The sequence below is a fragment of the Synechococcus sp. W55.1 genome (assembly GCF_047461655.1).
Taxonomy (GTDB): domain Bacteria; phylum Cyanobacteriota; class Cyanobacteriia; order Thermostichales; family Thermostichaceae; genus Thermostichus.
On the sequence record NZ_JANSHN010000003.1, the window covers coordinates 57,672 to 113,008 of the forward strand.

General features: G+C 59.3%; 56 protein-coding genes and 1 tRNA gene (2 of these 57 cut by a window edge). 31 read left to right on the forward strand and 26 right to left on the reverse strand.

The genetic code is table 11. The features are described 5' to 3' along the window. Positions 1 to 175, reverse strand: the 5' portion of a protein-coding gene (locus tag NW816_RS02370) for a MoaD/ThiS family protein (RefSeq protein ID WP_414408120.1). The gene continues 107 nt to the left of window position 1, outside the view; 175 of the gene's 282 nt are visible here — the first part of the coding sequence; it begins with the start codon at positions 173 to 175; its stop codon lies off the left edge, out of view. A gap of 282 nt (positions 176 to 457) precedes the next feature. Here NW816_RS02370 and NW816_RS02375 point away from each other — a divergent pair, with 282 nt between their 5' ends. Together NW816_RS02375 and NW816_RS02380 are read left to right on the forward strand one after the other, a co-directional pair. Then, complete coding sequence (locus NW816_RS02375; RefSeq protein WP_414408121.1) at positions 458 to 1,372, forward strand: arylamine N-acetyltransferase family protein; 915 nt, start codon at positions 458 to 460, stop codon at positions 1,370 to 1,372. A 71-nt stretch (positions 1,373 to 1,443) separates the two neighbouring features. Continuing rightward, positions 1,444 to 3,084 (forward strand): 2-isopropylmalate synthase, encoded by a 1,641-nt coding sequence (locus tag NW816_RS02380; RefSeq protein ID WP_414349687.1) that lies wholly within the window; start codon positions 1,444 to 1,446, stop codon positions 3,082 to 3,084. 130 nt (positions 3,085 to 3,214) lie between these two features. Here NW816_RS02380 and NW816_RS02385 read toward each other — a convergent pair whose 3' ends face one another. The 4 genes from NW816_RS02385 to NW816_RS02400 all read right to left on the reverse strand — a co-directional run bounded on the left by NW816_RS02385 (position 3,215) and on the right by NW816_RS02400 (position 5,785). Further along, positions 3,215 to 4,243 carry an ABC transporter ATP-binding protein gene (locus tag NW816_RS02385; RefSeq protein WP_414408122.1) on the reverse strand — a complete coding sequence of 343 codons (1,029 nt, stop codon included), beginning with the start codon at positions 4,241 to 4,243 and terminating at the stop codon, positions 3,215 to 3,217. Positions 4,244 to 4,380: 137 nt separating this feature from the next. Further along, positions 4,381 to 4,584 carry a phycobilisome linker polypeptide gene (locus NW816_RS02390; protein WP_414373364.1) on the reverse strand — a complete coding sequence of 68 codons (204 nt, stop codon included), beginning with the start codon at positions 4,582 to 4,584 and terminating at the stop codon, positions 4,381 to 4,383. 166 nt (positions 4,585 to 4,750) lie between these two features. After that, positions 4,751 to 5,236 carry an allophycocyanin subunit beta gene (gene apcB, locus NW816_RS02395; protein ID WP_011433054.1) on the reverse strand — a complete coding sequence of 162 codons (486 nt, stop codon included), beginning with the start codon at positions 5,234 to 5,236 and terminating at the stop codon, positions 4,751 to 4,753. 63 nt (positions 5,237 to 5,299) lie between these two features. After that, positions 5,300 to 5,785 carry an allophycocyanin gene (locus NW816_RS02400; RefSeq protein WP_414331342.1) on the reverse strand — a complete coding sequence of 162 codons (486 nt, stop codon included), beginning with the start codon at positions 5,783 to 5,785 and terminating at the stop codon, positions 5,300 to 5,302. A gap of 342 nt (positions 5,786 to 6,127) precedes the next feature. On the opposite strand from NW816_RS02400, the gene hslO reads away from it, so the two are divergent. Both hslO and NW816_RS02410 read left to right on the forward strand, forming a co-directional pair. Further along, positions 6,128 to 7,018, forward strand: coding sequence for an Hsp33 family molecular chaperone HslO (gene hslO, locus NW816_RS02405; protein ID WP_414382192.1), 891 nt, complete (start codon positions 6,128 to 6,130; stop codon positions 7,016 to 7,018). Positions 7,019 to 7,094: 76 nt separating this feature from the next. Beyond that, positions 7,095 to 8,081 (forward strand): glycosyltransferase family 2 protein, encoded by a 987-nt coding sequence (locus tag NW816_RS02410; RefSeq protein ID WP_414408123.1) that lies wholly within the window; start codon positions 7,095 to 7,097, stop codon positions 8,079 to 8,081. Between the two features lie 16 nt (positions 8,082 to 8,097). Here the strand turns inward: NW816_RS02410 and NW816_RS02415 are convergent, their stop codons facing one another. Further along, the gene (locus NW816_RS02415; RefSeq protein ID WP_414408124.1) at positions 8,098 to 9,321 is read right to left on the reverse strand and encodes a YcjF family protein; all 1,224 of its coding nucleotides are present in this window, start codon (positions 9,319 to 9,321) and stop codon (positions 8,098 to 8,100) included. 288 nt (positions 9,322 to 9,609) lie between these two features. Here NW816_RS02415 and NW816_RS02420 point away from each other — a divergent pair, with 288 nt between their 5' ends. The 4 genes from NW816_RS02420 (at position 9,610) to NW816_RS02435 (ending at position 12,311) form a co-directional block, all read left to right on the forward strand. Then, positions 9,610 to 10,161 (forward strand): Dps family protein, encoded by a 552-nt coding sequence (locus NW816_RS02420; protein ID WP_414408125.1) that lies wholly within the window; start codon positions 9,610 to 9,612, stop codon positions 10,159 to 10,161. 124 nt (positions 10,162 to 10,285) lie between these two features. After that, positions 10,286 to 10,564 (forward strand): Asr1405/Asl0597 family protein, encoded by a 279-nt coding sequence (locus NW816_RS02425; RefSeq protein WP_414408126.1) that lies wholly within the window; start codon positions 10,286 to 10,288, stop codon positions 10,562 to 10,564. Next, positions 10,548 to 11,168, forward strand: a complete 621-nt coding sequence (locus tag NW816_RS02430) for a (2Fe-2S) ferredoxin domain-containing protein (RefSeq protein WP_414408127.1) — start codon at positions 10,548 to 10,550, stop codon at positions 11,166 to 11,168. Before NW816_RS02425 ends, NW816_RS02430 begins: the two co-directional genes overlap by 17 nt. 135 nt (positions 11,169 to 11,303) lie before the next feature. Then, positions 11,304 to 12,311, forward strand: a complete 1,008-nt coding sequence (locus NW816_RS02435; protein WP_414408186.1) for a Gfo/Idh/MocA family protein — start codon at positions 11,304 to 11,306, stop codon at positions 12,309 to 12,311. Positions 12,312 to 12,330: 19 nt separating this feature from the next. Here NW816_RS02435 and NW816_RS02440 read toward each other — a convergent pair whose 3' ends face one another. From NW816_RS02440 to NW816_RS02465, 6 genes are all read right to left on the reverse strand, one after another. After that, positions 12,331 to 13,581 carry an LL-diaminopimelate aminotransferase gene (locus NW816_RS02440; RefSeq protein WP_414373488.1) on the reverse strand — a complete coding sequence of 417 codons (1,251 nt, stop codon included), beginning with the start codon at positions 13,579 to 13,581 and terminating at the stop codon, positions 12,331 to 12,333. A 33-nt stretch (positions 13,582 to 13,614) separates the two neighbouring features. Next, a complete protein-coding gene (locus NW816_RS02445) occupies positions 13,615 to 13,890 on the reverse strand; it encodes a hypothetical protein (RefSeq protein ID WP_414358425.1) in 276 nt (91 codons plus the stop codon). A gap of 166 nt (positions 13,891 to 14,056) precedes the next feature. Continuing rightward, positions 14,057 to 15,943, reverse strand: coding sequence for an AAA family ATPase (locus NW816_RS02450; protein WP_414408128.1), 1,887 nt, complete (start codon positions 15,941 to 15,943; stop codon positions 14,057 to 14,059). Positions 15,944 to 16,065: 122 nt separating this feature from the next. After that, entirely contained in the window at positions 16,066 to 16,755 is a 690-nt protein-coding gene (gene hypB / locus NW816_RS02455) for a hydrogenase nickel incorporation protein HypB (protein ID WP_414373376.1), read from the reverse strand. Positions 16,756 to 16,790: 35 nt separating this feature from the next. Next, positions 16,791 to 17,360 carry a phycobiliprotein lyase gene (locus tag NW816_RS02460; protein ID WP_414408187.1) on the reverse strand — a complete coding sequence of 190 codons (570 nt, stop codon included), beginning with the start codon at positions 17,358 to 17,360 and terminating at the stop codon, positions 16,791 to 16,793. Between the two features lie 64 nt (positions 17,361 to 17,424). After that, on the reverse strand, positions 17,425 to 17,952 hold the full coding sequence (locus NW816_RS02465) for an HNH endonuclease (protein ID WP_414408129.1): 528 nt from the start codon (positions 17,950 to 17,952) through the stop codon (positions 17,425 to 17,427). Positions 17,953 to 18,119: 167 nt separating this feature from the next. On the opposite strand from NW816_RS02465, the gene NW816_RS02470 reads away from it, so the two are divergent. The 5 genes from NW816_RS02470 to NW816_RS02490 all read left to right on the forward strand — a co-directional run bounded on the left by NW816_RS02470 (position 18,120) and on the right by NW816_RS02490 (position 24,056). Then, the gene (locus NW816_RS02470; RefSeq protein WP_414408130.1) at positions 18,120 to 20,327 is read left to right on the forward strand and encodes a glycoside hydrolase; all 2,208 of its coding nucleotides are present in this window, start codon (positions 18,120 to 18,122) and stop codon (positions 20,325 to 20,327) included. Positions 20,328 to 20,354: 27 nt separating this feature from the next. Beyond that, positions 20,355 to 21,305: a prolyl aminopeptidase gene (gene pip, locus NW816_RS02475; RefSeq protein ID WP_414408131.1), complete on the forward strand. Its 951-nt coding sequence runs from the start codon at positions 20,355 to 20,357 to the stop codon at positions 21,303 to 21,305. Positions 21,306 to 21,569: 264 nt separating this feature from the next. After that, the gene (locus tag NW816_RS02480; protein WP_414373387.1) at positions 21,570 to 22,109 is read left to right on the forward strand and encodes a PDZ domain-containing protein; all 540 of its coding nucleotides are present in this window, start codon (positions 21,570 to 21,572) and stop codon (positions 22,107 to 22,109) included. A gap of 35 nt (positions 22,110 to 22,144) precedes the next feature. Then, positions 22,145 to 22,450, forward strand: a complete 306-nt coding sequence (locus NW816_RS02485) for a hypothetical protein (RefSeq protein ID WP_414373389.1) — start codon at positions 22,145 to 22,147, stop codon at positions 22,448 to 22,450. Positions 22,451 to 22,460: 10 nt separating this feature from the next. Further along, positions 22,461 to 24,056 carry a hydantoinase B/oxoprolinase family protein gene (locus NW816_RS02490; protein ID WP_414408132.1) on the forward strand — a complete coding sequence of 532 codons (1,596 nt, stop codon included), beginning with the start codon at positions 22,461 to 22,463 and terminating at the stop codon, positions 24,054 to 24,056. On the opposite strand, the gene NW816_RS02495 is transcribed toward NW816_RS02490, so the two are convergent. Continuing rightward, positions 23,993 to 24,385, reverse strand: a complete 393-nt coding sequence (locus NW816_RS02495; RefSeq protein WP_414406841.1) for a thioredoxin family protein — start codon at positions 24,383 to 24,385, stop codon at positions 23,993 to 23,995. The two genes, NW816_RS02490 and NW816_RS02495, sit on opposite strands and share 64 nt — an antisense overlap. A 34-nt stretch (positions 24,386 to 24,419) precedes the next feature. Then, positions 24,420 to 25,160, reverse strand: a complete 741-nt coding sequence (locus tag NW816_RS02500) for an NnrU family protein (RefSeq protein WP_414329351.1) — start codon at positions 25,158 to 25,160, stop codon at positions 24,420 to 24,422. Positions 25,161 to 25,225: 65 nt separating this feature from the next. On the opposite strand from NW816_RS02500, the gene psb27 reads away from it, so the two are divergent. Both psb27 and NW816_RS02510 read left to right on the forward strand, forming a co-directional pair. Continuing rightward, complete coding sequence (gene psb27, locus NW816_RS02505) at positions 25,226 to 25,627, forward strand: photosystem II protein Psb27 (protein WP_414408133.1); 402 nt, start codon at positions 25,226 to 25,228, stop codon at positions 25,625 to 25,627. A 223-nt stretch (positions 25,628 to 25,850) separates the two neighbouring features. Beyond that, positions 25,851 to 26,315: a YHS domain-containing (seleno)protein gene (locus NW816_RS02510; RefSeq protein WP_414408188.1), complete on the forward strand. Its 465-nt coding sequence runs from the start codon at positions 25,851 to 25,853 to the stop codon at positions 26,313 to 26,315. Between the two features lie 24 nt (positions 26,316 to 26,339). Here NW816_RS02510 and NW816_RS02515 read toward each other — a convergent pair whose 3' ends face one another. The 3 genes from NW816_RS02515 to NW816_RS02525 all read right to left on the reverse strand — a co-directional run bounded on the left by NW816_RS02515 (position 26,340) and on the right by NW816_RS02525 (position 28,933). After that, complete coding sequence (locus NW816_RS02515) at positions 26,340 to 27,155, reverse strand: sensor histidine kinase (protein ID WP_414408134.1); 816 nt, start codon at positions 27,153 to 27,155, stop codon at positions 26,340 to 26,342. Positions 27,156 to 27,242: 87 nt separating this feature from the next. After that, on the reverse strand, positions 27,243 to 28,145 hold the full coding sequence (prmC, locus tag NW816_RS02520) for a peptide chain release factor N(5)-glutamine methyltransferase (protein WP_414408135.1): 903 nt from the start codon (positions 28,143 to 28,145) through the stop codon (positions 27,243 to 27,245). Then, positions 28,142 to 28,933 carry a Tic22 family protein gene (locus tag NW816_RS02525; protein ID WP_414408136.1) on the reverse strand — a complete coding sequence of 264 codons (792 nt, stop codon included), beginning with the start codon at positions 28,931 to 28,933 and terminating at the stop codon, positions 28,142 to 28,144. Before NW816_RS02525 ends, prmC begins: the two co-directional genes overlap by 4 nt. Positions 28,934 to 29,879: 946 nt before the next feature. Between NW816_RS02525 and NW816_RS02530 the strand changes: the two genes are divergently transcribed. The 3 genes from NW816_RS02530 (at position 29,880) to NW816_RS02540 (ending at position 32,746) form a co-directional block, all read left to right on the forward strand. Beyond that, the gene (locus tag NW816_RS02530) at positions 29,880 to 30,980 is read left to right on the forward strand and encodes a serine hydrolase (RefSeq protein ID WP_414408137.1); all 1,101 of its coding nucleotides are present in this window, start codon (positions 29,880 to 29,882) and stop codon (positions 30,978 to 30,980) included. Between the two features lie 126 nt (positions 30,981 to 31,106). Further along, a complete protein-coding gene (locus NW816_RS02535) occupies positions 31,107 to 32,504 on the forward strand; it encodes an NAD-dependent succinate-semialdehyde dehydrogenase (RefSeq protein ID WP_414408138.1) in 1,398 nt (465 codons plus the stop codon). Further along, on the forward strand, positions 32,504 to 32,746 hold the full coding sequence (locus NW816_RS02540) for an RNA-binding S4 domain-containing protein (protein ID WP_414373405.1): 243 nt from the start codon (positions 32,504 to 32,506) through the stop codon (positions 32,744 to 32,746). Before NW816_RS02535 ends, NW816_RS02540 begins: the two co-directional genes overlap by 1 nt. A gap of 2 nt (positions 32,747 to 32,748) precedes the next feature. Here NW816_RS02540 and NW816_RS02545 read toward each other — a convergent pair whose 3' ends face one another. From NW816_RS02545 to NW816_RS02555, 3 genes are all read right to left on the reverse strand, one after another. After that, positions 32,749 to 33,261, reverse strand: a complete 513-nt coding sequence (locus NW816_RS02545) for a hypothetical protein (protein ID WP_414408139.1) — start codon at positions 33,259 to 33,261, stop codon at positions 32,749 to 32,751. A gap of 9 nt (positions 33,262 to 33,270) precedes the next feature. After that, positions 33,271 to 33,657: a plastocyanin/azurin family copper-binding protein gene (locus NW816_RS02550; protein ID WP_414408140.1), complete on the reverse strand. Its 387-nt coding sequence runs from the start codon at positions 33,655 to 33,657 to the stop codon at positions 33,271 to 33,273. Positions 33,658 to 33,827: 170 nt separating this feature from the next. Continuing rightward, complete coding sequence (locus tag NW816_RS02555; RefSeq protein WP_414408141.1) at positions 33,828 to 34,493, reverse strand: DUF4439 domain-containing protein; 666 nt, start codon at positions 34,491 to 34,493, stop codon at positions 33,828 to 33,830. 235 nt (positions 34,494 to 34,728) lie between these two features. On the opposite strand from NW816_RS02555, the gene NW816_RS02560 reads away from it, so the two are divergent. The 13 genes from NW816_RS02560 (at position 34,729) to NW816_RS02620 (ending at position 50,841) form a co-directional block, all read left to right on the forward strand. After that, complete coding sequence (locus tag NW816_RS02560) at positions 34,729 to 35,448, forward strand: WecB/TagA/CpsF family glycosyltransferase (protein ID WP_414408142.1); 720 nt, start codon at positions 34,729 to 34,731, stop codon at positions 35,446 to 35,448. Between the two features lie 42 nt (positions 35,449 to 35,490). Then, the gene (locus NW816_RS02565) at positions 35,491 to 36,330 is read left to right on the forward strand and encodes a cell division ATP-binding protein FtsE (RefSeq protein ID WP_414408143.1); all 840 of its coding nucleotides are present in this window, start codon (positions 35,491 to 35,493) and stop codon (positions 36,328 to 36,330) included. Positions 36,331 to 36,423: 93 nt separating this feature from the next. Continuing rightward, entirely contained in the window at positions 36,424 to 37,335 is a 912-nt protein-coding gene (locus NW816_RS02570) for a cell division protein FtsX (protein ID WP_414356127.1), read from the forward strand. A gap of 61 nt (positions 37,336 to 37,396) precedes the next feature. Continuing rightward, positions 37,397 to 37,999, forward strand: coding sequence for a hypothetical protein (locus NW816_RS02575; protein WP_414408144.1), 603 nt, complete (start codon positions 37,397 to 37,399; stop codon positions 37,997 to 37,999). A 57-nt stretch (positions 38,000 to 38,056) separates the two neighbouring features. After that, positions 38,057 to 39,241: a pyridoxal phosphate-dependent aminotransferase gene (locus NW816_RS02580; RefSeq protein WP_414408145.1), complete on the forward strand. Its 1,185-nt coding sequence runs from the start codon at positions 38,057 to 38,059 to the stop codon at positions 39,239 to 39,241. A gap of 124 nt (positions 39,242 to 39,365) precedes the next feature. After that, on the forward strand, positions 39,366 to 40,166 hold the full coding sequence (locus tag NW816_RS02585; RefSeq protein WP_414351212.1) for a ParA family protein: 801 nt from the start codon (positions 39,366 to 39,368) through the stop codon (positions 40,164 to 40,166). 1 nt (position 40,167) lies between these two features. Next, positions 40,168 to 40,995 carry a hypothetical protein gene (locus tag NW816_RS02590; protein WP_414408146.1) on the forward strand — a complete coding sequence of 276 codons (828 nt, stop codon included), beginning with the start codon at positions 40,168 to 40,170 and terminating at the stop codon, positions 40,993 to 40,995. Positions 40,996 to 41,289: 294 nt separating this feature from the next. After that, positions 41,290 to 42,915 carry a peptide chain release factor 3 gene (locus NW816_RS02595; RefSeq protein WP_414408147.1) on the forward strand — a complete coding sequence of 542 codons (1,626 nt, stop codon included), beginning with the start codon at positions 41,290 to 41,292 and terminating at the stop codon, positions 42,913 to 42,915. 186 nt (positions 42,916 to 43,101) lie between these two features. After that, a complete protein-coding gene (locus tag NW816_RS02600) occupies positions 43,102 to 44,337 on the forward strand; it encodes an aminotransferase class V-fold PLP-dependent enzyme (RefSeq protein ID WP_414408148.1) in 1,236 nt (411 codons plus the stop codon). Between the two features lie 162 nt (positions 44,338 to 44,499). Continuing rightward, a complete protein-coding gene (locus NW816_RS02605; RefSeq protein WP_414408189.1) occupies positions 44,500 to 47,163 on the forward strand; it encodes a TIGR03960 family B12-binding radical SAM protein in 2,664 nt (887 codons plus the stop codon). 728 nt (positions 47,164 to 47,891) lie between these two features. Continuing rightward, entirely contained in the window at positions 47,892 to 50,078 is a 2,187-nt protein-coding gene (locus tag NW816_RS02610; RefSeq protein ID WP_414408149.1) for an Rne/Rng family ribonuclease, read from the forward strand. Positions 50,079 to 50,113: 35 nt separating this feature from the next. Next, the gene (locus NW816_RS02615; protein ID WP_414408150.1) at positions 50,114 to 50,755 is read left to right on the forward strand and encodes a ribonuclease HII; all 642 of its coding nucleotides are present in this window, start codon (positions 50,114 to 50,116) and stop codon (positions 50,753 to 50,755) included. 12 nt (positions 50,756 to 50,767) lie between these two features. Further along, a tRNA-Arg gene (locus NW816_RS02620) sits at positions 50,768 to 50,841 on the forward strand. 17 nt (positions 50,842 to 50,858) lie between these two features. Here NW816_RS02620 and msrP read toward each other — a convergent pair. From msrP to gvpA, 6 genes are all read right to left on the reverse strand, one after another. Continuing rightward, entirely contained in the window at positions 50,859 to 51,815 is a 957-nt protein-coding gene (gene msrP / locus NW816_RS02625) for a protein-methionine-sulfoxide reductase catalytic subunit MsrP (protein ID WP_414408151.1), read from the reverse strand. Between the two features lie 324 nt (positions 51,816 to 52,139). Next, positions 52,140 to 52,559 carry an LptA/OstA family protein gene (locus NW816_RS02630; protein WP_414408152.1) on the reverse strand — a complete coding sequence of 140 codons (420 nt, stop codon included), beginning with the start codon at positions 52,557 to 52,559 and terminating at the stop codon, positions 52,140 to 52,142. 72 nt (positions 52,560 to 52,631) lie between these two features. Beyond that, positions 52,632 to 52,967, reverse strand: a complete 336-nt coding sequence (locus NW816_RS02635) for a gas vesicle protein (protein ID WP_414408153.1) — start codon at positions 52,965 to 52,967, stop codon at positions 52,632 to 52,634. A gap of 41 nt (positions 52,968 to 53,008) precedes the next feature. After that, entirely contained in the window at positions 53,009 to 53,893 is an 885-nt protein-coding gene (gene gvpN, locus NW816_RS02640) for a gas vesicle protein GvpN (protein ID WP_011433426.1), read from the reverse strand. 79 nt (positions 53,894 to 53,972) lie between these two features. Further along, entirely contained in the window at positions 53,973 to 54,989 is a 1,017-nt protein-coding gene (gvpC, locus tag NW816_RS02645; RefSeq protein WP_011433427.1) for a gas vesicle protein GvpC, read from the reverse strand. A gap of 289 nt (positions 54,990 to 55,278) precedes the next feature. Continuing rightward, positions 55,279 to 55,337 carry the end of a gas vesicle structural protein GvpA gene (gene gvpA / locus NW816_RS02650; protein WP_011429717.1) on the reverse strand. Its footprint extends 160 nt past the window's final position, so 59 of the gene's 219 nt are visible here — the last part of the coding sequence; its start codon lies off the right edge, out of view; its stop codon occupies positions 55,279 to 55,281.

The following is a 55,337-nucleotide window of genomic DNA, read 5'->3' on the forward strand; positions in this document are numbered from 1 at the left end:
AAGGAGCTAAGCTGGGGTAGCGCTGGATCAGTTGATCGCACAGTTGCCCGACGGTGGTACCGGGGCTCACCTGCAGGCACATTTCAGTTTGTCCGATCACTTCTTGATAGATGGCAAAGAGCTTCAGCGTGATGGAAAAAAGCTCATCGGGGGCTGGATTTTGGGCAGCAACCATCGACAGTGCTCCCACCTGCTTTGAACGATCTTGTGGACAATCTTGGGCAATCTTTGGCCGGTTTGTCCACCAGAATCCTCTGCCCATATCCTGGCCATCAGGGATCCCCACAACCCCAGAAAAATCGGCTCTGGAGAAGCGAAAAAATACCCGCCTCCTAGATCCCGGTGAGGGGTTGGGGCGTCGCCCAAACAAAACTGTTCTTTTAGCTCTGGCCGGGGATCCGGGGCAAGGCTAGGGTAGGCCAAAAGCTTGCTTGGCAGCCAACCGGCTTCTGTGCTGATGCTAGAGCCACTGACCCCCTCCCAAATCAGGGCCTACTTGGATCGGATCGGCTACGTTGGCTCCACCCAGCCCACCCTGCAAACCCTCCGCCAGATCCACCTAGCCCACCTGCTGCGGGTGCCGTTTGAAAATCTGGACATTCATCGGGGTCGTGCCATTCGCCTGGAGCGGGATTTCTTGTTCCAAAAAATCGTCCGGGAGCGGCGGGGTGGGTTTTGCTTCGAGCTGAACAGCCTGCTGGCCGCTGCCCTGCAGGGGATGGGGTTTTCGGTACACCTACTCTCAGGACAGGTGAGCCGGTCGGAGTTCGATGTCCGCTTTGGGCCTGAGTGCGACCACTTGGCTGTGCAGGTGAACATTGGCGATACAGCCTGGCTGGCAGATGTGGGGTATGGGGATGCCTTTCGCGAACCGCTGCGGCTGGGGGATCCTGGGGTTCAGGCCCAGGCTGAAGGACGCTACCGCCTCACCCCTTGGCCAGGGGATCCCACTGCTTGCCGTTATTGGCTCATTCAGCAGGAACAGCCGGATCGCACCTGGAAAACTCTATTTCTTCTGGATCGGATCCCACGCTCCCTGCAGGAGTTCGAGCCCATGTGCCACTTTCACCAAACTTCGCCAGAATCGATGTTTACCCGGCTGCGCCTTTGCACCCTAGCCACTCCGACCGGACGGGTCACCCTCACCGCCCGCGCCAATGGCTCTTTTAAGTGGATCGAGACCACCCCAGAAGGCCGCTGGGAACGCCCTCTCAGGGATGAGAAAGAGTATGAACAACTGCTCGCCTGCGCCTTCGGGATCTGCCTTCCCCCATCTCCTGCCGCCGCTGGGGATCCCAGGGGAAAGGTTGCAAGACCCAAGCCCAATGACGTCTCAACAGAGCCCACCCAAATCTTCCCCAAACAAGGCTAGAACCCCTGCCAGTTAATGTCCCAGTTAATGTCAGAATAATGAGGTAGTGTTTCGTTATCCCAGTAACCGTTATGGATGCTGCCGCGGTCGCCGGGTTTGATGGCCAAGCCTTGGATCATGTACTCATTTTCGACACCACCCTGCGAGACGGGGAGCAGTGCCCCGGCGCCACCCTCAACACCGAAGAGAAGCTGGCCATTGCCCGGCAGTTGGCCCGGCTGGGCGTCGATATCATCGAAGCGGGGTTTGCCTATGCCAGCCCCGGTGACTTCGAGGCTGTGCAGAAAGTGGCCGAGCAGGTGGGAACGCCCGATGGCCCCGTGATTTGCAGCCTGGCCCGCGCCCTCAAGCCGGACATTGAGGCAGCCGCTGCAGCCCTAAAGCCCGCTGCCAAGCCCCGCATCCACACCTTCATCTCCACCTCCGACATTCACCTGAAGTATCAGTTGCGCAAAACCCGCGCTGAGGTGCTGCAAATTGCCGAAGAGATGGTGGCCTACGCCAAGTCCTTCGTGGAGGATGTGGAGTTTTCCATGATGGATGCCACCCGCTCTGACCCAGAGTTCCTATACCAGGTCATCGAGGCGGCCATTCGGGCGGGGGCCAAAACCATCAACATCCCCGATACCGTCGGCTACGTCATGCCGGAGGAGTTCGGCCAACTGATCAAGGGCATCCGCGAGAACGTGCCCAACATCAAGCAAGCGATCCTTTCTGTGCACGGCCACGACGATCTGGGCGTCTCGGTGGCCAACTTCTTGGAAGCGATTAAGCAGGGCGCCCGTCAGGTGGAAGTGACGGTCAACGGCATTGGTGAGCGGGCCGGCAACACAGCCCTGGAAGAGTTGGTGATGGCCCTGCACGTGCGGCGCAGCTACTTCAACCCCTACTTCGGCCTGCCGGTGGACTCCGAGAAGCCCCTCACCCACATCAAAACTCAGGAGATCTATCGCACCTCCCGCCTGGTCTCTAACCTCACCGGCATGTTGGTGCAGCCCAACAAGGCTATCGTCGGCTCCAACGCCTTTGCCCACGAATCTGGCATCCACCAGGACGGCATGTTGAAGAACCGCCAGACCTACGAGATCATGGATGCCCAGACCATCGGCCTGCAATCGAGCACCTTGGTGTTGGGCAAGCACTCGGGCCGCAACGCCTTTCGCACCCGCCTCAAAGAACTGGGGTTCGAGCTGTCAGAGCAGGATCTGAACAAGGCCTTCTTGCGCTTCAAAGAGCTGGCTGACAAGAAAAAAGAAATCTCCGACCTGGATCTGGAAGCGATTGTTAACGACGAAACTCGCCCGGTGCCCGAACTCTACCGCCTGGAGCATGTCCAAGTGGTGTGTGGCAATCGAGAGGCTCCCACTGCCACGGTGCGGCTGGTAACCCCGGAAGGGGAAGAGCGGGTGGACGCTGCCGTGGGCACAGGCCCGGTGGATGCGGTGTACAAGGCCATCAACCGCATTGTCAATATCCCCAACAAGTTAATCGAGTTTTCTGTCCAATCGGTTACTGCCGGCATCGACGCCATTGGGGAAGTCACCATCCGCCTGCGCCACGAAGACCGCATCTTTTCCGGCCATGCCGCCAACACCGACATCATCGTCGCTTCGGCCCAAGCCTACATGAATGCCCTCAACAAGCTCTACTCTGCGCTGCACGCGGCACGCTCGACGGCTGACCAGCGCGAGGCTGCTGCCCAGAAGATCTGAGGGAAGGGTTAGGGAATCCCAGTCATTTCCAACAAAGCTGGGATCCTTCGCTGCTGACCCTCACCCCCAGCCCCTCTCCTCTTGGGGAAGAAGGGAGCCCACGCTCAACCTAACCCTGTTGCAAATGACCCTATGGGCTGGCCGAAGGGATCCCATCCGCAAACACCCGCCCGATCACTTCTTCGATGGGCGGGTCGGTTACCGTTAGATCCAGCACATCCAGCTCTGCCAAGAGCTTGGCCACCGTCTGGGTAAGCTGCTCCCGCTGCACCCACAGCCGCGCCTCACAGCTGCCCGGATCCCCGTCCGTGCGCACCTCTCCATAGGGCTGCAGTTGGGCCACAGGGCAAGGGCGAGCCAATTTCAACCTCACCTCTCGGTAGGGGGCAAAGCGCTCCAGCAATGCCTCGAGGTCGCCATCGTACATGAGCTGCCCCGCGTTGATGACCAGCACCCGTTGGCACAGCGCAGTAATATCGGCCATGTAATGGCTGGTCAACAGCACCGTTGCTCCATAGCGGCGGTTGTAATCCCGCAGAAATTGCCGCACACCGGCCTGGGCGTTGACATCCAACCCCAAGGTGGGCTCGTCCAAAAACAAGATCTGCGGGCGGTGCAACAGAGCCGCCAACAGCTCCGCCTTCATCCGCTCCCCCAAGGAAAGCTTGCGCACTGGTTGCTTCAGCTTGCTTTCTAGGTCGAGCAGCTCCGCCAGCTCCCCCACCCGCTCCCGAAACTCCTTCTCAGGGATCTCGTAAACGGCAGCGTTGATGCGCAAAGAGTCCATTGCCGGCAGATCCCAAATGAGCTGCTGCTTCTGCCCCATCACCAGGGTGATCTGCCGCAAAAACGCCGGCTCCCGGCGGTAAGGCACATGACCCACCACTTGCACCGTGCCGCCGGACGGATAGATCAAACCAGTCAACATCTTGAGGGTAGTGGTCTTGCCCGCCCCGTTGGGCCCCAAAAATCCCACCATCTCCCCCGGCTGAACTTGAAAGCTCACGGACTGCACTGCCGGGATGTGGCGATAGGTGCGGCGAAAAAAGTGGCGCAGGGTGCCAACCACTCCGGGATCCTTGACGGCCACCGGGTAAACCTTGCTCAGGTTGTGGGCAGCGATGATTGGCTCCAACCGGGTCGGCACATCAGTTGACATCTGTCCTTACCCCCACGAAATAGCCAGACCCGCTACCCCAACCCCAAGGGCAAATCTTCTGGAGCTGGGCATACCGGATCTGCAGAGGGCTATTTCTCAGTATCCGAGGGAAAGCAACGAACGAACGAATAGGGGAACTACAGCAGTCCTACGTCCATCCCGGGCTTACCCGTGGCCAGCTCCACCTTCAGGATGCGGCCACCCGATTTCTGGATGCGCTGCTGCTCCCGAAACCAGTTGTCGTAGGGCACCAGTTTGGTGAAGTAGGTATTTTGCAGCTCCCGCTGGGTGCGAATCCGGGTTTGGCTGGGCACACAGGCCGTGATCTTAAACATGCGCATGATATGGGATCCCCGCTCAACAACAAAATGGGCTATCTTGACCAGCAAAACAGGCGACTCACCCCAGAAAGCTCGCGTACTTCAGCTAGCACACCAGATCCCTGTGGCAAATCGCCCGCCGTGCTCGTTGAAGAATGCACCTCCCCTGAGGCAATGACGCCGGGAGTTAGCTCAGGCCAGAGCAGATGTAATCGAAGTACACCCCCATTTCCTTGCCGGCCTCAGCACCCACCAGAGCGGCAGTTACCTCTTTCATGGCTTGGATGGCCTGGATGGTTGCCCCAATGGGCACTCCCAGGGAATTGTAGGTCTCCTTGAGCCCGTTCAGCACCCGCTCGTCCAGAATGGAGGGATCCCCGGCCAGCATGGCGTAGGTGGCGTAGCGCAGGTAGTAGTCCATGTCGCGGATGCAGGCAGCATAGCGACGGGTGGTGTACATGTTGCCGCCAGGACGGGTGAGATCAGAGTACAGCAACGCCTTGGCAGCAGCATCCTTGACGATGGTGGAGGCATTGGCCGCGATGGTGGCAGCCGCCCGCACCCGCAGCTCGCCTGTGGCGAAGAAGGCTTTCAACTTCTCCATGGCCGAGCTGTCCAGATACTTGCCTTGAACATCGTAGCTGTTGATTACAGCAGTAATTGCGTCTTGCATGATGAGCTTCCTAAATCCAAATCGACGAACAGCAAAGGGTTGTGCGGCAAAAACAATGAGGGATTAGCTCATTGCCCCCACCACAAAGTCGAAGTAGTAGCCGGCTTCAGCCGCATCGTCAGGAGAGAGCAGACCCATGGCCACCTGCTTCATTTGACGAATGCTCTCGGCCACCGCCGGAATGGGTGTGCCCAAAGAGTTGTACATCTCGCGAACACCCACCAGGCCGATCTCTTCGATTGGGGTGACATCGCCGGCAATGACACCATAGGTGATCAGGCGCAGGTAGTAGTCCATATCCCGCAGGCAAGTCGCCGTCATCTCTTCCCCGTAGGCATTGCCCCCCGGAGAGACAATGTCAGGGCGCTTCTGGAAGAGCTGGTCGGCAGCTTGTTTGACGATGCGCTCACGAGACTCGGTTAAGACTTGAGCAATGCGCAACCGCTTCTCACCCGAGGCAACAAAGGACTTGATCCGATCCAGTTCCCCCGGGCTGAGGTAGCGGGCCTCCGCGTCCGCGTTCACAATCGATTTCGTAACAACACTCATGGATATCCATCCTCAAGTCGATTTTTTAAAGAGTATGACGAGCATACCCGCAAGTTATTTTCCGATATGCTTGCCGTCTGCCATCTCAGATCTTCACACTTCTTAAAATCTCTCCCAGAAAAGGGACAGTCCCATTCCCGCCCCGACAGGGCAGTTCCCTCCCCAAAGTCCGGCAAGAGAGGGGCTACAATCTCACTTAGACTCACTTAGAATGAAGGCTGAGTCGCCAGGGGATCCCTGCAGGCTTGGTTTAAGACATGCGTTGAGGTTGCGATGACGGATGCCTCTGGGTCAGAACGATTGAAGCGAGCGAAAGGTATTTCTGAGGGTACGCCCTCATCTCTGCCGGATCACCTCATCCGGGCCACGGCGGCAGAAGGCAAAATCCGAGTGGTGGGCTTGGTGGCCACCCAGGCGGTACAAGAGGCAAGGGAGCGGCACAAGCTCTCCTATGTGGCGACAGTGGCCTTGGGGCGGGCCATGAGCGCAGCCCTGTTGCTGGCGGCCAACTTGAAGCGACGCCAGGCGCGGATTAACCTGCAACTGAAAGGGAATGGCCCCTTGGGCAACATCTGGGTGGATGCCGGCTTGGATGGCACGGTACGCGGGTATGTGAGCAACCCCGCCATTGAGCTTCCTCTCACTGCCGAGAGCAAGTTGGATGTGGGCCAAGCCGTTGGGCGCTATGGCTACCTCCATGTGCTGCGGGATCTGGGGTATGGCCAGCCTTACACCAGCGCGGTGGAGCTGGTTTCGGGAGAGGTGGGAGACGACATCACCTACTACCTCTCCTCCTCAGAGCAGATTCCCTCGGCAGTCCTTCTGGGAGTAAATCTCGACTCACAGCGGGTACGCGCCGCCGGCGGAGTGTTGTTGCAGCTGATGCCAGGGGCGCCGGCCAGTCTGATCCCAGAGATGGAAGCCCGTTTGGCCAAAGTGGAAGAATTTAGCCCGATGTTGGCTGGTGGCGGCGGCTTGCGGGAGCTGTTGCAAATCTGCCTGGGCGACTTGGATCTGAAAATTGCGCCGGAAATGCGCACCATCCGCTTCTACTGCAAGTGCAATTCCGACCGAGTGAAGGGGGCTCTGCGCATGTTGGGGCGGGACGAATTGCTCGATATGATCCACACCGATAAGGGGGCAGAGGCAGTTTGCCACTTTTGCAACGAGGTTTATCGCATCTCAGAGGATGAGCTGCGCTCGATTGTGGCGGAGATGTCGGCCACCCCCTAATGGCAAAATGATGGCCAACTACGGGATCCTCATTGTTTTCTGACACCTCTCGATGTTGTCTGAGCCCCCGGTTGAGTTGGTTGAATTATCGGTTGTTGTCCCCTGCAAAAATGAGGCGGACAACCTGGAACACCTGTTTGAGCGTCTGCGGCAGACCTTGGATCCTTTAGGGATTCCCTACGAGATCATTTGTGTCAACGATGGCAGCCAAGACAACACGCTGGAAAAGCTCATTGCCTTCCATCGTCGGGATCCCCGTATCAAAGTGGTGAACCTTTCCCGGTGTTTTGGCAAGGAGATCGCCCTCACCGCCGGCCTCGATCACGCCTCTGGCAACGCTGTCGTTCCCATCGATGCCGACCTGCAAGATCCGCCAGAGCTGATCCCGGAGATGCTGCAGCAGTGGCGGCAAGGCTATCAGGTGGTTTATGCAGTGCGTCGCAGCCGCCAAGGGGAAAGCTGGCTGAAACGCTTGACTGCCAACGGGTTTTATTGGGTGATCGATCAACTCAGCCAGGTGCGGATCCCGCGCAATACAGGAGATTTTCGGCTGCTGGATCGGCAGGTGGTGGAGGCGATTAAGCAACTGCGGGAGCGCACCCGCTTTATGAAAGGGATCTTTGCCTGGGTGGGCTATCGTCAGGTGGCCATCTTTTACGATCGGGCTCCCCGTTTTCGCGGCAAAACCCAGTGGAACTATTGGCGGCTCTGGAACCTGGCCTTGGAAGGGATCACCTCCTTCAGCTCCTGGCCCTTGCGGGTGTGGAGCTATTTGGGTCTGGGGATTTCCGTGCTGGCTTTGCTCTACGGTCTTTTTCTGATCATCCGTACCTTGCTGTTTGGATCCGATGTGCCCGGCTATGCTTCTTTGGCGGTGATGACTTTGTTCCTGGGCGGGATCCAATTGATCAGCCTGGGCGTGATTGGGGAATACTTAGGCCGCATTTTTGAAGAGGTGAAGGGACGACCTCTTTATTTAGTGCAGGGAACTTTTGGGTTCAAGACCTCGGCAGCCCATCCCGTTTGCAACCCAGGCGCGATGCACGTCCAAAAGTCTGGGTAAATAAGTTAGGGAGAAATTACGCCCAGTCCTCACTTTTGAGGGTGCGGCGTTTGGAATTCATATATTCTCGATACTCTCGCACAAAGATGTCTTGAATCTCCGACTGAGATAGCTGAATCCCTTTGATTTTGGCGCAGGCGATGGCTTTCATGAGCTCAATGTAGGCCAAGCCAAGGGAAAGGGTTAGGGTGGCTGCTGTGGTGGATTGGATAATGCCGCCTGCAATGGGTCCCGCGCCGGGAAGCAACTTCAGCAAGTTCGAGACAATAGACCGTCCGGTTAGTGTTGCTGCCCCAGTGCCCGCCAAAGCCGCCATCAAGGAGTAGTAAAATTCAGGGGAAGCCTTGTAACCAAAAATAAAGCTGATATTGGCAATCATGCCGATTTGAGCAGCCACCAATAGAGGTGCATCGGCAAAGGGAAGGGGAGCTGCCCCGATAAACGCTGCACTGGCCACATACCCCGACACATACTTAAAAGCGGCATCGGCTTTCAAATCGACCCGCAGCAATTGCTGTTGAATAAAGGCAAGACGGGCAATCTCCGGCAGCAGCTCCACAGTGCAGCCAATCAACTCCTCCAGTCCATGAGAAGGAATGGTGATTTGCCGGTTGATGACTTTGTCGCGAGCCAAGACAGGAACGATGTATTTGACGGGCAGGTTTTGGCCCTGCAGGTACCTATAAAACTCACTTTCTTCAGGGTCAGAGTATTCCAGGCACTGAGTTAAAACCAGGATGACCGGCACACTTTTCAGATCCAACTCCTTCAGCCATTCTCGCTCGGTTTCCTCTAGGCGCTTCAGCTCATGATGAATGCAGTACCAGATCACGTGAATGTGATGCTCGGGTTCCTGAAAACGCAGCTCTTCAATAAGCTTGGCCACCTCTAGGCAGATCTCGGTATTTGCCAATTCCATCCCCGGTGTGTCGTAAATGGTGATCGGGCAGTCTTGCTTGGAGTATTTGCGAATATGACGGGTAACAGGCTCGCCGACACCGGTTTTGGCCAGCTCATCTTTGAAAACAGCATTGACCAGGGTACTTTTGCCTACCCCCGTTTTGCCAATCACCATGACGTTGCAGCGGCCCAACTCTGCCTGCGCTTCTGGGAAGCTCTCCTTCTGAGACAGCCACTTCCACAGAGATTCAAAAACTTCTGGGCTGCTTCGGGCACGGTCAACCGTTTGGCGGGTTAGGTCAATCAGTTTGTCCAGAAGGGATGGGCTTTTCTGAGACATGCTTCTTGCTCTGGCTTCCTCGAGGCTGATAGCCCCACAAGGGTAGCCCAGGGGGGATCCTACCGCCAAGTTTCTTCCTATACAGGAGACTGCCCCAGCAAAGAGCAAATCTGTCCGCGCCCTGATCCCGCTCAGCGGGATCCGCAACAACGGGTTTATTGAGAGTTATTCACAAGAGCCATTTTCTGCACTATGCTAGATTTGGAGGCAAACACCCAGGGATCCCAGGCCCGTTGTGGCGGGCGCTCTAGGATTCACAGCTCCTTTTAACTTGTGCTGGAGAGTTTTATGTCCGAAACTTCAACCCTGCGCCAGTCTTTCAACAGCGTGCGCGACAATCCCGTCCTGCTCGGCACCGAGGTAACCCAGCCGGTTTGCGAGGGGATGAACGCCCTGCTGGCCAGCTTTCAGGGGCTGTACTTGCAGTACCAGAAGCATCACTTCGTGGTAGAAGGCACTGAGTTCTATCCGCTGCACCAACTCTTCAAAGATCACTACGAGCAGGCGAGGGAGCATGTCCACGACCTGGGAGAACGCCTAGAAGGGCTGGGAGGTGTGCCGGTAGCCAGCTTTGCCACCTTGGCCCAGCTTTGCTGCTTTACCCCTGAGCCAGATGGAGCTTTTGAGGCACGGCAAATGTTGATGAACGACCTGGCGGCAGAGCAGGCCATCATCGATCTGCTGCGGCGGCAGGCAGCCCAGGCGGAGAGCCTTGGGGATCGGGCCACCCGCTACCTCTACGAGCAGATCCTGTTGAAGACAGAGGATCGCGCCTTCCATCTCCATCACTTCCTGGCCAACGACAGCCTGGTGTTCGGCTTGATGAACAGCAGAGCCTAGCCAGAAGGTCCACAGGTGGGCTTGAGCCTGCCTGGTTTCCGACCTCTGGCTTTTTTTTGAAAAGCTATTGAGAATCTGTTTCATTTCTCTGCCATTCTTTACCTCTGAGGTGCTGATCCCGGCCATGAACCCCGCCTTTCTGGACTCTGAGCGCGGTTATCTTTTGGATATTCCTCTGGGCGAGCGCTGGCGCATCGGTCGGCGGTTAGTGGAATTGGGGATCCCGGCAGTTTGTACGGGAGATGGCCGTCTGCGGGTGGAGGCGAGTACTCCGTTGGCCGTTCTACAGGTGCGCAGCGTGATCCGTCAGCACACAGCGCGACGACAGGAGCTATTGGATGGCCTAGAGGCTTGTTGGCAGCTCAACACGGAGGCTGGGGGTCAAGATGAGCAAGTTTCCTAAGCAAGGGATCCCCTTTGAGTCGGAAGGCCGGTTTTTGGGATTTCTTCCCGATAAAGACGGCAAGCTCAAGTACCTGCGTTGGCAAGCCGGAGCGGACGTTTTTTCCGGCAAGATCCCCAAGCCCCTGCGTTCTGCCCTTTACCGCACCCTCAAACCTGGCGATGCGGTGCAGATCTCGGGGGAGCGAGAAGTGGATCTGCACAAAGGGCGAGAAAAATGGGTGCTTTACCGGGTGGTTCCCCTCGGAGAGAAGGCGGAGGGTATGTCTTTGACGACAGCTCCAGCTTCCGGGGGTGAGACGGAGCCGGTTGTCCCAAAGGTCAAAGGTAAGGTGCTGGTCTGCCAGAAATCCGACTGTTATCGGCGGGGGGCCGGAGCGGTGATGCAAGCCTTGAACTCCCATTTGGCCGCCTACTCCGGTTCGATTTGCGTGCAGGGGGTGGGCTGCATGAAAGATTGTAAACGGGGCCCCCATGTGGTGTTTATGCCCGACAAGGCTCGTTATAGCGGCGTTTCCCCCCAGGGGATCCCGGCTTTGTTGGAGCGGCATTTTCCGCTTTCCTCGCCGCAACCCCAAGAGGTTGAAGCAGCAGCTTCTTCCTAACGCCCATGGGATCCCCACCGGCGAACAGCTCTGTGAGGTAGGCACAAAATCAAAGGGTGCAGCAGGAGTTTTCCGGCAAACCTAGGCGGAGCGAGATCCGGATTGCCGGGTGGTACAAAGGATCCCTGCTGTGTGATGCTGAAGACAGGGCTAGGCGAGGGGAGGGAACAGACCTTGCGGGTGGGGATCATCGGCACTGGCTATGCCGCTCGCTCACGGGCTGAGGCAGTGAGCAAGGATGGCCGAGCGCAGGTTGTGGCGATTGCCGGTCGACATCCAGAGCGGGCAAGCTCCTTTGCGGCTGAATTTGGGGCGGTGGCCTGTCCAGATTGGCCTGCTCTGCTCCAGGATCACCGGCTGGATCTGGTCTTTGTCAGCACCATCAATCGGGATCATGCCGCCATGGCCCGTGCTGCTCTGGAGGCCGGGATCCACACCGTCGTGGAATATCCCCTTGCCTTGAGCGCTGCTGAAGCACGTTCTTTGGTGCAATTGGCAGCCGAGCGGCAGGTGCTGCTGCACGTCGAACACATTGAGCTGATCAGCGGCGTCCACCTGTTGCTGAAACGAGAGCTGGAAGGGCTGGGCAAGCTCTTTGCCGTCCGCTACATTACCCTCACCGCCGCCCACCCCGCCCCCGACCGCTGGACCTATCGGCCTGAGTTGTTTGGCTTCCCTCTCATAGGGGCTGTTTCTCGCATCCACCGCTTGGTGGACTTGTTGGGCAAGGTGGAACGGGTGAGCTGCCAACTGCGCTACGACGGGCCGGACCTGCCCCACCGCTACAGCAGTTGCTACTGCACAGCCCAACTGAGTTTTGCCAATGGGTTGCTGGCGGTGTTGACGTATGGCAAGGGGGAATCCCTGTGGTGTTCCCAACGGCTGTTGGAGTTTCACGGCCAACGGGGGGGCCTGTTGATCAACGGCGAAGAGGCAATGTTGTTGCGGCCCGGCAGCGCCCATTCTCTAGAGACGGGATCCCGCCACGGCCTCTTCGAGCAAGACACCCGCATGGTGCTGGATCACCTGCGCCACGGCAGACCCCTCTACATCAATACCGAAAACATGCTCCACGCCCTGGCAGTGGCCGAGGCAGCCGAGCGATCTGCCCAAACCCAGCAGGTGGTTCCCGTTCAGGATTGATCCCAGAGTCAAGACCCAATTAACCAACGGCTCCAGCCCCCGCAAACACGCTGCCGATGCGGCGCATCGCCTCTTCCACGTTGGCGCGGCTGTTGAAAGCTGACAGGCGCAGATAGCCCTCTCCGGCGCTGCCGAAGCCAGAGCCGGGGGTACCCACCACATGGCAGGTGTGCAACAGCTTGTCGAAAAACTCCCAACTGCTCAGCCCAGCGGGTGTTTTCACCCAGACGTAGGGGGCATTCACGCCGCCATAGACTTGGATCCCCACCTCGGCCAATTGCTCGCGAATGATGCGGGCATTTTCCAGGTAAAACTGCACCAGACCTCGCACCTGCGCCTGCCCCGCTTCGGAATAAACTGCCTCTGCCCCTCGTTGCACAATGTAGGACACCCCGTTGAACTTGGTGGATTGGCGGCGATACCACAAGCTCCACAGATCCACCCAGGATCCATCGGCAGCTTGCCCCCGCACAGACTTGGGCACTACCGTAAAGGCGCAGCGGGTGCCGGTAAACCCAGCGGTTTTGGAAAAGGAGCGGAACTCAATAGCGCATTCCCGCGCCCCCGGAATCTCGTAGATGGAGTGGGGGATCCCAGGCTCGGTGATGTAAGCTTCGTAGGCGGCGTCGAACAGGATCAAGGAGTTGTGGGCACGGGCATAGTCCACCCAGTTCTGCAGATGCTCCCGCGTGGCCACTGCACCTGTGGGGTTATTGGGGAAGCAGAGGTAGATCACATCCACCTTTTGGCTGGGCAGGCTGGCGGTGAAGTGATTTTCGGCGGTGATGGGCAGATAGACTAGGCCCTCATATTCGCCGCGTTCGTTGGCTGGCCCTGTATGGCCCGCCATCACGTTGGTGTCCACATAAACCGGATAGACGGGATCCGTGATGGCAATGGTGTTGTCGTGGCCGAGGATATCCAGGATGTTGCCGCAGTCGCACTTGGAGCCATCGGAGACGAAGATCTCGGAAGCATCGATATCGCAGTTGCGAGCTTGGAAGTCGTGCTGGGCAATGGCCTGGCGCAGCCACTCATAGCCTTGTTCTGGCCCATAGCCGCGGAAGGTGGCCCGTTCCCCCATCTCTTCCACCGCCCGGATCATGGCTGTCCGACAGGCTTCCGGCAGCGGCTCGGTGACATCGCCAATCCCCATTTTGATGATCTGAGCTTCGGGATGGGCGGCGGCAAAGGATTGTACCCGTCGGGCAATTTCAGGGAAAAGATAGCCGGCTTTGAGCTTAAGGAAATGGTCGTTGATCCTGGCCATGGAGATTTGCCGAAGAGGAGTTGACATTCCCCCCTAAAAGCAGGGGATTCTTTCAAGCGCTCCGCGCCGCCAGAGGCGAACAGCGCTATGGGCATGGAGCTCATTCTCTGAGGTGTTGGGGAACCAGCGCAGGAGGCCGGTGGGTTTGAGCCACAGACCTTTCTTGCGCACCACGCGCCAAAAGGCGACGAGGGCTCTGAAATACAATTCTCCAGAGGCCAAAGCCAACTGGTGCAACTGTGGGAAAGTCGCTGACTTCAGCTCCGGACGCAATACACTGACTTTCACCAGTGCCTCGAGAAAGATCATAGCGCTCTGTGCCACCAGAGGCGTTCGCGAAAGCATCGCGTAGCGATAAAGCAAAAGCCGCCCTACTGGCTTGCTAAGGCCTACGGCCCGCCAAGGCGAACCGCGTAGCGGTAAGTCGGGGCTTGTTCGTTTTAGCAGCGCGGAGCGCCGAACCCGGTTTTCCTGGTCAGCCGGCTTGGCGTTGCTGCTGCAGCTCGGCAAAGGCCCGACAGAAGTCTTCCTGTTGGATGACCAGGGTTTTGGCATCCACCGACTCTGAGGTGGCCCGGTGGCGACGAATGGCAGCGATGGCGGCGCGGTTGCTGAGCAGGGCGAGGTCGGCACCACTCCAACCTTCGGTTTGCTCAGCCCACCCTTGCAAATCCACATCGGGCCCCAGGGGACGCTTGCGGTTGTGAACCGCCAAAATTTCCCGTCTCCCGTTGCGATCTGGCAGCTCCACGCTCAAGTGCAGCTCCAACCTGCCGGCCCGGGTGAGGGCGGGATCCAAACTGGCCTTGCGGTTGGTGGCGGCCACCACCAATACCCCTTGGCTGGGGCGGATCCCGTCCAGCTCTGCCAGCAGTTGCCCCAGAACGCGGTCGCTGACCCCACTATCCCCGGAGTAGCTGCCTCGCGCCGGGGCCAGGGTATCGATCTCGTCGATGAAGATGACACAGGGGGCGCATTGGCGGGCGCGGGCAAAAAGTTCCCGTACCGCCTGCTCGGAGGATCCCACCCATTTGCTCAAGAGCTCCGGGCCGGAGACGGCAATGAAGTTAGCCTTGGCCTGGGAAGCGATGGCTTTGGCCAACAGGGTTTTGCCAGTGCCAGGGGGGCCGCTGAGGAGGATGCCCTTGGGCGCTTGGGCCTGAGCCTGCTCGTACAACTCAGGGTGAAGCAGGGATCCCTCGATGGCCTCTTGCAAAATCTGCTTGGCGTGATCCAAACCGCCAATTTGATCCCAGCTCACCTGTGGGGATTCGATCTCCACCGAGCGCAGCACCGCCGGCTTCACCTGTTGCAGAGCCTGTTGAAAATCTGCCGCCGAGACCGTCAACGAGTCGGGGATGGGGGATCCCAAATCGGGCACCTGCCGCCGCAAAGCCGCATAGGCTGCCGCCTGACACAACCCCCGCAGATCTGCCCCCACAAAGCCCAAGGTCTGATCCGCCAAGCTGTCCAGATCCACATCCTCCGCCAAGGGCATGTCGCGGGTGTGGATGGCCAAGATCTCCCGCCGCCCCTCCCGATCCGGCACCTTGAAGATCACCTCCCGGTCAAAGCGCCCCGGTCGCCGCAGAGCCGGATCCAAAGCCTCGGGCCGATTGGTGGCTGCCAGCACCACGATCCCTTTTTGGGCCACAAATCCATCCATCAGCCCCAGCATTTGGGCCACCAGGCGTTTTTCCACTTCCCCCTCGACGGTGGCGCGGTTGGGCACCAAGGCATCGATTTCGTCAATAAAAACCAGACAGGGAGCCGATTTGGCCGCCTTTTCAAAAAGCTGTCGCAGGCGCGCCTCCGCCTCGCCGTAATACTTGCCGATCAGTTCCGGGCCAACAACGGCAATGTAATTCACCCCCAAGCTCTCGGCCAGGGCACGGGCGGTGAGGGTTTTTCCGGTGCCTGGGGCTCCCACCAACAACACCCCGCGGGGCGGATCCAATCCCAGCTTGGCCAGCAGATCGGGCCGCTTGAGGGGAAGCTCTACCATCTCCCGCAGGATTTGCAACTGTTCTTTCAGCCCACCCACATCCTTGAGACGTGGCCCAGCCCAAGACTCTGCGCGGTCGGCAGAAGTTGATGGCGAGTCGGGCACAGCAGCCTGGGATGGTTCCTGAAAGCGGGTTGCAGACACCACTCGGGGCTCGCTGCTCCAGGGGGGATCCCCCGTTTGGGCATGGCTGCGGCGGCGAGGGATGGAGCCGGAAGGGGGGATAGAACTGCTCAGGGGACGGGTTTGGATGCGGACTTCGGTTCGCAGTTCTCCACTTTGTTTTTTCTCATCCAGCTTCTGAGCCAGCTCGATCAACTGCTCAATGCCCTGTACAAAGTCGCTTAAATTGGCCATAGCCGGGATTTTCCATCCACACACGTTATCTGAAATTGACCCGCCAGAGGTGCTAACTCATCCCCTGCCTGGCCAGCTCAGGTGAGGAGAGTTCCACGGCCAGATGCCCAGTATGATACCCTTCACTGCGGCTGCTGTCGGCGTTGGGCCAGGAGAATCTGCTCTCGGATCCAGCCCAGCCAGGGCTCCAGCCCGACGCCCGTCTTGGCAGAAAGACAAAAAATCGGCACAGAAGGGTTGATCTCGCGGATGTTGGCCTGGATCCGCTCCAAATCCACCTCTAAGACAGGAACCAGATCCACCTTGGTGATCAGTAGACAATCCGCCTCTCGAAACATAATCGGGTACTTGAGAGGCTTGTCTTCCCCTTCTGTGACGCTGAGCAGGGCTACCTTGGCGTGTTCCCCCACCTCAAACTCCGCCGGGCAGACCAAGTTGCCGACATTTTCCACCAGCAGCAAATCCAGTTGCTGCGGATCCAGTAGCGCTTCCAATTGCCGCAAGCCCCCGGCCACCATGGCCGCATCCAAATGACAGGCCCGCCCTGTGTTGATGGCGATCACCGGGATCCCGTAGCGACGCAGCCGCTCCGCGTCCAGTTGGGTCGTCATGTCCCCCTCGATCACCGCCAGGCGCAGCGAGTCAGCCAGAGCGGCCACGGTTTTCTCCAGCAAAGAGGTCTTACCCGCCCCCGGCGCGCTCATGAGGTTCAGACAGGTCACCCCCCAGGCATCAAAGTGCTCCCGGTTGTGGTCGGCCTGGTGTTGATTGGCGTGGAGCAGGTTAATCCCCAGATCCAAGACTTGGTGCATAGCACAACCCGCGTTGCAGTTGAGGAGAAACAGCTCTAGCTGCGGAAAGGGCTGGATTCGGCCACCGTAGGGGTGGGAGAAGGGCCGGCGGAGAGTTTGCGCACCTCTGAGCAGAAAGAGGCCATGCTGAAGCCGCCGAACCGCTTGACAGTGCTGGCCCGCAGGCGCAAGTTGGGGCTGGCAAACCAAATGCGCTCTTCCGATTCGGTCATCTCATACTGGGTGTAGAGGGTGAGGGCACCATCGGATCCCATGACATAGGTACCGGCCACCGGCACTTTCTCGGCGTAGCCCTGATCCCGCAGCAACTGCCCGCGCATGGGATCGGTCTCATCGGGGATAGGTACCAGCACCACGTCTCCCTTGTACTCTTCGTTATCCCACTCCTGCTCGCCATCCCACCGCACCCGCGCTGCTCCCACAGCTCGTCGGGGATCCACCTTGAACAACTCGCAAACCCGTATGACTGCCGGATCGGTTGCCGAAAGCGTTGCAATTTGGACTCTCGACCTCCCCCCCTCAGAGCGGCGAAAAGCCAAATGATGGCTGGTGCGCTGGCACATCCACTCCCCGGCACTGAGGGCAAAAAACTCCATTACGGTCATCATGGCCGACGCGGATCCTCATCGATGGAACAGGGTTCGCCGATCTTAGCTTGCACGGCAACCCTCAATCTTGCCAATCTTGCCGACTTTGGTGCTCGCGCCAAAACTGTTCTGCAAAAGCCACCGTTGGGTGGAGAGGGGCACGGGGTTTGCTGCGCAGGGGCATGTTGGCCTCTTCAGGGGTGCGGTTGCCCTTGCGTTGATTGCAGCGTTCGCAAGCCGTCACCACATTGTCCCAACTGTGGGATCCCCCTTTGGAGAGGGGCACGACATGATCCAAGGTCAAATTGTGGGTGGTGCCACAATACTGGCAGGTGTGGTGATCCCGCCGCAAAACCTCCCGCCGATTCACAGGGGGCACGCGCCAAGCGCGCTCTTTGCCCTTGATGGTCAGGCGAATATGTTCGGGCACCTCGATGACCTGGTTGGGGGAGCGCACCTTCCACACCGGCACATGCATCATCGAGAGCGGCTCTGCTTTGCCTGTTAGCAGCAGTACGATTGCCCGCTTGATATTGACCCGGCTAATGGGCAAATAGTTTTGGGAAAAGACAACGATCGACTGTTCCAGAAGGTGGGTAGCGGCAGTCATGGCTCAGCTCTTCCATTTGCCGCCATTCTCCTGAGGAATCTGCCGAATGGCAAGCTTTTCCCCACCGCCATCGACACCGGCAGAGCTCAGACATTCAAGAGTTTCTTACGATCGCCAGCCAGACAGATGGGCTAGTATCCGGGTGATGGTTGGATCCCGTACCGCCCATGACTTACCCGCTGCACGTCGCCCTGGTTTGGCACCAACACCAACCCCTCTACAAAAGTCCGGTGGCGGGTAAATATCGCATGCCTTGGGTGCGCCTACACGGGATCAAAGATTACCTGGACTTGGTGTTGCTGTTGGAGCGCTATCCCCGCTTGCACCAAACGATTAACCTGGTGCCCTCCCTGATTCTACAGATCGAAGAGTATGTGGCCGGCTCGGCTTTTGATCCTTACCTGGAACTGACCCTATCCCCTGTCGAAAAGCTCAGCCCCGATCAACTGCGCTTTGTGGTCGAGCGCTTCTTCGACAGCCACTACCCCACCATGATCGAGCCCTATCCCCGCTATCGGCAGCTCTACAACCAACGGGAATCTCAGGGGGTGAACTGGTGTCTGCAGTACTGGACTCCGCAGGACTTCAGCGATCTGCTGGCCTGGCACAACCTGTCTTGGTTTGATCCCCTCTTTCAGGAGGATCCTGAGATCGAGGGCTGGATTAAGATGGGATCCGGTTTTACCCTGGCGGATCGGCAGCGGATCTACGCCAAGCAACAACAGATCCTCGGCGCTATCCTGCCCCAGCACGCCAAACTGCAGAGCAGCGGCCAACTGGAACTGACCACCAGCCCCTATACCCACCCCATCTTGCCCCTGTTGGTGAGCGAGCGCTCGGCGCGGGTGGCTCGGCCAGGGTTGCCTTTGCCTCGCTACCCCTTTCACTGGGAGCAGGATGTCCACAGCCAACTGGAGCGGGCTAAGCAGATCTATCGGGAGCGCTTTGGCCGGGATCCGCGGGGCCTGTGGCCTTCCGAGCAATCCGTAAGCCCTGCCATTGTGCCGATTGTGCAAAAACAGGGCTTTGAGTGGATCATCTCCGACGAAGGGGTTTTGGGGTGGAGCCTGGGTCAACCGTTTCACCGCGATGGGCAGGGCCACATTCTGGAGCCGGAGAAGCTCTACCGCCCCTACCGCCTGGAAACCGAGCGGGGGGATCTGGCCATCGTCTTTCGGGATCACCGCCTTTCGGATTTGATCGGCTTCAGCTACAGCGCCATGCCCGCCGATGCTGCCGCCAAAGATCTCATCGGCCATCTGGAGAGCATCCGCAACCGCCTGCCCCAGGAGCAGCCCTGGCTGGTGACCATCGCTCTGGATGGGGAAAACTGCTGGGAGTACTACCCCCAGGATGGCAGGCCCTTCTTGGAAAACCTTTACACCCGCCTCAGCCAGCACTCCTCCCTGCGGCTGGTGACCGTTTCGGAGTTTCTGGATCAGTTTCCGCCCACCGAGTTTTTGCCGGCAGAGCAACTTCACAGCGGCTCCTGGATCGAGGCAGATTTCACCACCTGGATTGGGGATCCGGTGAAAAACCGCGCTTGGGAGCTCTTGGCTCAGGCCCGCCAGGTGATTCAGGATCATCCCCGCGCCAATCCCCAAGCCTGGGAAGCCCTCTGGGCCGCCGAGGGATCCGATTGGTTCTGGTGGTTTGGGGCAGGCCACTCCTCCGCCCATGATGCCGTTTTCGACCAGTTGTTTCGGGAGCACCTGCAGGCGCTCTACACTGCTTTGGGAGAGGCGGTGCCGACCGTGCTGCAATTTCCCCTGGAGGATCATGACGGCCTAGGGGATCGCCTGCCGCAGGGGTTTATCCACCCGGCCATCAACGGTCGTCCGGCAGAACGGGAGTGGAGCCAAGCGGGGCGGGTGGAGATTGGAGCGGCCCGAGGCACCATGCACCGCAACAGCGCCGTTCGCCGCCTCTGGTACGGGTTTGATCACTTCAACCTCTATCTGCGGCTGGATTTTAACTCGGTGGTGCAGCGGCCCAGGCAATTGCTGGTGCTGTGGTTCTATCCCAACCGCGTCACCGTCAACAGCCCCATTCCCCTGCAGGGATTGCCGGCAGAAGCCCCTCTCAACTACCACTACCGCCACCTGTTGCGGTTGTCACTGCCGCCTCCCGGCACCGGCCAGCATCCGGCAGAGGTGCAAGCCCAGCTCTTGCAGGCAGGGGAGTACCACACCTGGCACGCCATCGGCCATCAAGTGAAGGCGGTGGTGGATGCCTGTTTGGAGGTGGCCATCCCCTGGACCAATTTGGGCGCCCAGCCGGGGCAGGAGCTGCAATTTATCATCCTGGCTGCCGATGGCGAGACCTTTCAGGAAGGGATCCCTCCGAAGGCCACCATTGCCCTGCGTAGACCTTGAGCGTGATGACCAGCAGAGCTTCCGGTTATGTTGCGCGATCTCTATCCCCCCATCGAGCCCTACGATCAAGGCTTTCTGGCGGTTTCCTCCCTCCACACCTTGTGCTACGAGCAGTGCGGCAACCCGGCGGGCAAGCCGGTGGTGTTTTTGCACGGGGGGCCTGGAGGTGGGATCGATCCCATCTACCGGCAGTATTTCGATCCCAGCCGCTGGCGGGTGGTGCTGTTCGATCAGCGGGGTTGCGGGAAAAGCCGCCCCTATGCCGAGCTGCGGGAGAACACCACCTGGGATCTGGTGGCAGACATCGAGAGGTTGCGTCAGCATCTGGGCATTGAGCGCTGGTTTGTGTTCGGGGGGAGCTGGGGCAGCGCTCTCGCCCTGGCCTACGGGCAAACCCACCCCCAAGCCTGCCTGGGGTTTATCTTGCGGGGCATTTTTCTCTTGCGCCCTTTTGAGCTCCGCTGGTTTTACCAGTCGGGAGCCAGCTACTTTTTCCCCGATGCTTGGGAACATTACCTGGAGCCGATCCCCCCCGAAGAGCGGGATGACCTGCTGGCAGCCTACCACCGCCGCCTCAACGACCCAGATCCCCAGGTACGGCTGAGGGCAGCTCGCGCCTGGTCTGTTTGGGAGGCCAGCACCAGCAAGTTGATCCCCAGCCCAGAGCTCATCGAGCGCTTTGGTCGAGGAGAGTTTGCCGAGGCCTTTGCCCGCATTGAGTGCCATTACTTTGTCCACGGCGGTTTTTTGGATCCCGAGGATCAGTTGCTGAGGGGAGTGGGGCGGCTGCGCCATCTGCCGGCTGTCATCGTCCAGGGACGTTACGACGTGGTGTGCCCTCCCATTTCTGCCTGGGAACTGCATCAGGCTTGGCCGGAAGCGGAGTTTCGGATGATCCCCGATGCCGGACATTCCATCACCGAACCCGGAATCCGCGCTGCCCTGCTGGAGGCCACCGATCGCTTTGCCAGCCTGTGAGCCCTGTAGCCGGGTGAGCTGAGGGCTGCAAGGGATCCCAAGACTTGAAGAATTGCTACAGGAAGGCCGGCAAAACCTCGGGAGCCAGCCCAGAAGCACGGCCAAGCCTATCGACAGTTGGCGATTTTGGGTTTATCACTGAGGGAAGGGCGGTGCAAGCTGCCCGGTCGGCGGTTTCCGCTGCTTAGCATCTGGCTGGTGCATCCACCTAAGCGTCTTGCGGATCCGAGCTTACCTTATACTTGCCGTTTCCAGGGTCGAACCATGCAGAAACCAACCCATCTGTTCAAGCTTGCCCTAGCCCTGCCCGCCTCTTTTTTGCTGGCAGATGCAGTTGTGGCCTACCCCTGCGGCTCGGTTGGGGGTGAAGCTTACAATCCCTACAGCTCCACGGTTCAGGTCAGCAGCGACGCCAACAGCTTCGGGGTCCAGTGGTCGCCTGCCTCCTCTGCTGTAGGCAACGGCTTCATTGGAGTTGCCATTGAAACGGTGAACGGCGAGCAGGCTCAGAGCGCCATCAGCCGTCGTCTGTTCGGCCCCGCACCGCAAGTTCAAGGGGTGCAGGTGGTCGGCCTGCTCCAAGACGGCCCTGCTCAACGAGCTGGTTTGGCCCAAGGCGATATCCTGATTGGCGTGGATGGGCAGCGGGTCACCTCCGTGCAGCATGTGCAACAAATCATTCAAAACACCCCGGTGGGCCAATCGGTGCCGATTACCTTCCGTCGCGGCGGGCAGGTGCTGTCAACGGTGGTTGTGGTGGGGGATGGCCGTGTGTTGCGCCCCTTGATGCTGCAGCAGCAGTGAGGCTTGTCGGGATCCCTACCCGGAGACCTCCGTAAATGCCGATGGGAGTTTCAGGATGGGCCGTCTGGGCAGTTTGTGCTCTTAACGGGCTGCTGTTTCTGGCTCTGATCGCCCTTATCCCCATCATTTTGAGCCTGCGCTCGGCTCTTGGGGTTACGGAGCGGGCCATGGCTGATTGGCGAGAAGCAGCTCAGCAGGCTTTGGCTCCCACCCCGGCTGAGTTGCTGCGTCTGCGAGACCGTCTGCGCGAGAGTCGCCGTACCCTTGACCGCTGGCAGCGTCGTTTGCAGTTCTGGCAAGGGATCCGCAGGGTGGCCGTTTGGCTGCGGCGCAGGCTTTGATTGGAGAGGTATGGATAGCAACCGTCCTGCCTCCAACCCCATCCGGTTGCAGGTCATGGCCAACGCTCTGGCGGGGATTGCCGAAGAGATGGGGGCGCGCCTCATCCGCGGTTCATACTCGGCCAACATCAAGGAACGGCGGGATTGCTCCACAGCTCTGTTTGACGCGCAAGGGGCCTGTATTGCCCAGGCGGCCCACATCCCGGTACATCTGGGAGCCCTCTCTGAGGCGGTGCGGGCGGTGGTGGCAGCCGACCCCTGCCCCGGAGATGTGTTTGTCCTTAACGATCCCTACCAGGGGGGATCCCATCTGCCGGACGTCACGGTGGTCGCAGCCATTCCCGGCTGGCGGGATCCCGACCGGATTTGCGCCTATGCCGTGAACCGTGCCCATCATGCCGACATTGGAGGGATGCGCCCCGGCTCCATGCCCGCCGACTCCAGCGAAATCTGGCAGGAGGGGCTGGTGATCCCGCCGGTACGGCTGGCTAGGCTCTCTCTGGAAGGAGCGTTGCACTGGCAAGAAGATCTGCTGCGCCTAATTCTGGCCAATGTGCGCAATGCCGAGCAGCGGCGGGGGGATTTGCAGGCCCAAGTGGGGGCCAACGGGGTTGGGGTGAGCCGGTTTCGGGAGCTGCTGGCCCGCTTTGGAGAAGAAGAGGCTTGGCAGTTGATTGCGGGGGTGATCGAATACAGCCGCCGACGGATGCGGGCGCAGATTCAGGCTCTGCCAGATGGGATCTACACCGCTGAGGACTGGTTGGAGGGCTACGGGGATCCGCCCGAACCCATCGAGATCCGGGTGCAGGTGGAGGTCAGGGGCGAGAAGCTGCGGGTGGACTTCACCGGTACCGCTCCGGCCATGGCGGGAAACCTGAATGCGCCGCTGGCCGTCACCCGCTCGGCAGTGTTGTTTGCCCTGCGTTGTCTGTTGGATCCCACGGCCCCCAGCAATGTCGGCCTGGAGGATCCCATCGAGATCGTGGCGCCGCCTGGCTGCTTGGTGAATGCCGAGTTTCCGGCAGCAGTGGTGGCGGGCAATGTGGAAACCTCGCAGCGAATTGCCGATGTGGTGTTCAAAGCTCTGGCTCCCGTGGCCGGATTGCGGAGCATCGCCCAGGGACAGGGCACCATGAACAACTGTGTGCTGGGCAACCGCCGCTTCACCTACTACGAAACCTTGGGGGGTGGTCAGGGGGCCAGCCGACAGCGACCGGGCCTGGATGGCGTCCACGTGGGCATGAGCAATACCCTCAACACCCCCATCGAAGCCCTGGAGTTGGAGTATCCCCTGCGGGTGCTGCGCTACGAGCTCCGCCAGGATTCCGGCGGCCATGGTCAACAGCGGGGCGGGTGGGGACTGATCCGATCCATCCAGACTTTACAAGATTGCACCCTCTCCCTGCTCACAGACCGGCGCCATTATGCCCCCCAAGGAGAACAGGGGGGTGGGCCAGGCCAGGTGGGGATCAACCTCATCAATGGGGATCCCCTACCCGGCAAAATCAGCCGACCCCTAAAAGCGGGCGACGTAATCACCCTCTACACGCCCGGCGGCGGAGCTTGGGGCTCAAGCGAGGATGAGCAGGCTCCCGAACCCAGGTAGCGCAGGTGGTCAAGAAACAACTGCTCGCAGCGGCGGATCACCTCATCGCGATTGGCGAAGTGCTCCAGCCTTTGCACTTCTTGACCCTTCTCAAACAAAATTAGGGTTGGCAAAGAGCGCACCCGATAGCGGCGCGGCAGCCAAAAATTGTCGTCCACATTCACCCGCAGCACCTTGACCGCACCTCCCCACTCTGCTACGAGACGGTCGGTAATCGGCTGGATGAAGCGACACAGGCCACACCAAGGGGCGCCGAAATCCACCAAAACCAACCCGTCACTTGTCAAAAGTTCTTGATTAAAAGCATCTAAAGCAACTTGCAAGGCCATCACTCCCAAACTAAAGAAGTTCTTTGGGATCATGCTACCAGGCAACTTGGCTGGCTGCAGAAACCATTTGGGGATGGAAAGCATAAAGAATCAATACAAAGCTGAATACCCCCAGATAGGCCCAGCGAAAAAACTCTTGGGGGCGCAGTTGCTGTCGCTTCTGCAGAATGGCCAAGCCGGGGATCACGGAGGTGCGCGCCTTGAGATCGCGGAAGGCCTGCCCGTATTTCCGCTCCAGGCGGTGATCCCCATGCCAAACGGCAAACAGGTGGTAGGCAATGAGCCCAAGCGAGGTCACCACCATAAAGCTGGAGCCAATCCAAAGGGTATGGGCTACACACCAGATCACCTGGCCCACCATTTGCGGATGACGGGTGATGCGGATGATCCCGGTCTCAAACAGGTGGATCTCCGGCTTGCGAATGGCGGCGATCTCCAGCAAGTTGAAGGTGGCCGGATACAAAAAGAAAAAAGAGAGGGCAGACAAAAGAGCAACGGTGGTGCGAATGCCTGGGACGGCTTGGAGATCCCAGAGAATCACCCCGTCGTAGCGGTGGTTGAAAAAATAGATGAGCAACAGCGGTGCCAAACTGAGGCTCACCAGAGCAAAGAAGATGCGGTACAGACGGGATCCCAGCCAGCTTTCCCCCCAGGGCCGCAAGTAGGCTAATCCGCTGTGAGCACAGGCAAACCCCAAGATCAGGGCTAACATTGTCCAATGGGATCCGTACTGGCCTAGCCTCTGCAGAAAGTCGCTGAAGGGCGTGAACAGCATCTTTTGGATGACTCCTCTGGTGTTGCTGTGGCTTATGCTTAAAAATAAGTTACATTAGGTTCCCCATGCTCAAAACTTTTTTTCTGCGTCTTGTCAGCCTGCTCCTGTCTGTAGCCCTTTTGCTGGGATCAGGGAGTTCAGTTGCTCAGGCTGCCCGTCTCACCGGCAAGTATTACGAAGACAGCATGACCTTGATCCAAACCCTGCGCACCGTCCTTTCCGAAGGGGATCCCCTGATGAACCCAGAGGAGGCGCGAGCGGAAGCCATGCAGGCCATCCAGGAGTTTTCTGGGCGCTACCACGGCCATCGCTACGACAAGCTGCAGTCTTTTACCACTTTGCGCACGGTGTTTAACACGCTGGCCTCCCAGTACCGCACTTCCAGTCGACCTCTCAACCCCGAAAAGGTGGAGCGGGTGCTAATGCAACTGGATCGGGCGGAATTGGCCTTGCGCCGAGAAGGTTGAGCTTTTTTAGATCTCCGAGATCCAAATCACAGGCAAATCTCCTCGCTGTGGCCAAACTGTTCCCAGTCCCCGGAAGCCAGCATCTCCTCAGATGTCTTTTGTCAGATGTCTTTTGGAACCTGAAGGGGAAGAGTAAGGCTTTCTTGCTCATTTCGATTTTCGATTGAGGACTTGGGAGGTTGTGATGGTCAAAAATCGTTGGGCTTTGATCCCGCTGCTGCTGATGGTTGGGGCTGTTGCTTCTCACCCAGCTTGGCTCCTGTCTCGCCCAGCCCAAGGACAGGTTGTTGGGGCTGCCGAGGAGGGATCCCCAGGCCCTTTTTTTGCGACGGACGGCCTGGCCCTGCGGGGCTATGACCCGGTGGCCTATTTCATCGATGGCAAGCCCGTCAAGGGATCCCCAGCGTATGAATGGGAGTGGGGAGGGGTAACCTGGAGGTTTGCCAGCGCCGACAATCGAGAGCGGTTTCGCAACAACCCAGAGCGCTTTGCCCCCCAGTACGGCGGGTTTTGTGCCTGGGCAGTGGCCCACAACTACCTTTACCCGGTGGATCCCTTTGCCTGGAAAATTGTTGATGACAAGCTATACCTGAACGCCAACCGGCGGGTACAGCGCAACTGGGAGCGCGACATCCCCGGGTTGATCGAGAAGGCAGATGCCAACTGGCCGGGTCTGCGAAGCCGCTAAACCCAAGCCCCCCTGCTCTGAGATTCACTGTGCAAGGCGCAGGGTTACCTTGATGCCAACCCGGTAGAGTCCACTTTCACAGAGTTCCAGCTCGCCTCCCATTTCTCTCAGGAGCCGCTCGCTCACCCGCCAGGCGGCACAGCCCTCTGTCTGAATGGGCACATGGCATCTCCCCTCAAGGTTCCACTCTAGGCACAAACGTCCCTCTCCTTCTGGGGCGGGATAGAGGTGCAGAGCCATCGAACCGTAGCGTAGGGTGCGGATGCCCCAGCGACACACTCCCAGCAGCGCCTGCACCAAGCCGTGGGGATCCGCCCAAACGGTGAGGCTGTCGGGGAGAAGGGGCACCTCAAAGGCCGAGGTGGGTTGTAGGGCCGGCCATTCGTAGCGAATGCCCTGATCCTGGGCCTGTAGGCGAGTTAGGCTGTACACATCCTGCAGGAGGGGGCGTAGTCGGGTCGGTTCCGGTCGCAGAGGTTGGATGGGCAGGTCATGGCGAGCCAGGCGGGTGTATTCCTCAAGCAGCTTGATCAGGCGCTCTACCGCCTCTTTGGCACTTTGCAGGTATTCCCGCTCCTCTTCGGGAGAGTCACATAGATCCGACAACACCAACTGCAGGGATCCCATCTGGCTGCTGAGGGGATTGCGCAGCTCATGGCCGATGCTGACGAGCAACTCTTGTTGAAAGGCTCGCATCACCTCAGAGCGTTCAAAAGCAAACTGCCAATCCACGGCCCCTTGCCCGTCGGCAGGGGCGGCCTGCTGTAAGGGTGGGTCGGGTTTGGCTGTAGGCGAAGGCTCCCTCAAGAAGTGCTCCTGGCGAAGGACAGGGGATCCCATCCGTGCTCAGATCTCTGGGCTCGGAGCTTTAAGTTTTGGACAGTTCCGGCTCCGGCGATACCCCATCTTATGGGATCCTACCCTTTTCTATCCGACGAAGTGGGCGCTGACCACCCGTTCAACCCCGGCCAGATCTCGGTGAACTTGGATCTGCCGATAACAGCCCCTATCTCGCAACTGCTCCGCCACCCAAGGGGCTTGGCCTCGCATCACTTCCACCGCCCAAAAGGAGTTCGGGGCCAGGTAATCCGGTGCTGCTTGAATCAACAGTCGCAAGTGGGCTAGGCCGTCTTCTCCCCCATCCAGAGCTTGTCGCGGCTCGTGCAGTCGCACCTCTGGCATGAGAGAGGCCAGCTCGGCAGAGGGAATGTAGGGAGGGTTGGAAACCAGGCCGCGCAGCCGTCCTCGCCAGGGATCCAAAGGTACAAACCAGGATCCCAGCAGCAAGTTCACCCGCTCCTGCAGATGGTGGGCTACCACATTGTCTGCCGCAACAGCCAATGCCTCTGGGCTGGAATCCACGGCCAGAAGCCGCAACTGGGGATGGTGATGGGCCAACGCAATGGCAATCGCTCCACTACCTGTGCCCAGGTCGGCAAAACAGGATCCCGGCGGCAGAGGGTTAGCCTGCAGCCAGAGGGAAGCCTGCTCCACCAGCAGCTCGGTCTCCGGGCGCGGGATCAGCACCGCCGGCGTCACCCGTAAGCTCAAGCCCGCCCACTCAACTTTGCCCAACAGATACTGTAGGGGGATGCGCTCTTCCACCCTTTGCCGCCAAAGGGTCTGCACCTCCTCCAGGGGATCCCCCTCCCCAGCCGGAGCGCGACCCATCAGCCGCTCCAACGGCCCCCACCCCAGCCGTTCTTTGAGCAAAATCTCCACTTCCTCGGCAGGGATCCCAACTGCTTTTGCCGCCCTCAGAGCCTGGGCGCGCCACTCTGTTAACCGCTTCACCAGAGCAGACGGGGATCCCATCAGGGAAAGGGTCAACGCTGAGGCTGAGGACTTGCGGAAGGATTGGCCGGTCGGGCCAGCGATTGGATGTACTCCAGCGCCGAGCGAGAGGGGATAAAAGCGATCTTCTGCACATCGGCCTGTGCGTCGGGAGCCAACATGCGCTCCACCACAATGGCCAGCGAGGTCACTTCAATCTGGGTCTTTCCAACTACATCCGGGTTCTGCGCTGCCGCTCGATCCAAGGCCCTCCGCAAATCGTTGCGGTCGAAGAAGAAGGGTACCACCTCATGGCCATCCTGCTCGATGGTCAGCAGCCCCTCGCCGGAGCGGCCATAGAACAGAGGCACGCCGATTGCCTCCGGGGGCACATCTTGTCCGGTTTCCTTCAGCACCTGCTTGGCTGCCTCCACATCAGAAGCCCGAGGCACCACCTCAAAATACAGATCGCTGTTCTTGGCGCGCTCCTCTTCCGATTTTTCGTAGGCATACCCCAGCGAGAGAGGCACTACCCGGGCTTGACTGGCTATCTCGGGGTTGCTGGCTTTCACCTGCTCCAACACTTGCTGGGCTTGGGCTTGATCCAGCCAGAAGGAAACCACTTGGATGGTGCGGCCACCCCGCTCCACATTGGCGACAACAGGGGTGCCGTTCTGAGACACGATGGCAAAAACAGGCACCAGATTCAGCCGTTCCGCCACCTCTTGCCGGCTCATGGGGCCTGCCGCAGCCTGAGCCAGTAGAGCACTCTCCTGAGCCCAAACGGGAGTTACAGCCAAGCCCCCCCAAGCCGTCCCGATCAGGATCCCGGCTATGCTGCTCACCTGAGCTGCACGGCGGCAGAGGAATCGCGCAGACGATACTACATTACAGCGCATCATTCTCATCTCAACTCCCGGCATCGCGCCTCGTTCTGGTTGCTATGGGGTCAGATCCCTTAAGTACTAACCAACAGCCTGGGGCAGAGCAGAAGCTGCCCAGATTAAACCTGCTCGACAGGGCCTAGGCTAGCGATGCGGCACACTCTCGGCGTTAGGATCCCGGTTGGCCATCGCTGACAACACCCCGGCACACCTACCTTGAAGAGCGCTCTTGGGCCACCCTAGAAGCCAAGGTTAGAACATCTGCTCAACCTCTGTCGAGGGGCAAAGCCCCTATTTTGGGTGGGGATCCCGCATCACCCAATACTATATACGGAGTCATTCGGAACTGATCCACACTAGATGCAGATCCGCTTGAATCATTGCATACCTGGCTCTTCCTCCAGCACGCTGCTTGTTCTGGCCTTGTTCAGTTCACCGTGCGGAGCTGCCACCGATCCCTGTGGTCAAGGATGGGGTTCTGAGCCGCCGGGCCGGGGGATGGTACATCTCGTCACTGCCCCACACTGCTAACGCGGACGTGGAGGCATAGTGTAGTGATGACAGTTTGATGGGCGTTTTGCAATCGTAGGTCAGGTTGGTCAATTTGTGGGTTTAATTAAGCCAAGCTCACCGAAGTTGAGTCGGTGAAACGGTCAGCATTGTCTGTTAGGAGCATGGCGTTAGTACTCCGCACCGCTGTCGGGAAAAGGCAACCGTTCTCATGACCAAAGCAAGGGAGAGGAGAGGCACCGATCCATTCGCGCTAGCGGGCCGTGGGCCTTTGCCAGAGAAGTCGCGGGATCCCCGCCGCCCTCCACAACCTGCCAAGAACGCCGTCCCGCCTCCAGAGGGGTCAAAGCCGCAAACAGGTTCTGGTCGCCTGCTTCCTGCCCCTAGGGGATCCCTATTGGTTTCCCGTCCTCAACCGCTGCGTCTTGCTCGCCAGAAAGCCATTGCTCGTCTGCGCCAACGGGCTGCCCGGCCTCGCCGCTTGAGACGTTCTCCATCTCTTGGCCAAGTATTGCTCAGGGGACTAAGCTTAAGTCTCATCCTGGGCCTGACGATGGCGGGCCTCTCGCAACTGCTGCAATCGACCACCGCTGGCCGGACAGAACAGTCCACGACGCAGCTTGGGGATCCTCCCCCGTCGGCATTGCCAAGTGACATTCTGCCGGGAGAAGCGATCCCGGCTTTGCAGGAGCGCTTGGCCGCTTTGGCCGACCAACCGGGCTTGACGGCAGGGGCTCTGTTCTGGGAGGTGGAAACTGGCGCCTTTGCTGGGGTTAGGCCGGATCAGGCTTTTCCTGCCGCCAGCGTGATCAAGATCCCCATTCTCTTGGCTTTTTTCCAGGCTGTGGAAACCGGACAGGTGCGGCTGGATGAACAGCTCACTCTGCGGGAAGATCTCAAGGGAGGGGGAGCTGGTGTGTTGCAAACCCGACCCCTCGGATCCCAGGTTTCTGCTTTGGAAGCGGCCACCCTGATGATCACCCTCAGCGACAACTTCGCCACCAATCTGATCATCGATCGCCTGGGTGGGCAGGAGGCTCTCAACCAAAAATTTCGGCAGTGGGGGCTACAACACACGCAAATTTCATGGTGGCTACCGGATCTGGAGGGCACCAACACCAGCAGCCCGCGCGACATGGTTTGGCTGCTCAGCCAGGTGGAACAGGGGCGCATGCTCAGCCGCCGCAGCCGCGACCGTTTTCTGGACATTCTCTGGCGCACCCAACGGCTCTCCTACTTCCGGCCCAATCTGGGCCAAGAGGTGCGCATTGCCCACAAAACGGGAACCCTGGGCTCCGTGGTGGGGGATGCCGGGATCCTGGATTTACCCAACGGGCGGCGCTATGTGGCGGCGGTGTGGGTGAAGCGAGAAACCCCCAACGATCCCAGAGCTGAAGAGCTGATCGCCAGCCTGTCGCAAGCAGCCTACGAGTTCTGGTCTGCTCCTGGATCCGCCCCGCCATCCCGAACAAACACCACCGGCAGCCCGCAACCCTGAGTCCCCCACTCCGCAAATCTTTCCATATTGCTACGCAACGCTTACGCGAACGCAGTAGCAGTGCGGAGCACTATTCCAGGCAGAGCGCAAATGCCAGAGTGGAGAAACAGGCGTTGAGGGAAAAAGATGGGGCACCTGGTCAGCATCAACCCCGCCACCGGAGAGGAATTGGCTCGCTACCCCGTTTTCGACGCTGGGCAGATCCAAAGCTGTATCGCCCAAGCCCACGAGCGGTTTCAGAGCTATCGTCGGATCCCGTTTGCTCAGCGATCCGCCTGGCTGAAGCGGGTGGCAGGGATCCTGGAGGAGCGCAAAGCGGAGTTTGGCCGCCTAATCAGCCTGGAGATGGGCAAAACCTTGGCCTCTGCCGTTGCGGAAGTGGAAAAATCCGCTTGGGTTTGTCGCTACTATGCCGAGGAGGCAGAAGGGTTCTTGGCCGAGCGCTCCATATTGCTACGCAACGCTTACGCGAATGCCACCGGTGCGGAGCACTTTGCCAGCCGCAGCGGGATCCGCTACCAGCCGCTGGGGGTGATTTTGGCAGTGATGCCCTGGAACTTTCCCTTTTGGCAGGTGTTTCGCTGTGCAGCCCCGGCCCTGATGGCGGGCAATACCCTTCTGCTCAAACATGCTTCCAACGTGCCCCAATCGGCTTTGACCCTAGAGCAGATCTTTCGGGAGGGGGGATTTCCGCCAGGGGTCTTTCAAACCCTGCTGATCACAGCAGCCCAGGTGGCAGAGGTGGTGGCGGATGAACGGGTGCGGGGGGCCGCCCTCACCGGGAGCGAAGCCGCCGGCTCCAGCCTGGCCCGTTTGGCCGGTCAATATCTGAAAAAAACGGTGTTGGAACTGGGAGGGAGCGATCCCTTCATCGTGCTGCCCAGCGCCGATCTGGAGGCAGCAGTTGCCACAGCGGTCACGGCCCGTCTGATCAACAACGGCCAATCCTGCATTGCCGCCAAACGATTTATCCTACACAGGGCTATCGCCGAACCTTTCACGGCTGCCATGACGGAGCGATTTCGCCGGCTCAAGGTAGGGGATCCCTTGGATCCGCAAATGGACGTGGGGCCTCTGGCTACCCCCAGCATCCTGCAAGAGGTGGACGGACAGGTGCAGGCTTTGGTGCAAGCAGGAGCCAAAGTCCATATCGGCGGATCCCCCTTGGGAGGAAATTTTTACCCGCCCACGATCCTGAGCGACATCCCCCCCGATCATCCGGTGGCCCACCAGGAGGTGTTCGGGCCGGTGGCGCTGTTGTTCACCGTACCGGATGTGTCGGCAGCCATTGAGCTGGCCAACAACACGCCCTTTGGCCTGGGCGCCAGCGCCTGGACAACCGATCCAGAGGAACAAGAGCGCCTGCTGGAGGAGCTGGAGGCGGGATCCGTGTTCATCAATGGCATGGTCAAGTCCGACCCGCGCCTTCCCTTCGGCGGCATCAAACGCTCAGGGTATGGACGGGAACTGAGCCGGGAAGGGATCCTGGAATTTGTAAATGTCAAAACCATTTGGGTGAAGTGATGGCGGAGACTGCTCAAAGGGATCCCCAGCCGGCGGCGGATCCCGTGATCAAGCTGGATCAGTTCCTCAAGCTGGCGGGGGTTGCTCCCACCGGTGGGCAGGCCAAGCAGCTCATCCAAGCGGGGCAAGTGCGGGTGAATGGTGAGGTGGAAACCCGGCGGGGACGCAAGCTGCGCTCAGGAGATGAGGTGGCCGTGGGAGGTGGAGTTTGGCGGGTGCACCTGGGTGAGGCCCCGAAGTGAAATCAATGCAATGGGATCAAGAAAAGCATGGCCAAAGCCCCGATTCCCCCTGCCACCGCAAACTGCCACTCCAGCCCCCACAGCAGGCAGGCAACTCCGGCCAGGATCTGGATCCCACCGGTGATCCAGTAGGGGAGACGCGGCGGATCCACCAGGCCGTTGAGCCAGTGGCCCAGCCCCATTTGCCACAGCCAGAACACCCCCAAATACTGGCCCAAGGCTGCCAAAGGGGTACGTCCGACAAAGGGCAGCACCGAGAGGATCATGCCCTGGGCAATCACCAGCGTCCACACCAAGCCCACAAAGTAGAGATGGGCCAGTCCGGCTGTTCGAAACTCCGGCAAGCTAGTCTGCCGCACCATGTAGCCCAAGCCAACCAGGGAAATCACCAACCACAGCCAGTTGATGTTGGCCTCTTGGTGAAACTGGGTGGCGGCGAACCCCATCCCCAGAAGAATGGCCCAAACCAGGTACACCCGCCGACAAATGTTCCAGAAGGGAAGAGGGGTTTGCATGGCCTCCACCTAATCGACGACGACAATACGGCCCACCATGCTGGGGTGGATCTCGCAGAAATAGTCCTGGATGCCGGCCACTTCGAAAGCCACTGCTTTGCTCTCGTTGCGCCTCAGCCGTCCCGTTCCTTGGAATTGCGCTCCCTCTATGGGAGTAGCCGTGTGGGGGGTGGAATCCAGGTTGGTGAAGGTCACCTTGCCGCCCCGCTTGAGGATGATCTCCGGGGGCAGGTATTGAAACCCGCGAATGATCACCTCTGCTTCCGCCGTTGCCTCGACAGGATCTCGCCCCGCAACAGAGCTGGCTTGTCGCCACCGATCCACAGCCAAGATAGCCCCCACATTGAGCAGGGATCCCAGTCCACTCAGCAACAGCAGCCGCCGCGTCATCGGCATAGGACTTTCTCCACACAGGTTTAGGAAGAGAACAAAGGCTGAGGCGCTCAGAAGAAGGCGATTGCGACAGCAGTGCAGAGCACTTGGATCTCCAAGCCCCAAGTCCTACAGAGGACGTTGGAAGGCTTTGCAGATCATCGCCTCATCGCCGGCAGGGGTTACCAACAGCTCTACACCTTCAGGATCCAGCGCTCCCGAGTCTCGGCGCTGACAAAGGGGGCAGGCACCACCAGAATGCTGGGGTCAAGGCTGTGGAACACGGCCCGGATTGCGGTGGCATGGGCAACTTCGTTGGGGCCAATGGTGCTGGCAGCAGCCACCAGGTCTTTGTTGGAAAGCTGGACAAAGGCATCGTTGTAGGCTAGGGCCGCATCGAACTCCAGAGCCAGGGCCAGCTTGGCGATGTTGGCATCGGAATCGAGATTGCCTTCTTTGTTGTCGATGTAGGTGGAAAGGTCGTAGCTATCCCGCGCCCGAGAGGGGATCCCTCCCAGTTGCCGCACGGCACCCGCCAGCAGATCCCGATGCTGCTCGTGATCCTTCAGGTTCTTGGTGGCCACTTCCAACACGATCTTGCCCACCTCGGTGTTGCTCAACTTGCCGGCAGCGGTTTTGTAGGCCCAGATCGCCTGCTGTTCCAAGTCGATGGCGGCGTTGAGAATGGCAATATCAGCAGTGTTGGACTGAGCGGCACCGGGCAGGCTGCGCAATCCAATTGCTCCACCTACGCCCGCCAGCAAACCAGCCAACAACAAGCTGCGGCGGGAGGTTGCAGGGCTGGGATCCCATTCGGCGGCCAATTGAGGCAGAGCGAAGGGAGTCTTTGCAGTCTTCATCTCAAGTCTCCTGTCTCGAAAGATGGCAACCAACCTTCAGGGACTTGCTCTTGGTCGGGCAATTCCCTCTCGGCCTGGTCTGATGGGAATACGCCGCTGATGCCACGGCGGATGCCTGGGGGAAAAGATTTGGATTGTGTGCTCAGCTTTTGGGCTGGGCTATTTTGAAAGTTGGGTTTCACTGGGGACAAGCGTTCGGTCGGTAGTGTCGTTAGCCATCCATTCGATTCTGGGCGTGAACTTACACATTGCTCTGCCGGAGGCCAGCCTACAGAGCTACACCACGTGGATTGAGGCGCGTATCCGGGAGGGGCAGGGCGCTCAAGTGGTCACCTGCAACCCGGAAATGATCATGCAGGCGCAGCGGGATCCCGCCTTTGCCCAGGTGCTGCAGGCAGCAGAGCTGGTGATCCCCGACGGCATCGGGGTGGTGTGGGCTTTGCGGCGGCAAGGGATCCGCGTCCAGCGGGTGCCGGGGATCGAGCTGGCAGAGGCCCTGATCCCGTTGGCGGCAGAACGGGGGTGGCGCTTGGCCTTGGTGGGGGGAAGGCCGGAAGTCAACCGGGCGGCGGTTCGACATTGGCAAGCCCAGTTTTCTGGTTTGACCATTTGGGGCTACCACGGCTACTTTTCTGGCAACGAAGAAAAAGAGCTTCTGCAAGCTCTCCAGGAATTTCGACCGCAACTGGTGTGGGTGGGGCTGGGATCCCCGCGCCAGGAGCTGTGGATCCAAAAGTGGCGTCCCCTTTTGCCCCAAGCCATCTGGATGGGGGTGGGGGGCAGCTTGGACATTTGGGCCGGCCAAAAACGGCGAGCGCCCCGTTGGTGGCGTGACCATCACCTGGAATGGTTGTATCGTCTCTATCAGGAACCCTGGCGCTGGCGACGCATGTTAGCTCTGCCCAGCTTTGTCTGGCGAGTGCTGTGGGATCCCTCTTCTCGTTTGCGCCCCTAGTCTGCCGGCGCTCCCTCGTTCTTCTCTCTGTAGGCGCTTGCCATGATGATCGGTCAGCACATCGGCTATCCTCCTCGCTTACACCGTTGGGCGGGTACGGCTCCGACCCCTCATCCCCCTGCCCCAGCCCATCCAGAGGCCACCCTGGGCTTTTACAGCAGCACCCAATCCGGATCCCTGCAAGCCCCGGCCAGCATGGTGTCCTTGCGGGGCGTGAGCAAGGTCTTTCCCAACGGCAACTTAATTTTTCAGGATGTGAACTTGGAGGTGCGCCGCGGCGAGTTTGTGTTCGTAACTGGGGTCTCCGGGGCGGGCAAGTCCACCCTGCTGCGGCTACTCTACGGGGCGGAACAGGCCACCGAGGGCACGGTCATCGTCGATCAAGTCTGTCTCTTTTCTTCTGAAGGGCGGCGGCGACCCTACCGCATCCCACCGCGTCCGCTGGCCATGTTGCGGCGGCGCTTGGGGGTGGTTTTCCAAGATTATCGCCTTTTGGCCAACCGCACCCTGGCAGAAAATGTGGCCTTCGTGCTGCGCGCCCAAGGGCTGTCCCCCGCAGAAATCCGCCGTCGCATCGGGCCGACCCTAAAGATGGTGGGGCTGACCGAAAAGCGAGATCACTTTCCCCATGAGCTTTCGGGGGGGGAACAGCAGCGCCTTAGCCTGGCCCGGGCCATTGTCAACATGCCGGTGCTGCTGCTGGCGGACGAGCCGACGGGGAATCTGGATCCGGAAAACTCGCTCTTGGTTCTCCAGATTTTGGAGCGGCTCAATTCCTTTGGGGTGACCGTCATCATGACCAGCCATGACCCCTATCTGGTGGAGCGGGCCGGCCACCGGGTGGTGCGCATGGAGGGAGGGCGCCTGTATGATCTGCGCTGAGGGCTGCCGGGATCCCTATTTTGCTCTCCACAGGCTCTGTTGAGCTCCAGGGGGCAAGGGTCTGAGCCCATTGATTGTTGGATGGAGAACAGCATGCAATCTCTCTCCCGATTTCTCAATAAAATCCGCTATCTCCTACAGGAGACTTTTTTGGGGTTGCGGCGGGGGGGCTGGCTGAACTGGGCCGCTGTGAGCACCCTGCTGGTGTTGCTGTTCTTGGTGGGGATCGGCGTTGAGCTGTCCTGGGGCGTGGATGCCACGGTGCAGTCGCTGGGAGGACAACTGGAGATCTCCGTCTACCTGGAGCCGGAACGGCAGGGGGTGGAGCTGCAACCTCAGGTCGCCCAACTGCCTCATGTGGCCGAGGTGAAGGTCATCACCAAAGACCAGGCTTGGCGCAACCTTTTGCTGGAAATGGGGATCCAAGACGAGGCGGCCATGGAAACCCAGTTGGGGGAGAACCCCTTGGTGGATGCTCTGCGGGTTAAGGCGGATTCCACCGAAGCCTTGGGGGAAGTGGCGGAGCAGATTCGCCAACTGGAAGGGGTGGATGAGGTCTACTACGGCGACCGCATTGTGGAGCAACTGGCCCAGCTCCAGGACATGCTACGGCTGGGATCCCTGACCATTACCGGCGTGTTGGCCCTGACAGCGGTGGCGGTCATCACCACCACCATTCGCCTCATCGTCATGGCGCGGCGGCGGGAGATCGAGGTGATGCAATTGGTGGGGGCGACGGCAGCCTGGATTTACTTGCCCTTTATTTTGCAAGGGTGCCTGTTTGGGGTGATCAGCGCAGTGGGAGCTTGGGGATTGATCTTGGGATCCCAGCAGTTGCTGCAGGAGCTGCTGGAGCAGTTGATTGCCTTGCCCTTCCTCAAGGTGATGCAGGCAGATCGCAGCCAACTGGAGTTTTGGCTCTTGCCGTCGATGTTGTTGGGGATGGGGGTTTTTCTGGGCACCACCAGCAGCTTGATCGCGGTGCGCAAGTCGGCAGGGCGATGAGCTGGAGGCGATGCTGAGGAAAGCCCTGGATATTCCAATCTGAGGATCGCCATAGGATAAGATGATGGACTCTACTTCCCTGGCTTTCCAAGATCTGGCCGCCATGAACCCATTGCCTCCTCCCGCCCACCCCTACCAGTTCCGCGCTTTGGGCCTGATTAAGGGATCCCTGAGATCGATCCCCAAGGCTTATGCACAGGCAATTTTGGTTGCTTCTGACGGGGCAGAATATCCGGCTACTCCCGGACGCGCCGAGCTTCTTCGCCCCTTCAACCACTGCATCGAGAGCGGCCACACCTACTGGTACTATGTGCAGCCGCAGCCGCGTTCAGGGGGGGCTTTGGGCTTGAGCATCATCCGCATCCTGGCCCTGCCGGAAGAGGAGCAAGACCCAGAGTGGGAAGAAGAACCGTTTTTGCCTGCCCCTGAGGACACAGAGGAAGGCTTTAACATCCGCGGCATTGTCGAGCCCCACGATGGCTTTGTTGAGGTGACCGTGCGGCGCAAGCCCCAGGGAACCAAGCAATTTGCTCCTCTGCAATTGCGCTTGGAAGGGTTCTTGCCCGGAGCTGTGGCGGGCGAGTTTTGGGATCTGTTGGCAGAGCGAGAGGGCAACAAACTGCTGTTGGTGGATGGTACCCGCCTGTTGACCGCAGTAGCCTAGCTATCTAGATTGGCCCTGCTTGAGAACCTTAAAATAAACCAAAGAGCTTCCCAACCGATGGTGTCTGCTGCCGGCTTGTCCCAACGGGTCGCCCATCTATCCCCTTCCCCCACGCTATCCATTTCGGCTCTGGCTAAAGCCATGCAGGCAGAGGGGCTGGATGTGTGTAGCTTGAGCGCAGGCGAGCCGGATTTCGATACACCTGACCACATTCGGGCCGCGGCCATCCGTGCTCTGGAAGAGGGCAAAACCCGCTACGGCCCCACCGCTGGGATCCCCGCCCTTCGCCAAGCAGTGGCCGATAAGCTGCGGCAGGAAAACGGCCTGGAGTTCAGCCACGACCAAATCCTGATCAGCAACGGCGGCAAGCAAACCCTGTTTAACCTGGCCATGGTGCTGCTGGATCCCGGCGATGAAGTGATCCTGCCTGTTCCCTACTGGGTCAGCTACCCCGAAATTGCGGCTTTGGCAGGGGCAAAGGTTGTGCGGGTGCAGACGGAAGAGGCCCAGGGGTTCAAGCTCACCGCCGAGCAATTGCGCCAGGCCCTCACCCCCCGCAGCAAGCTGCTGATTCTCAACTCACCGGCCAACCCTACCGGAGCCGTTTACCACCAGCACGAGCTGGCAGCTCTGGCAGAGGTGATCCTCTCCGCCCCCCATCTGTACGTGATCTGCGACGAGATCTACGAAAAGCTGGTTTATGGACAAGCCCGCCACATCAGCCTGGGATCCCTTTGCCCTGACTTGATGCCGCGCCTGATTCTCAGCAGTGGCTTTGCCAAAGCCTACGCCATGACCGGCTGGCGGGTGGGCTACTTGGCCGGGCCCAAGCCCATCATTGAGGCAGCCATCAACCTGCAAAGCCACAGCACCTCCAATGTCTGCACCTTCGCCCAGTACGGTGCTCTGGAAGCCCTGACCAGCCCCCTATCGGCAGCAGCTGTGGAAAAAATGCGCCAAGAATTCTGGCAGCGGCGAGATCTGATGCTGGACGGGATCCGCACCTTGCCGGGGGTGACTTGCCCGGAGCCAGAAGGTGCATTTTATGTGTTTGTCAACATCGGCCAAACCGGGTTAAGTTCGGTGGAGTTTTGCCGGCAGCTGCTCAAGGAACACCACGTGGCTGCTGTGCCGGGGGTAGCCTTTGGGGCAGATTCCTACATTCGCCTTTCCTATGCTGCCGATCGCACCACCCTCGAAAAAGGGCTGCAGCGGCTGCACCGGTTTGTGTCTTCCCTCTGAGGATTGAAAAGAGCGGATGGATCCCCGCAGGCCATCCCCAGTGGCGGAATCCCCATTAGAGGTGTGAACACCATTGCTTAACCCTAGCTATAGTGTTAGGGGATGGGCTACGAGGGGATAACTCATGTCTGGCAGAACGGCGCTTGTCATCACCGTTGCCTGTTTGAGTGGGGGATCCGGAAAGACCACAGCCGCCCTCAACTTGGCCATCATGCTGGCCGAGCATGGCAAGACGCTGGCTGTTGACTTTGACCCACAGGGCAACCTGAGCCAGTGGATGGGCTGGACGGATCTGTCGGAGTCGGCCACCATTGCCGAGACGATTTTGCCGGGGGCGGATCGGGTTCACATTCGGGAGATTATCCGTCCGCCGTTGAATGAGGATCGCCAGGAGCGGCTGTGGTTGGCCCCCAGCGATTACAGTCTCTCGCGGGCTATGGATGCGATCGTGATGGAGCCGGGGCGGGAGCTGTTTTTGAAGCGGGCTTTGCGACCGATTTTGCCGGAGTATGACTTTTTGGTCATCGACAGCCCCCCCTCGAAAGGGTTGCTCACCTACAACAGCATTCTCAGCGCCGATCTGCTGGTGGTGCCGACGGAATGTACCCAAAAGGGGGTGATGGGGGCCCTAAGTACCCTGGTGCTGTTGAAAGAATTGGAAGAGCTGGATTTTCATGTGCCCAAGTTTTTGGGGGTGCTCCCCACACGGGAACAGTGGGTGGGCAACAACCGCACCAAAATGTCGCGGGCCGCGGTGGAAGCCTTGGCGGAAATGATGCAAGGGATCCCCATTTTCACGCCGGTGCGGCAAAGTACGGTCGTTCAGCAAACCAACAGCATGGGCTGGTCGTTGGCGGAGGCGGGGGAAGATCTCCTGGCCCAACCTTATCGCGAGATCCTCAAGGCTGTGCTGGAGGCCCGCTAACATGGCTACTGCCAAGAAGCCTCCCAAAAAAAAATTGCCCACCGGCCCCACCAAGGCGGATCTGCTCTCGCGCATGGGGGTGAATAAGCAGCCAGAGCCGATGGAACTTGCGCCTACGGCTGCCGATGGCGTTGAGGCTCCGCACCGTCCAGAGGACAACAGGGGGACGGATTCCCTGGATCTGTCTCACCCTGCGGCATTAGATGTTGAGCCCGATCCATCTCTCGCGGCCTCGTCCCGTCTGTGCCCCACAACCCCACCAGAGGCAGGACGGATGCCTCTCCTGGCCAGTGTGCTCTCCACACCTGAAGCTCCTTCTCGGGATGCGGATCCCTTGTCCAACTTGTCGCCCGCTCCGGTCGAGGTGGAAAGGGTTGTCTCCCCACCCCAGGTCAGTCTGGCCAAATGGGCCAATACTTCGCTGCCAACTGAAAAGCCAGCCGAGCTTTTGCCCCCTGCTACTGCTTGCACCGACAATGGGGTTCGCCGCAATGGCACCCCCAATGGGCAGGGTGCCCAGTCGGATCCCCGTGAAGCTCTGGATGCACAACTGGGCCTGCAAAAGCTTACCCTCAAATGGTCTGCCGAGAGGGTAGAAAAGCTGGGATCCCTGGAAAGCGCCACCGGCCTACCGGGCGAGATTTTGCTGGAAGTCTTGCTGGATCATTGGGAACAATTGCCCAAGCCCTTGCAGCAAGATTGCCTCCTGCAAGCCCACCGCATTCGCGTCGAGCGGCTGGTGATCAGCCAAAACTTCACCATTGCCACGATTGAGCAACTGCTCTTCACGTCAGCGTTGCGCAACAACAACGAGCAGCATCTGCTTTGAGTTCTGGCCGGTTGGCCTGGGAAATTCCCCCTCAAGATCTCCGCCAGTATGCCAGACAACAGGGATCCCTGTTCCTGTGCTAGGGTCAAAATGGTTCTGTTGGCTTTTCGCGCTTTTCGGCCTGTGCTCTCTCCCCCTCGCTACCTGGCGGCAACCCAACCTCATTATTCTCAAGCGTATTTCCCACTGATTTTCTATTTTTTCCTTCTCCGTATTTCTCCCATCCTTTAGGGGACAACATCGCGGCGGAATCTTCTTTAAGGCGACCAGGTTGTAGTGGAGCGGCAACAGTTGATGAAAGAACTTGATTTGGCCAAAGCTGTAGAGCAACGGCGCACCTTTGCCATTATTTCCCATCCCGATGCGGGGAAGACCACCCTCACCGAAAAGCTGCTGTTGTACGGGGGGGCTATTCAAGAAGCGGGAGCTGTGAAGGCCCGTCGGGCGCAAAAGCGGGCCACTTCCGACTGGATGGAACTGGAAAAGCAGCGGGGTATTTCCATCACCTCTACCGTCCTGCAATTTGATTACCGCAACATTCGTCTCAACCTGCTCGATACTCCCGGCCACCAAGACTTCAGCGAAGATACCTATCGCACCCTGGCAGCGGCTGACAATGCTGTGATGCTGGAAGATGCCGGCAAAGGGTTGGAAACCCAGACCCGCAAGCTGTTTGAAGTGTGTCAGATGCGGGGACTACCGATTTTTACCTTTATCAACAAGATGGATCGCCCAAGCCGGGATCCCTTGGAGCTGATGGATGAAATTGAGACAGAACTGGGCCTCAAGCCCTATCCTGTCAACTGGCCAATTGGCTCAGGCGAGCGGTTTACTGCGCTATTTGACCGCCGAACTCAGGAGTTTCATTTCTTTGAGCGGGTATCTGGGGGGCGGCTAAAAGTTCAAGATACCGTCATTAAACTTGGGGATCCGCAAATTGAGGAGTTGATCGACAAGGACTTGTATTACCAATTCAAGGAAGAGCTGGAACTGCTGGATGGTCTCATGCCCACCTTGGATCTAAAACAGGTGCATTCTGGCAAACAAACCCCGGTCTTTTTCGGCAGTGCCATGACCAATTTTGGGGTGGAGCTTTTCCTCAATGCATTTTTGGAGTATTCCTTACCGCCAATGCCTCACGAGAGCACTGCTGGGCTAATCCCGCCCGAACATCCTGAGTTTACGGGCTTTGTCTTTAAGCTGCAGGCCAACATGGATCCCCGCCATCGGGATCGCGTCGCTTTTGTACGCATCTGCTCCGGCAAGTTCGAGAAGGATATGGTGGTCAACCATGCCCGACTCAATCGTTCGATCCGTCTATCCTATCCCCAGAAATTGTTTGCTCAAGAGCGCATCTCTATCGACGAAGCTTACCCTGGGGATGTGATCGGCCTGAATAATCCCGGCATCTTCACGATTGGAGATACTATCTACACCGGCCCGAAATTGCGCTACGCCGGGATCCCCAGCTTTTCTCCTGAGCTGTTTGCCTACTTGAAGAATCCCAATCCTTCCAAGTTTAAGCAGTTCCAGAAGGGGGTAGCGGAACTGCGGGAAGAAGGGGCTGTACAAATCATGTACTCTATCGACGATTCCAAACGGGATCCGATTGTGGCAGCGGTGGGCCAGTTGCAGTTTGAGGTTTTGCAGTATCGCCTTGAAAGTGAATACAACGTCGAAACCCGACTGGAGATGTTGCCCTACACACTGGCTCGCTGGGTCGAGAATGGCTGGAAGGCGCTGGAGAATATTCCCAGCTTGTTTAACACCCTAGTTGTTAAAGACATTCAAGACAGGCCCGTTCTTCTGTTTAAGAACGAGTGGACTTTACAGCAATTTGCTGCCAGCAACCCTAAAATCAAGCTCAGCAAAATTGCCCCTATCTCGGATCTCGGCCCAGAATTGGGTGACGGCCAATAGATCAACCTAAGAGAATCCGTCTCAAAGAGCCTTAGGTTCTGACATTCAGTCGAGATGCCATTGGTCTCCACATCAGCGGTGTTGATAGGTGTTGATATCTTCGGATTTCTGAGCAAACCCCTCACACAGATCGCAGCAATTCCCCCATCTTTTTCCTGCATCGTCCAGGGACAGAGGGAGTGAACCATGCCTTTCTTCTCCAACCTGGGATCCGATTCTCCCCACTTTGGCGCTGCCCTCAGTGCTTGTGCGCCACTTTGCGAACGCTCCTTGTGGGGACTGGATCCGCAAGCCGTTTTTTTGAATCACGGCTCCTACGGCGCGACCCCGAAAAAGGTGTTGCAGGCCCAGAGTGTATGGCGGGAACGCCTTGAGGCTCAGCCGGTGCAGTTTATGGGAGAGGAACTTCCTCGAGCCTTGCGGGCGGCGGCAGCAGAACTGGCCTATTTTGTCGGCGCTGAACCTGAAAATCTGGTGTTTGTGGAAAATGCCACCAGCGGGGTGAATGCCGTTTTGCGCTCGCTGCGGTTCCGGCCAGGGGATCAGATCGCCTGCACCAACCACGGCTACGGGGCTGTTTGTCAGGCGCTACAGTATGTCTATGCCCAGTGGGGAGCCATCCCGGTTGAGGCGCAGATCCCTTTTCCCATTGCAGGGCCGGAGCAGGTTATCGCCGCCTTCGAGACTATCCTCACCCCCCAAACCCGTTTGGCAGTCTTGGATCACCTCACCTCGCCCACAGCTCTGATCTACCCACTGCCTGAGCTGATCGGCCTCTGTCGGGAGCGCGGGATCCCAGTTTTGGTGGATGGCGCCCATGCCCCTGGGGTTCTCCCCTTGGAGTTGGAAAGGCTGGGGGCCGATTGGTACACCGGCAATGCCCACAAGTGGCTGTTTGCCCCGAAAGGCTGTGCTTTTTTGTGGGTGGCCCCCCACCGACAGGCCCAAACCCATCCTACGGTGATCTCCCACGGCTTTGGGCAAGGGTTCACAGCCGAGTTCGACTGGGTGGGCACACGGGATCCCAGCGCTTGGTTGGCCGTTTCAGCAGCCCTGGCGTTTATCCAGGAGGTGGGGCTAGACAATATCCGTCAGCACAACCACACTCTGCTGCTCCAGGCGCGGCAGTTGCTTTTGGAGACTCTTGAAGGGATCCCGCCCGCCCCTGAAGAAATGTTGGGCTTTATGGCCACCCTACCCTTGCCGCCCTTCTGGCAACAGGGGATCCCTGAGCTGCCTCTTGGGGAGCGCGCCCGTCGCCTGCACGATTACCTGTGGCACACGTACCGCATTGAGGTTCCGATCATCCCCTTCGCCGGGCAGCTTTGGGTACGCATCTCGGCTCAGGTCTACAACCATTTGGCAGAGTACGAACAGTTGGCGCTGGCCTTGCAGCGTCCGCCGCAGAGTTTTCCCGGTTGAACAGACTTCACGACATTGCAAGTATGGTTGTTTCGCCTACCGGTAACCTGCAAACTTAGAGAGGCAAAGCGCGAGGCAAAGCGCTTTCCCTTGGGTTGGGTCTGCTCGAAGAGTTCGGCTAGAGTCAGATCAGTGGCTGTATTAACGTCTCGGCGGATCCCCATGCTCTCTCTGGCTGCAACTGAACCGCATCTGAGTCCCATCGATCTGGATCGCCTGCTTACCCCTGAGATTCAGCGGCCGGCCCGCTACTTGGGCAAAGAGTTCGGTGCCGTCCACCGTCCTTGGGATTCGGCGCGGGTGCGTTGGGTGCTGAGCTATCCAGAGCTGTACGAGGTGGGAGCTTCCAACCTGGGCCACCTCATCCTCTACAACATCCTCAACGCTCAGCCGGATCAACTGTGTGACCGCACCTACTTGCCAGGCCCGGATCTGGCTGCCCGCCTGCGGCAGTTGGGGATCCCGCTGTTTGCCGTGGAGTCCCGCCGCCCTCTGCGCGCCTTTCACATCATCGGCTTCAGCCTGGCCTACGAGCTGGGGGGCACCAACATTCTGGAGATGCTGGATCTGGCCGGGATCCCGCTCAGGTGGTCGGAACGGCAACCCTTCACCCCGGAAGAGTGCCCTCTGATCTTTGCCGGTGGGCCAACCGCCACTTCCAACCCGGAGCCCTTTGCCGACTTTTTCGATTTCTTCGTCTTCGGAGATGGGGAAGAGGTGCTGCCGGAAATTGGCCAAGTGCTGGCCGGATCCCTGTCCAAGCCCCGCCGAGAGGTCTTGCTGGAGCTGGCGCAGGTGCCGGGGGTGTACGTGCCCCAGTTTTACGAAGGGATCCCGCCTCGACCCATTGTGCCTGGGGTGCCGGAGCGCGTCCGCCGTCGGGTGGCCCTGCCTCAACCCCAATACTCCGTCGGCCTGGTGCCTTTGGTGGAAACCGTCCACGACCGCCTGGTGATGGAAGTGCGGCGGGGCTGCACACGGGGCTGCCGATTTTGCCAGCCGGGAATGCTTACCCGCCCAGCGCGGGATGTGGATCCGGAAGCAGTGGTGGAGGCTGTGGTGCAGGGCTTGCGGAGAACAGGTTACAACGAATTTTCCCTCTCTTCTCTCAGTTGCTCCGACTACCTTTCCCTGCCGGCGGTGGGAGCGGAGCTGCACAACCGTCTCCTCAGAGAACACATTGCCCTTTCCCTGCCCAGCCAGCGGGTGGATCGCTTTGATGAGCAAATTGCCGCCATCATGAAGGGATCCCGCCGCTCCGGCCTCACCTTTGCCCCCGAAGCTGGCACCCAAAGGCTGCGGGACATCATCAACAAGGGCCTTACTGATGCCGACTTGATTCGCGGCATTCGCACCGCTGCCCAAGAGGGCTGGGACAAAATTAAGCTCTACTTCATGATTGGCCTGCCCGGCGAGACCGACGCCGATGTCCTGGGGATCGCCCGCACCGTCGAGATGCTGCAGCGAGAATGTGCAGCCCTGGGTCGCAAGCGGGTGGAGTTTACCCTCACCCTCTCCAACTTCACCCCCAAGCCCCACACCCCCTTCCAGTGGCACCGGGTGGACTACGCCGACGTGCAGCGCAAGCAAACCCTGCTGCAGAAAGAGCTGCGGCGGCTGCGGGGCGTCAAGGCCCACTTCACCGATATCCGCTTCAGCATCCTGGAAGACTTTATTGGCAAAGGGGATCGCTCCCTGGGACAGATGATCGAGCGGGCCTGGCGGGCTGGGGCCGGCATGGACGCCTGGTGGGAAAGCATCGACACCGCCTATGCTGCCTGGGTGAGGGCCTACTGCGGCGAAGAGGTGGATCCTGCCGCCGATCCGGTCGCCCTCTGCGCCCATCTCCCCATCCGGGAATTGGGCCTGGAGGATCCCTTGCCCTGGGATCACATCGATACCGGCATTGACAAGAAATGGCTGCAAAAAGACTACCGCCGCGCCCTGGAAGCCCTCACTGTGGAAGACTGCTCCTTCGAGGGCTGTTCCGCCTGCGGCATTTGCGGCCCCGGCTTCGGCCACAACATCGTCATCCCGCCCCCACGCGTCCCACCCCTGCAGAGCCAACCCGCCCCCACCCCCGATCCCCTGGAGCCGGAGCCACCTGCCCAGCGCTTTCGCATCACCTACGGCAAAACCGGGGATCTGCGCTGGCTGGGCCACCTGGATCTGATGCGTTTGTGGGAACGAGCCTGTCGGCGAGCAGGGTTGCCTCTGGCCTTCAGCGGCGGCTACCACCCCATGCCCCGCTTGGCCAACGCCAATGCCCTGCCCATCGGCCAGGAAGGCTATGGCGAAATCCTGGATCTGGAACTCCTGGCCCGCCCTGGGGATCCCTTCACCGCCGCCGAACTGCGGGCTCTTCTGGCCGAACAACTGCCCCTCGAGATCCCCATTCAAGCTGTCCAAGAAATTGGCCTGCGGGATCCCTCTGCCACCGAAGCCGTTTACGCCGCCGAATATCAGCTTACGGTGAGCTGCGAGTTGCCCAAAGCCATTTGCGTCAGCGGGATGGAGTCCTCTTGGCCCGCCTGGGTTACCCAGATTCTGGATGCGCAGGAAATCTGGATTGAAAAAACCTCTAAGTCCGGCAACTCCTCTCCCTTCAATGCCCGCGCCCTGCTGTACTACCTAGAGTTTCAGGGCTTGACCCCTGAGGGCAGTGCCCGCCTCCTTTACCGGGGCAGTTGCCGCAACGACGGCGCCTACCTGAGGCCCACCCATCTGGTTCAAATGGCCGAGTCATTGGGGTTGCCCCGCTGGACATTGCAGACGGCAAAGCGGCTGCGTCTGTTGTGGGAGAACCCCCTCTCCGATCAAGATTGAGGACTTCCCACGAGAGCGGCTAAACCCAAGGGATCCGATGGCCAAGCGGCCATCTAGGCTGAAGGATCCCACAAGCGCTATAATGCTGCTATTGCTGGCTCCTGTCGCTGTGGGGCTCGCCAGGCATCAACTTGACCAAAGGCGGGGTGAGCAGCAGGCAAAAGCTGGGCCGGATTTTGGAATGGAGACACTCTTAACTCAGTACCCAGGGCAGGTAACAGGCGTGATGGGGTCGAGTCGATAGGCGCAACAAAAAGGTGTGCCCCTTCGACCTAGCCCAGATCTCAATCTTACCCTGAGAAGGTGCTTCTTTCCCCGTGCAAACCCTGCCTTGTTGTGGACTCGGGCTAGGCCGCACAACTGGGGCTCTGCGATGGGCCAGCCTCCAATCTCCCGGAGCGGAGCCGTCTTGCTTTCTGAGCCTATTCAATAATCTCCATGCAAACCTCACCCCATCCATTCATCTCATCCGATGAGCTTTTATCCCCACAGCAGAAGCCCCCTGCTGTACCCACCAAGGCCAGCATTGGGCAGTTTACATAACTCGCCTCACCCATTGGAGAGCAAACAAAGCCAAGCGTCAAAGCAGAGCTGAGGGTAATGGACACCCCCATGATGAGTCAATCCTGGTCAAAGAAACTTAAGCGGATCCCGGCAAAAGAACAACACCTCGCCAGAACGAGGGTTCAATCCGTAACCGCGTGCCCTTGGGGCGGGGAGGAAGGTTGATGCCCAGGCAGATTGTCATTGCCGAGCAACATCGCGTGGCAGCCGTCTTCGCCGAAGATCAAGTGCAAGAGCTGATCGTCGCCAGCGGCGCTCACCAAGTGGGAGACGTTTACGTCGGAATCATCGAGAACGTTCTGCCCAGTATTGATGCCGCTTTCGTCAACATTGGCCCTGCAGAACGCAATGGATTTATTCACGTCACCGACCTCGGCCCGCTGCGCCTCAAGCGGAGCCATGCTTCCATTTCTGAGCTGGTCTTGCCGCAGCAAAAGGTGCTGGTTCAGGTGATGAAAGAGCCCACCGGCAACAAAGGGCCAAGGCTTACCGGAGATTTGGCCTTTCCGGGGCGGTACTTGGTGCTGCGACCCTATGGCAAAGGCGTTCATCTGTCCCGCCGCATCGAGGATCGGGAAGAACGCAACCGTTTGAAATCCCTGGCCATTTTGATTAAGCCCCCGCAGATGGGCCTGCTGGTGCGCACCGAAGCGGAGGGTGTGTCTGAAGAAGCGATGATCGACGACCTGGAGCAATTGAAGAAACTCTGGGAAGATATTCAACAGCAGTATCAGGCGGCACGGGGGCCGGGGCTACTCAACCGGGATGACGACTTTATTCAGCGGGTGCTGCGGGATGTTTACTCCGACGATGTGAACCGCATTGTAACCGACTCTGCGGCGGGAGCGAAGCGAGTCCGTAGCTATCTGCAAGGTTGGAACAAGGGCCAAATGCCCCCCGGTGTCGTTGTCGATGCCCACCGCGAGCCCACCCCCATTCTGGAGTATTTTCGGGTCAACGCGGTTATTCGTCAGGCGCTGCGTCCGCGGGTGGATTTGCCCTCTGGCGGCTACATCATCATCGAGCCCACCGAGGCCCTGACGGTGATCGATGTCAACTCGGGCTCCTTCACCCAATCGGCTACCTCTCGCGAGACGGTGCTGTGGACAAACTGTGAGGCGGCTACCGAGATCGCCCGCCAATTGAGGCTACGCAATATTGCCGGTGTGATCGTGGTGGATTTTATCGATATGGATTCCCGCCGCGACCAGTTGCTGGTTCTGGAGCATTTTAATAAGGCTCTCTCCAGCGACAAAGCCCGCCCACAGGTGGCCCAACTGTCGGAATTGGGGCTGGTGGAGCTCACCCGCAAACGGCAGGGGCAAAGCCTTTATGAGATCTTCGGCCATTCTTGCCCTACCTGTGAGGGGCTGGGGATCCTGGCCCGCTTGCCGGGGGCCGAGCCGGGACATCTCTTGACGATAGAAAGCGGCCTGACGGTAACGCTGCCCACCGAGGTGGAAGAAGGGGATGAGGAAGACGCCGGCCCGATCCTGCCCCGCGATGGCAACTCCCAACGGGCGCGCCTGCGAGTGGGAAGCGATGGGCTGTCTCGAGGCGATAGCCGTGCGCTGCTGCGGCGGTCGCGATCTGCCCCCGGACAACGACGCCCCAGCCCGGATCCCTTTACGACTTCAGACGATCTGGAGGAAGAGCCACGGGTTGAAACGGGACGCAAGCGTCCCCGCGAAGACTGGGGGGATCCCCGCACCGGCCAGCGCCTCGTTACGCGGAGCCCAGATACTCCTGCAGACGAGGAAACCCCGGAGCCGCTTGGGGACGATCTCTTGCAACCGGCAGGGGGCGGAGCAGACCCAAAGCGTCGAGAGCCCCGCCGTTCTGGCCGTGGGGAAGAGGCAGAATCCACCGCACGCAAAGACCACGCTCCCCCAGCCCGCACCGTTCGCGCCAGCGGGACGGAGTCCTCAGAAGGCCGTCCGGCCCCGGTACGGCAAACGGTCACCGTGGAGATGACCCCGCTGCAACAACGGGTCTACTCGGAGCTGGGGCTGTCGCCGCTGTTGCTCCTTGACCAGCCGCCGCCTTGGGGCCGAGACACGGCGGTTAGGGTGGTTCTGCCGGGAACTGTCGAGGTGGAAAGTAGCCCAGAGGTGGAGACTGAGGCAACTTCTCAGGCGGAGGAGTTGGCGCCCGAACCGGATGCCTTGCAGGAGAAGGAGCCGCTGGATACCGTTTCTCCACCCGAACCCTCGGAACCCGAAATCTCCTCTGCTGAATCGTTCCCGTCAGCCGTGCAGAGCAGCTTGGCCGAGCCAGCGGCGGAACTGGGGATCAGCCCTGCCCAGCAATCTCCAGCAGCCTCCAGGCGACGGCGCTCCCGCAGCAGTTAGCCGCCGCTCCCAAGCTCAGGGGCAGGCATGGGGATATGGCAATGCGAACAAAGCCCAGTTTGGTTTGGGAGGGATCCCTTTGGCAGCAAGGGATCCTGCGAGTGGCGGGGGTGGATGAGGTGGGGCGGGGGGCCCTGGCCGGGCCGGTAGTGGCAGCGGCGGTGATTTTGCCCGCCCAGATGGATCCCAAAGCACTGGAGGGAGTGAGGGATTCCAAACAACTGCGTCCGCAGCAACGCGCTCAATGGGCGGAACGGATTCGGCAGGTGGCCCTGGCCGTGGGTATTGGCAGTGCCTCTGCTGCTGAGATCGACCGGCTCAACATTCGACGGGCCACGGTGCTGGCCATGCAGCGGGCTTTGGCCGAGTTAGATCCCATCGACCACATTTTGGTGGATGGATTGCCGCTGGCCGAGCTGGGATCCCGGCAAACGGCGCTGGTCAAGGGGGATCAAATCAGCCTCTCCATTGCCGCTGCTTCAGTTGTGGCCAAAGTCTGGCGAGATGCCTTGATGCAGAGCTGGGATCGGCAGTACCCCGGCTACGGCTGGCGCACCAACGCTGGCTATGGCACGCGGGAGCACCGACTGGCGTTGCAGAACTTGGGGCCCACCCCGCAGCACCGCCGCAGCTTTGCCCCCTTGGCAGAACTGAAAGTCAGCAGATATGATGGTTAATGCAGTTGCATTGCCCACGTAGCTCAGTGGACTAGAGCACTGGGTTCCGGTCCCAGGTGTCGGAGGTTCGAATCCTTTCGTGGGCGTCTTCAGGCATATAAGTTCAGCCATATAAGTGGGCAACATACTCTCCGTACCCGTTGTAGGGCAAGGTGGGAACGATTTGCCACTGGGAACGGGATCCGAAACCGATCAAGACTTCCTGCTCCTGTGACCAGCGGGGGTGGGGCACCCTAGGATCCACATTGGCCTCAAATCCATACTCCTCAGGGGCGAGGGTATTCCAAAACGTGGAGGGTTGACGGGCCAAAAACTCGATTTTGACGATGGATTTTCCCCCCTTAAAGCCATACTTCCAGGGAACTACCATGCGAATTGGCGCTCCGTGCTGTTTGGGCAACGGCTTGCCATAAACGCCGAGGGCAAAAAAGGCCAACTCGTTGGCCATTTCCTCGATCCGCAACCCTTCCGTGTAGGGCCAAGGCAAGTTGGGGGGCCAGATTGGGCCAGGCATAATTTCCGGATCGTAAAAGGAAGTGAAGCGGACAAATCGAGCCGTCGGCAAAGGATCCACCCGTTCCAGCAACAGCCGCATCGGAAAGCCCAACCACGGCACCACCATCGCCCAGGCTTCCACACAGCGAAAGCGATAGATGCGCTCTTCGAGGGGGAAGTTAAACAGATCTTCCAGGCCCAACCGCTGAGGATGCCGCACCAGCCCGGTAATCTCGACAGTCCAGGGATCCGTGGGCAAAGCCTGTGCAGCCCGCCAGACGCGCTTTCCGGAGCCAAACTCGTAAAAGTTGTTGTAACGAGCAGCTACAATCTCCTCGGTGACGGGCCTGCCCACATCCGAAAAGTGGGGGTTGAGTGGGATCCCCGTCAGCTCTCGTTCTACCGAGGGAGCGGATCCCCTGCTGCCAAACCCAAAAATAGAAAAACTGGCTCCCACCCCAACGGATCCCAGTTGCGCTAGAAATTGCCGCCGGCTGAAAAACATCTCTTCTGGAGTGACCTGTGCCTCTCGTTGCCAGGGGTGAGGAACTCGGATCCCGAACATCCATCAGCCATCCTTTGATTCAGAGTCAGGGAAAAAGTCTGCCGCCCGAACTACTACATCCTAAATGAATTACTACATCCTAAACGGATCTAAGCCGACATTCCCCGAGCTCGTTTCCAGCGCTGCCCCATGTGTAGTCATTTCAAATGTAGTCATTTCAAACAGCAATGAAACGATTTGTTATGTCTGTCCCTGGCTCCCCTCTCCTTTTGAGAGAGGGGTTGGGGGTGAGGGAAACCCTGCAGGCTGGGATGATCGGTGACGAAATCACGGTATAGCCGTGTTGGCTGAGTCCGTGCTGCTGGAAAAAAGTGTGGGGATCAGCTAAGGACTTGAGCTGGGCTCCGGCAAAACGTAGATGGACTCCACTTGCCGCCCTGCCGATGGCACTGCCTGGATGGTGCCCTTGTCGATGTGGTAAATGACTTTCTCCGCTTGCAACTGATTCTCCCCTTGGTTGATGATGACCTGGCCCTCCAGCTCAATGCGTTGCTCCTGGCTGTAATACACAGCTCTTTGAGCGCGGGCCGTAAGCCGCTCGGCAGGAAAACTGAGGGTGACATTGCCAATGGCCGTAAAAACCCCTGTGTTGGCGTTGGCCTCCTGCACATCAGCGCTGATGCTGATGGCACGGGGATTCTGACCCCAAGCCGGGATCCCAAGGGCCAGCACCACACCCACAGCCCAGCCCAGTGTCTTCAGCCGCTTCCAACTCTTCCGGTCAAGCGTTATCTCCAAAGTCATGCCCCATCACCCCGTCAAACCACCCCAGCAGCCAGTCTAGCTTCTCAATCCTGGTCATAATGGCGGGGCAGCCTACTGATCCGTTCCCTTTCTCCCCTGGGGCAGAGCTTGGGCAAGCTGTCTTTCCAATTCGGCAACGCGCTGCATGAGCTGTCGGTTGGCTTCCAGCAGCTCCCGCGCCTGGCTGTTGAGGTAGGGATCCGATTCCCACCAATTGATGCCGATCTCCTTGGCCTTATCCACCGAAGAAATCAGCAGGCGAATGCGCACATTCAGCAACTCCACATTGCCCACCGAAACGGTGATGTCTCCGGCGATCACAATGCCCTTATCCAGTACCCGCTCCAACACATCGGCCAGCGAGGAGCCGTGAGTAGCCGTGGTCAAGGGTTGAGAGCTAATCGGCACAGGGTTAATCGACCTCCAAAGCGTACCAACAGGCAAAAGACTCAGCCAGGCAGTTGGTCTAGCAGATAATTCAGCAACTGGGATCCCTCTTCATAGCGCTTGCCGGCTCGCGGCAACAGCACATCCGCACACAAAGCGCGAAAATCGGCATTCTCTTTGCTAACTGCCAGCTCATGTTCCTTGACAATGCGCCCGATCATCAAACAACTGCGCAGGCTGGGGTGGCGCGTCAGATCCAACTTGCGGCGAAAAGCCCGCACAATGTGGACGATCTTGAGGGCGTCGGGGCCGGATAAGCCTATTCGCGAGGTGAGAATCTCCTTTTCGGTCTCGATGTCCGGCTCCCCCATATCGATGGTGATCATCCGATCCAGCAGCGCATCTTGGGCCCTGTGAACCCCGGTATATTCCTCCGGGTTAGAGGTAAAAATGGCCCGGAACTGGGGATGCACCCGCAGATATTCCGAGCGGTTGCTGTCCGGCGGCAACACCAGCAGCCTCTCCTCCAAGGCACTCAGGAGAGCATTGTTGGCCTCAGGGCGGGAGCGATTGAACTCGTCGTAGATGAGGGTAAACCCCTCTCGGCAAGCCAAGGTGAGGCGGGCATCCACCCAGCGCTGCTGCACATCCTCCTCCGTCTTCACCACCGAGTGAATGAAGTTGTCCACCACCCGCCGATGGGTAAAACCGGTGCGCCCCCCGATGAGGTCGGAAGAATCGAAGCGGTCATCCCCATAGATCAGCATGATGGGGCGGCCCAGCAGGCTGGCCAGATGCATCGCCAAAGTGGTTTTGCCCGTACCCGAAGGCCCCCGCAAATGCACCGCAAAGCCCGATTGCAAATAGCGCAAAGCGCGGCGGGTAATCCGCTCAATGTAGGGGGTGTTCACGAACTGGCGGGGACGCGCCTGCAGAACCGTGGCCATGGAGATACTCAACCTCTTTGCTGCCCTAGACTCCTTTGCCTTGACTATAGCCCGGATGTTCTTCCTGCGCTCGGCACAACTAAACTGCGACCGTCCCCGACACCATGCGCCGCAGCGTAGCCAAGATTTCCGAGGGATCCAACCCCAGATCCACCGCGCCGCGGGCCAACAAATCCCGCACCCGTTCCCGATCCCCGATCACCTGCAGCAGGGTCAGGTTGGGATCCTGCGCTTGTAGATCACTCACATACTTGTTGACATAGTCAAGGATGGGATCCACCTGTTTCTCAACAGTAGGCGGAACTTCAGGGGGTTCGAGCGTTGTCAAACCCCCTGGGGGTTGGGAAACAGAGACCGGGGCGGACGGCTCCACCGGGGTTTGACCTTCGGCTACAGGCGTTGAGTCGGAAGCAGTCTCACCGGCAGTCGCAACGGCACTGTTAGAGCTTGCACTGGAAGTGGAGACTTCAGGTTCTGGGATGAGGTCAGGGATCCCATTGCCCCACACCTGCTTATGCAACTCCGCCCGGAAAGTGGCCAGGGATCTCCGTAGGGCCTGCGCCTGAGCTTGTTGTTCCTGGGCCATCTGAGCCAGCTCCTGTCGAGCCATTTGCCGGAGAGCCTGTACCCACTGCCGCAAATCGGCGCAAAAAGACTGCCGCGCTTGCTGAGTTTTGTCGGCCATCGCCTGCCGAGCCTGCGTATAGGTGCTCAGCAAATGCTCCACAGCCGCAGTCAAGTTAGCCCGGAAAGCCTGCAATTGCTGCCGGCTGACTTCCAATTGAGCAGCTCGTTCCTGCTCCAGGCGAGCCAGACTCTCTGCCACCGACTTGGCCCGCTGAGCCGCCGCTTCCGAACGGGAGCATTCGTCCAGGGATCGCCTCACAGCCCGCTCCTGCCTCAGTTTCTGCAATTGGCTGCGGGTTTGCTCCGTCTGGTGCCGTATTGCTTCTTGTCGTTGCTGGCGGCGCTGCCCCAGCTCAACCATCAGGGCTTGGTGCTGCTCTAGGCGCTGCTGCCGGGATCGGCTTAACAAACTTCGGTTTTGAGTCACCCGCCGGCTGCGAGCTATGGCCCATTGTTCCTGCAAACTCATGGTGTTCAATCCCTTACGTCGTGTTCAATGCTTGGGTGGATACAGCTTCTCTGCCTGTTCCCAACTCGATGGCACTGCCAACCTGTAGCTCAGTGCGGCTGCAAGACTCAATCCTCGAACAAAACCCGCAGAAGCAAGGCAGAGACCGGCGGTGGATCCCTGCCTCGCTTTCCGACGGCTAGCTTCCTACGCCTCCGCCCAGAGAGCATAACTCATCCAACCATTGCGATGCTCAAGGCGAGAGGGTTGTGGGCACTTTCCTTGGTTGAGTGATTTTGGTTAGGCAGATTTAGACGGCAGGAGCAGCAGCAGTAGCCGTCAGACCCACAGCCTCAGCGTACTTCAGGT

What these genes read in the sequence shown, in the direction of transcription:
- NW816_RS02375 (WP_414408121.1), top strand. Translation starts at nt 458, where the DNA reads ATGCTAGAGCCACTGACCCCCTCCCAAATCAGGGCCTACTTGGATCGG.
- NW816_RS02380 (WP_414349687.1), top strand. Translation starts at nt 1,444, where the DNA reads ATGGATGCTGCCGCGGTCGCCGGGTTTGATGGCCAAGCCTTGGATCAT.
- NW816_RS02385 (WP_414408122.1), bottom strand. Translation starts at nt 4,243, where the DNA reads ATGTCAACTGATGTGCCGACCCGGTTGGAGCCAATCATCGCTGCCCAC.
- NW816_RS02390 (WP_414373364.1), bottom strand. Translation starts at nt 4,584, where the DNA reads ATGCGCATGTTTAAGATCACGGCCTGTGTGCCCAGCCAAACCCGGATT.
- apcB (WP_011433054.1), bottom strand. Translation starts at nt 5,236, where the DNA reads ATGCAAGACGCAATTACTGCTGTAATCAACAGCTACGATGTTCAAGGC.
- NW816_RS02400 (WP_414331342.1), bottom strand. Translation starts at nt 5,785, where the DNA reads ATGAGTGTTGTTACGAAATCGATTGTGAACGCGGACGCGGAGGCCCGC.
- NW816_RS02415 (WP_414408124.1), bottom strand. Translation starts at nt 9,321, where the DNA reads ATGTCTCAGAAAAGCCCATCCCTTCTGGACAAACTGATTGACCTAACC.
- NW816_RS02420 (WP_414408125.1), top strand. Translation starts at nt 9,610, where the DNA reads ATGTCCGAAACTTCAACCCTGCGCCAGTCTTTCAACAGCGTGCGCGAC.
- NW816_RS02425 (WP_414408126.1), top strand. Translation starts at nt 10,286, where the DNA reads ATGAACCCCGCCTTTCTGGACTCTGAGCGCGGTTATCTTTTGGATATT.
- NW816_RS02430 (WP_414408127.1), top strand. Translation starts at nt 10,548, where the DNA reads ATGAGCAAGTTTCCTAAGCAAGGGATCCCCTTTGAGTCGGAAGGCCGG.
- NW816_RS02435 (WP_414408186.1), top strand. Translation starts at nt 11,304, where the DNA reads ATGCTGAAGACAGGGCTAGGCGAGGGGAGGGAACAGACCTTGCGGGTG.
- NW816_RS02440 (WP_414373488.1), bottom strand. Translation starts at nt 13,581, where the DNA reads ATGGCCAGGATCAACGACCATTTCCTTAAGCTCAAAGCCGGCTATCTT.
- NW816_RS02445 (WP_414358425.1), bottom strand. Translation starts at nt 13,890, where the DNA reads ATGATCTTTCTCGAGGCACTGGTGAAAGTCAGTGTATTGCGTCCGGAG.
- NW816_RS02450 (WP_414408128.1), bottom strand. Translation starts at nt 15,943, where the DNA reads ATGGCCAATTTAAGCGACTTTGTACAGGGCATTGAGCAGTTGATCGAG.
- hypB (WP_414373376.1), bottom strand. Translation starts at nt 16,755, where the DNA reads ATGCACCAAGTCTTGGATCTGGGGATTAACCTGCTCCACGCCAATCAA.
- NW816_RS02460 (WP_414408187.1), bottom strand. Translation starts at nt 17,360, where the DNA reads ATGACCGTAATGGAGTTTTTTGCCCTCAGTGCCGGGGAGTGGATGTGC.
- NW816_RS02465 (WP_414408129.1), bottom strand. Translation starts at nt 17,952, where the DNA reads ATGACTGCCGCTACCCACCTTCTGGAACAGTCGATCGTTGTCTTTTCC.
- NW816_RS02470 (WP_414408130.1), top strand. Translation starts at nt 18,120, where the DNA reads ATGACTTACCCGCTGCACGTCGCCCTGGTTTGGCACCAACACCAACCC.
- pip (WP_414408131.1), top strand. Translation starts at nt 20,355, where the DNA reads ATGTTGCGCGATCTCTATCCCCCCATCGAGCCCTACGATCAAGGCTTT.
- NW816_RS02480 (WP_414373387.1), top strand. Translation starts at nt 21,570, where the DNA reads ATGCAGAAACCAACCCATCTGTTCAAGCTTGCCCTAGCCCTGCCCGCC.
- NW816_RS02485 (WP_414373389.1), top strand. Translation starts at nt 22,145, where the DNA reads ATGCCGATGGGAGTTTCAGGATGGGCCGTCTGGGCAGTTTGTGCTCTT.
- NW816_RS02490 (WP_414408132.1), top strand. Translation starts at nt 22,461, where the DNA reads ATGGATAGCAACCGTCCTGCCTCCAACCCCATCCGGTTGCAGGTCATG.
- NW816_RS02495 (WP_414406841.1), bottom strand. Translation starts at nt 24,385, where the DNA reads ATGGCCTTGCAAGTTGCTTTAGATGCTTTTAATCAAGAACTTTTGACA.
- NW816_RS02500 (WP_414329351.1), bottom strand. Translation starts at nt 25,160, where the DNA reads ATGCTGTTCACGCCCTTCAGCGACTTTCTGCAGAGGCTAGGCCAGTAC.
- psb27 (WP_414408133.1), top strand. Translation starts at nt 25,226, where the DNA reads ATGCTCAAAACTTTTTTTCTGCGTCTTGTCAGCCTGCTCCTGTCTGTA.
- NW816_RS02510 (WP_414408188.1), top strand. Translation starts at nt 25,851, where the DNA reads ATGGTTGGGGCTGTTGCTTCTCACCCAGCTTGGCTCCTGTCTCGCCCA.
- NW816_RS02515 (WP_414408134.1), bottom strand. Translation starts at nt 27,155, where the DNA reads ATGGGATCCCCTGTCCTTCGCCAGGAGCACTTCTTGAGGGAGCCTTCG.
- NW816_RS02535 (WP_414408138.1), top strand. Translation starts at nt 31,107, where the DNA reads ATGGGGCACCTGGTCAGCATCAACCCCGCCACCGGAGAGGAATTGGCT.
- NW816_RS02540 (WP_414373405.1), top strand. Translation starts at nt 32,504, where the DNA reads ATGGCGGAGACTGCTCAAAGGGATCCCCAGCCGGCGGCGGATCCCGTG.
- NW816_RS02545 (WP_414408139.1), bottom strand. Translation starts at nt 33,261, where the DNA reads ATGCAAACCCCTCTTCCCTTCTGGAACATTTGTCGGCGGGTGTACCTG.
- NW816_RS02550 (WP_414408140.1), bottom strand. Translation starts at nt 33,657, where the DNA reads ATGCCGATGACGCGGCGGCTGCTGTTGCTGAGTGGACTGGGATCCCTG.
- NW816_RS02555 (WP_414408141.1), bottom strand. Translation starts at nt 34,493, where the DNA reads ATGAAGACTGCAAAGACTCCCTTCGCTCTGCCTCAATTGGCCGCCGAA.
- NW816_RS02565 (WP_414408143.1), top strand. Translation starts at nt 35,491, where the DNA reads ATGATGATCGGTCAGCACATCGGCTATCCTCCTCGCTTACACCGTTGG.
- NW816_RS02570 (WP_414356127.1), top strand. Translation starts at nt 36,424, where the DNA reads ATGCAATCTCTCTCCCGATTTCTCAATAAAATCCGCTATCTCCTACAG.
- NW816_RS02575 (WP_414408144.1), top strand. Translation starts at nt 37,397, where the DNA reads ATGATGGACTCTACTTCCCTGGCTTTCCAAGATCTGGCCGCCATGAAC.
- NW816_RS02580 (WP_414408145.1), top strand. Translation starts at nt 38,057, where the DNA reads ATGGTGTCTGCTGCCGGCTTGTCCCAACGGGTCGCCCATCTATCCCCT.
- NW816_RS02585 (WP_414351212.1), top strand. Translation starts at nt 39,366, where the DNA reads ATGTCTGGCAGAACGGCGCTTGTCATCACCGTTGCCTGTTTGAGTGGG.
- NW816_RS02590 (WP_414408146.1), top strand. Translation starts at nt 40,168, where the DNA reads ATGGCTACTGCCAAGAAGCCTCCCAAAAAAAAATTGCCCACCGGCCCC.
- NW816_RS02595 (WP_414408147.1), top strand. Translation starts at nt 41,290, where the DNA reads ATGAAAGAACTTGATTTGGCCAAAGCTGTAGAGCAACGGCGCACCTTT.
- NW816_RS02600 (WP_414408148.1), top strand. Translation starts at nt 43,102, where the DNA reads ATGCCTTTCTTCTCCAACCTGGGATCCGATTCTCCCCACTTTGGCGCT.
- NW816_RS02605 (WP_414408189.1), top strand. Translation starts at nt 44,500, where the DNA reads ATGCTCTCTCTGGCTGCAACTGAACCGCATCTGAGTCCCATCGATCTG.
- NW816_RS02610 (WP_414408149.1), top strand. Translation starts at nt 47,892, where the DNA reads ATGCCCAGGCAGATTGTCATTGCCGAGCAACATCGCGTGGCAGCCGTC.
- NW816_RS02615 (WP_414408150.1), top strand. Translation starts at nt 50,114, where the DNA reads ATGGCAATGCGAACAAAGCCCAGTTTGGTTTGGGAGGGATCCCTTTGG.
- msrP (WP_414408151.1), bottom strand. Translation starts at nt 51,815, where the DNA reads ATGTTCGGGATCCGAGTTCCTCACCCCTGGCAACGAGAGGCACAGGTC.
- NW816_RS02630 (WP_414408152.1), bottom strand. Translation starts at nt 52,559, where the DNA reads ATGACTTTGGAGATAACGCTTGACCGGAAGAGTTGGAAGCGGCTGAAG.
- gvpN (WP_011433426.1), bottom strand. Translation starts at nt 53,893, where the DNA reads ATGGCCACGGTTCTGCAGGCGCGTCCCCGCCAGTTCGTGAACACCCCC.
- gvpC (WP_011433427.1), bottom strand. Translation starts at nt 54,989, where the DNA reads ATGAGTTTGCAGGAACAATGGGCCATAGCTCGCAGCCGGCGGGTGACT.